Consider the following 57,671-nt stretch of genomic DNA (forward strand, 5'->3'; position numbering starts at 1 on the left):
TCATGCCGCCATCAACGGCGGCCAAGGCCCGAGTGCGAAGATCCATGGAAAGTGGTTTGCCCATCCTGAACCCCAACATCTGCTCCGAGCAGACTGAATCACGCCTCGGCCCCGATGGGAACCCCCTCGCGATTCACGACGCTCGGGAACCGCTCAAGCCGAAGGCCGCGCCGGCCAGCGCGGGCCGCGGGTCGAAATCCGCAGCCTCCAGCCGCATCGGCCGAAAGGCGGGCAAGCGCGGCCGCCAGGCATCGAGCGCGCCGAGGTGGGTCGGTGTCTGCGCCGCGATCAGCCCGCCTTGTCCACCAGCACCTTGCCGATGAGGTCGAGCGCCTGCATGCCGCCGGTGGTCACCAGCACGTTGTCGCGGGTCAGGGTCAGCCCCGGTGCGCTGAACCGTTCGGCGATGGCATCGCGCAAGGCCGGCAGCCCGTCGATGGGGCTGTAGCCAAGGGCCGCCTGCGGCGTTTCGCGCACGGCGCGGGCGGCAAGGTCGGCCAGCGGGTCCACCGGCCAGACCGACGGGTCGGGCAGGCCGCCGGCCATGTTGACGAGATCGGGAATCTGCCCGGCCGCCAGGAACAGCCGGGTCACGTCGTTGGTCTGGCCGCGCCAGCGGGCGAATGGCGGCATCGGGCCCTCCCTTGCGTTGCGCGGCGCAGCGTCGGGGGCGCGGGCGCCGACGTCAAGCCCTGTGGCCGGATCCGCTCTGGCGCGCGAGGGCCAGCGCCTCGGCGATGATGGCCGCATCGCCGACCTGGTTCATCAGGATCAGGATGAGGCGGGCGTTCAGCGCGTGGCTTTCCGCCTCGGTCAACCCTTCGTGCGCGCGGATCAGCGCGGCATAGCTGGCATCGGCATCGCTCAGGTTGTTCGCGGTAATCAGCGCCATGGGCTCAGTCCTTGCACAGGCAGCGGGCGAGTGCTGCCGAAACCGCCGCCGCATCATAGGTCTGCCAGCGCGCGGCCACGTGCTGATCGGGGCGGATCAGGTAAACGGCGCCCGGGGCGGTGCCGAGGTAGCGGGCGCGCAAGGCATCGTTGGCGGCCAGCGCCAGGCGCGGCACGGTCAGCCAATGCGCGGCGTGGCTTTCGGGGGCCGCAGCGTCGATGGTCAGCAGGGTGAAGCCGTCCAGTTGCTGCAGCAGCCAGCCTTGCGGGATGGGGGCGTCGGGGCAGGGGCTGCCGGGGCGGCTGCGCGCCGGCATCGCGGCATCGTCCGGCCCGTTCAGCACCGACCCGTCATAGGTGCAAGGCACCGACAGCCGGCCCGAATTCACCATCGCCCGGGCAAAGGGCAAGGTTTCGGCCAACCCCAGCACCGCATTGCGGAACAGGCGCGATACGGGCGTCCTGGGGGTGATGAAGTCGGTCGCGCGGGTGGAATTGAGGATGTTGTCGTCCGCGCCATGCACGCGCTCGGCCTCGTAGGTATCCAGCAGCCGCTCGGGCGCCAGCCCGGCCATCACCGCGGCCAGCTTCCAGCCGAGGTTGTCGATGTCCTGGATGCCGGAATTGGCCCCGCGCGCGCCGAAGGGCGACACCTGATGCGCGGCATCCCCGGCAAAGATCACCCGGCCGTGGCGGAACTTCTCCATCCGGCGGCACTGGAAGGTGTAGATCGAGGTCCAGACCAGATCGTAGGGCACGTCCGGCCCCAGCATCGCATCCACCCGTGCCCGCACCCGGGCGGGGTCGAGCTCGGCCTTGCGGTCGATGTTCCAGCCCAGCTGGAAGTCGATGCGCCACACGCCATCGGGCTGCTTGTGCAGCAAGGCCGAATCGCCCGACTTGAAATGCGGCTCGAACCAGAACCAGCGTTCGGTCGGGAAATCGGCCTGCATCCTTACATCGGCGATCAGGAAGTTGTCCTCGAACACCCGCCCGTCAAAGCCCAGGCCCAGCATCCCGCGCAAGGGGCTGCGCGCCCCGTCGCAGGCGATCAGCCAGTCGGTGCGCAAGGCATAAGGCCCGTCCGGCGTGTCGATGGTCAGCGTTACCCCATCGCCGTCCGGGTCCACCGCCGTCACGCGGTTGCGGCCGCGAACCTCGATCGGTGCGCCCCGGGCCTGTTCGGCGCGGATGGCATCGAACAGGTATTTCTCGAAATAGGGCTGCTGCAGGTTGATGAAGGCCGGAAAGGCGTGGCCATCCTCGGGCAACAGGTCGAATTCATACAAGAGCCGGTCGTCGTGAAACACCTTGCCCACGTTCCAGACCACGCCTTTGGCCATCATCGGGCCGGCCGCCCCCAGCCGGTCGCAGATTTCCAGCGTGCGTTTGGCGAAACAGATCGCGCGGCTGCCTTCGCCGATGCCCTCGTTGTCGTCCAGCACCAGCACCGGCACGCCGCGCCGCCCCAGATCCAGCGCCATGGCCAGGCCCACCGGCCCCGCCCCCACCACGATCACCGGGTGATGCACGGGCTGCGCGGCATCCTGATCGGCCGACCGCGCGTAGGGATACATCGTGAAGTCGATCTGCAAGGGCTGCGCGGTCATGGTCCCTTACCCCTGCAAGGCCGCCCACATCTCCAGATCGCGCGCCGCGGTCCAGATGCGGGGATGCTCGATGCCGCGCGCTTCGTCATAGGCCCGGGCGACGTTGAACGGCAGGCAATGTTCGTAGATCGCGTAATCCTTGAACTTCGGGTCGCAGGCCGCGCGCACGGCATCCCAGGCTTCCTTCAGGCTGCCGCCGCGCGCGGTGATGCGCTCTACCGGCCGGAAGGTCGATTCGACGAAGTCGCGGGTGTTCTCGATGGCCTTGTCCACCATCGCCCGGCCCACCAGCGCATCGCCGCGCCCGGGGGCAATGGCATCGACCTGAAACGCCTTGATCCGGTCCAGCGTTCCGCCCCAGTCGCGGAAATGCCCGTCGCCGCAATAGCAGGCCGAGTGGTATTCCACGATGTCGCCGGTGAACATCACGTTCTGGTCGGGTACATGGATCACGATGTCGCCCGCGGTATGCGCGCGGCCCAGTTGCATCAGGTCCACCCGCCGCTTGCCCAGCCAGACCGACATGCGCCCGTTGAACACCGTGGTGGGCCAGGTCAGGCCCGGAATGCTCTCGTGCCCCTGGAACAGGCGGGGAAAGCGCTGGAATTCGCTATCCCAATCCTCCTGCCCGCGTTCGGCCACCATGTTGCGCGCGGCCTCCGACATCAGGATCTGCCCCGCGCCAAAGGCGGATGCCCCCAGCACCCGCACCGCGTGGTAATGCGTCAGCACCACATGCGAAATCGGCTTGTCGGTGACGGTGCGGATGCAGTCGATCACCTTTTGCGCCAGCCGCGGCGTGGCCTGCGCCTCCACCACCATCACGCTGTCGTCGCCGATGATGACGCCGCTGTTGGGGTCTCCTTCGGCGGTAAAGGCATAAAGCCCGTCGCCGATTTCGGTAAAGCTCGTCGTCTTTTCGCTCAGGTCGCCTTGCGAGGCGAATGCCTTGGCCATGTCAGTCTCTCCGGTAAGGGTCGGCCAGCGCGGGCAGCACCGTGCCCGTGCAGTCGCCGAAGCCGATGGTGTAGCCGTCGCCCGTGCAGGCGCCGCGCAAGGTCAGCGTGTCGTGGTCGGCGATGAAGCTGCGCGTGCCGCCATCGACCGCGATCGGCTCCTTGCCGCCCCAGGACAATTCCAGCAGGCTGCCGCGGCTGTCCTTCGTCGGGCCCGAAATGGTGCCCGAGCCCAGAAGGTCGCCGGTGTTCATCGGGCAGCCGCAGGTGGTGTGATGCGCCAGCTGCTGGGCCGCGGAATAATACATCTCGCGGTAGTTCGTGCGCGCGATCACCGTTTCGCGCCCGCCTTGCGGGGTCAGCCCCACCTCCAGCGCAATGTCATACAGCATCGGGCCAGGCTCCTGCAGATGCGGCAACAGCGGCACCTCGCGCGGCGGGGTGGGCACGCGGAACGGCTCCAGCGCTGCCTTCGTCACGATCCAGGGGCTGATGGTGGTGGCCGTCGCCTTGGCCTGAAACGGGCCCAGCGGCTGATATTCCCATGCCTGGATATCGCGCGCCGACCAGTCGTTCAGCAGCACATAGCCGAAGATCATCGCATCGGCCTCGGCCACCGTCACCGGGCCGTCCGAGGGCAGCCCCACCACCGCGCCCAGCTCCAGCTCGATATCGAACCGGGCCGATGGCGCAAGGCGCGGCGCCGCCTCGTCCGGCCCCTTCACCTGGCCCCAGGGCCGCCGGACCGGCGTGCCCGACACGATCACCGAAGACGCCCGCCCGTTATATCCGATGGGAATGTGCAACCAGTTCGGCGGAAGCGCATTCTCGGCCCCGCGGAACATCGTGCCCACGTTGGTGGCATGGTGGCGGCCGGCATAGAAATCGGTGTATTCGCTTACCAGGAACGGCAGGTGCAACCGCACTTCCGCCAGCGGGTGCAGGAACGGCGCCACCGCCGCCTGCTCGGGCGCGCCTTCGGCCAGCAAGGCCAGCAGCCGCGCCCGCAGCGCCGCCCAGACCTCGGGCCCCGCCGCCATCACCTCGTTCCAGAACGGCACATCCAGCAAGGGCCCGCCCGGCAGAGCCAGCAGCCCCGCCTCCTCCAGCCCGGCCACATCCAGCACCCGGTCCCCGATCGCCACGCCGCAGCGCGGCTCCTCGCCGGCCACCGAAAACACCCCGCACGGCAGGTTGTTCAGCGGAAACGGACACCCGGGTTCATTGGCCGCCGCGACCCACGCGCGCATCAAGGGCATGACGCCATCCTCATTTTCTGTCTGAAAATATCCCACGGGGGGTGCGGGGGGTGTGAAACCCCCCGCTTGCCTCATTTGACACCGGGTGTGCCGTCGAACTTCTTGTCCAGGCTCGCCCAGCAATCGATGTAATCGTCCTGCATCGGCGCGGCCTTGGCGGCCCATTCCGTCAGATGCTGCGGAAAGCGGGTCTCGAACATGAAGCTCATGGTCTCGTCCAGCTTTTCCGGCTTCAACGCCGCGTTCGAGGCGCCTTCGAAGGCAGTGCGGTCCGGCCCGTGCGGCAACATGCAATTGTGCAAGGACATGCCGCCGGGCACGAACCCCTTGGGCTTGGCATCGTAGATGCCATAGATGTTGCCCATCAGTTCCGACATCACGTTCTTGTGGTACCACGGCGGTCGGAAGGAATGTTCGGCCACCATCCAGCGTTCGCGGAACAGCACGAAGTCGATGTTTGCCGTCCCCTCCAGCCCACTGGGCGCCGTCAGCACCGTAAAGATGCTGGGGTCCGGGTGGTCGAACAGGATGGCCCCCACCGGCGAATAGGTGCGCAGGTCGTATTTGTAGGGCGCATAGTTGCCGTGCCAGGCCACCACATCCAGCGGGCTGTGCCCGATGGCGGTTTCATGGAATTGCCCGCACCATTTCAGGATCACGCGGCTTGGCGCCTCGCGGTCCTCGAAGGCGGCGACGGGGGCCTTGAAATCGCGCGGGTTGGCCAGGCAGTTGGCGCCGATCGGCCCGCGGTGGGGCAGGGTGAAGGGCACGCCGTAATTCTCGCACACGAAGCCGCGGCAGGGGCCTTCCAGCACCTCGACGCGATAGACCAGCCCCCGCGGCAGCACCGCGATTTCCTTGGGCTCGAGGTCGATCACCCCCAGTTCGGTGCAGAATCGCAACCGCCCTTCCTGCGGCACCACCAGCAACTCGCCATCGGCGGAATAGAAATATTCGTCCCGCATCGATTCGGTCACAAGGTAGACATGCGCCGCCATGCCTGTCTGGGTATTCACATCGCCGGCCGTCGTGACCGTGCGCATCCCGGTGATCCAGGTCAGCGGTTCGGCGGCATGGGGCACCGGATCCCAGCGATACTGGCCAAGGCTGATGACATCGGGCAGCACATGCGGCGCCGATTTCCACAACGGCACGTCGATGCGGCGAAAGCGCGTGGTGTGCTTCACGCTGGGCCGGATGCGATAGCACCAGGTGCGTTCGGGGTGCGGCTTTGTAAAGGCCGAGCCCGAAAGCTGTTCGGCATAAAGCCCGTAGTTGCATTTCTGCGGGCTGTTCTGGCCTTGCGGCAAGGCACCGGGCAGGGCCTCGGTCTCGAAGTCGTTGCCGAAGCCGGGCATGTAGCCGTCCGTTGTGCCGGTTTGGGTGGCGGCGCGCACCATGCCGGCGGGAAGCGCGTGGCTGGTCATGGGATCCCTCCTTGTCCTGCCTTCGGAACCTGATGGCGCCGGATAATGGTTGCATTCGCAACAAAGTCAAGCAAAGATGTGGCAGGCCTGCAGGAATGTTCCGGCAGGCCGCGCCAATCCGCTGCCGGCAGGACATCCGCGATGCGCGAAACCGCCTTCGATCTCGAACGCTTTCTGCCCTATCTGCTCAACCAGGCGGCCGAGGCGACCTCGCGCGATTTCCAGGCCACCTATCGCGCCGCCTATGGCCTGACGCGCACCCAGTGGCGGGTGCTTGCCAACCTGGGCAAGTTCGGCGCCATGACGGCGCGTGACATCTGCCGGATTTCTCATATGGAAAAGACCAAGGTCAGCCGCGCGGTGGCGGCGCTGGAGGACGGCGGCCTGCTGGCCCGCGCGCCTGACCCTACCGACCGACGGGCCGAGATCTTGTCGCTGACGGCGCGCGGCGCCGAGGTTTTCGAGGATCTGGGCCGCCAGGCGCTGCGCTACGATGCGGCCTTGCGCGCCGACCTCGGCCCCGAGGCGGTGGCGCATCTGGACGCGCTGATGACCCGGCTGATCGCGCGCGGCGCCGGATTGCCCGCCGACGAGGATTGACCCCGCCCCGGCCTTGTGCCGGGGCCTCTGGCCGGATCGTCCCGCCGCCGAGGGCCGGAGGTCCCGGGTCAAGCCCGGGACGGGCTTTGCGGCCGATGCCTGCCGGGCGCTAATGCGCCGCCCCGCCTTCGTGCTGCACGGTAAAGAAGAACCCGGGCGCCACGGAATCGGCCAGGGCAATCTCGTCGGGCACCACCTGCGGACCGGCGTTGAACACCGCCGAGCCGAAATGCGGCGTCAGGCGCGAGAGGCGGCGCATTCGTGGCCCGGTCAGTTCGGCATGAAAGGCGGCCTGTTCCGGGCGGGCCTGCAACTCGGCGATCTTGGCCTTGTGGGCGGCCACGCAGCGCTGGTGCGCGGCGCGGATGTCGGGGTCGGCCATCAGCCGGTCCCATTCGGCTTGCAGCAACGGGATACGGGCCTGGATGCTGCGATCCTCCACCACATTGTGGTTCATGCGGAACCAGTAGTGCAGGCCCTGGTCGCGGTCCACGTGGTTCACCCGGCCGCGGTCGCGTTTCACCAGAAAGCTTTCGGCCGACCGCACGGCATAGTGGTTCAGCTGCACCCAGTCGTAGCCATAGGTTTCCAGCGTGCTGCGCCAGCCGTTGCGGAACATCTCCTTCGGCATCCGCTTGCCCGACCCGTTGAGCCATTTCACCTGGTCCCACAGGTCGGGCTTCAGCCCCTTGGGCCGGTGGACGCCCAGTTTCTTGTAAAGCTCGATGTTGCGAAACAGCGTCTTGAAGCCCCAGGCCTGATGCGGCTTGCGCACCACCTCGGGGGCGCACAGCACGAACTGGTCCAGCAGGAAACGGTCCTCATACCCGTCCACATCGCTGTTGCCGAACAGCCGCCAGGTAAGCGAGATCATGTTGGCGCCCGGCAGCGCCGCCTCCATCGCGGCAAACAGCGTGGGCAGCCGGCCATCGCCCAGCTTGATGTTGATGAATTCGTCCACATCCATGCAGATCGCCCAGTCGGCGTTCTGGATCACGGGTTCGGATTCGGCGGCCTGAAGCGCGGCGTGCTGGGGCTTCAGCTCGCCCCCCGGTTGCCAGGGGTTGACGCGGTGCTGCACGATGCCCTTGTCCTGCAACAGCATCAGGAAGGTATCGGTGCCGTCGGTGCAATCGTTGGTATAGACCAGAAAATCCTGCACCCCGATGGCGCGGTGCCAGGCGACCCATTCCAGAATGAAGGGGCCCTCGTTCTTCATCGTGGTGACGATGGCGGTGCGGTTGCCGATGGTGCGCTCGGCCCGGATGGCGCTTGCAGGGGCGCGTACCGGCTTCCAGTCCAGCGCCTCGGCCAGGGCGATCAGCGCCGGATCCTCGATCAGCGAGGTCTTGGGCGCCAGTTCGGCCGACGACCGCCCGGGCACCCGAATGGCCATCGCGCGCAGAAAGGGCACCACCACGCCCGGGTCGGGCTTGGCGTAGCTGACGCGCGAGCCGCGCCAGGTGTTGTCCAGCCCGGCCTTGTCGGGGGCGACACCCCAGCGTGCGATGCCGCGACGGGCGTCGAACTGACGGCAGATGTGGTCGCCGAAGCGGGCGGGCTGGCCGGTGCGCACGCGCCAGGGGTAGATGCGGTGGCCGACCAGAAACACCACCCCCTGCCGTGCCGCGCGGCACAGATCGAATGCCGAAGGCGCCCCTGCATCGCGGGGGGGCAGGATGTCGCACGGGTCCAGCAGCAGCACCGCGCGCGCCTCGGCCAGATAGCGCCACTTCAACGCCTCCAGCACCAGCCCTTCGCCCAGGGGGGCGCGCCAGGGGTCGGGGGCGGGCACCGGCATCCGGTCCTTGCCCGGGGCATCGGGGGCCAGAAACGGGTGGCTTTCGGGGCCAAGCCCCGGCTTGCCCAAGGGAACGTCGGGTTCCACCAGCACCACGCGCACCGGCAGGTCGCCAAGCGCATCGGACAACGCCTGCGCAAAGGCGGCGTGCCCGGTTTCCGGCGGCGCGCGGTTCACGATCAGCGCGCCGTCGGCGCCGTGCCGGCGCACATGCCAGGTCAGCCATTCGGCCACGGTCTGCGCCGGTTCGTCGATGCGAAACCCCAGCAGGACGTTGCGACCGGCCAGCAATCCGCGTTCGTGCGAGGTTGCGGCAACCTCGGCGCCGCCCCCTGCGGCCAGCGCCAGCACCCTGGGCCCGCGCGCATCGTAAAGGATGCCGCCCCCCACCTCGCGCAGTTCCAGCGCCTCGGCCCGGGCGGGGCCGGGCAGCGGATCGAGCAGCCCGCGGTCGGTGCCGCTGGCCAGAAACACCCGGAACCGCCCGGGGTCGCCGGGTTCGGCCACCGCATCCAAGGCGGCCAGCCCCTCGGCCAGAAGTTGCGCCTGCATCGGCCGCCGCAGCACGCTTGCCTCTTGCCCCATTCCTGCACCCCTTGACCCACCGCCCGGTCTGCCGCCGAACCTTGTGCCCGCGATAGCACATGCGCGCGGTCGCGCAAAACCTTTGCCCGCGGGGCCGGCGAATTATGCTGGTGTTCTGCCGCAATTCGGCCAGAAACTCGGTTCATTGCTGGCCGCAGGAAACAATGCGGCAAGAGAACGAGGAACGCATGGCCCGGGTGCGCGAAGTCGGAACGCTGTGGATCGGCGGGGCGCTGAGCTGGCTGGAACAGCTGTGCCTGAAATCCTTTGTCGATCAGGGGCAGCGCATCACGCTGTTTTCCTACGAGGATATCCCGAACGTGCCCGCCGGCGTGATCCGCCGCGACGGGCGCGAGATTCTCGATACCGACGACTTCATCAAATACGAGCGGAAAGACAGTTTTGCCCTGTTCGCCGACCTGTTCCGCCTGCACATGGTGCACCGATGCCCCGGCATGATCTGGGTGGATACCGACGTCTATTGCCACCGCCCGATGGACTATGACGACGATGTCGTGCTGGGCTACGAACTGCCCGGCAGCCAGCGCGTCAACAACGCCGTGCTGGGGCTGCCGTCCGACAGCGCGATCTTGGCCGACATGCTGGCCTTCACCGCCGACCGCTTTGCCATTCCGCCGTTCCTGAAGCCCAGGCTGCAGGCCGAATACCGTGCCGCCGCCGCGGCCGGAACCCCGGTGCATGTCAGCCAGCAGCCCTGGGGGGTCTGGGGGCCGATGATGGTCACGCATTTCGTGCAGGCGCATGGGCTTGCGGGGCAGGTGCAGCCGCTGGATGCCTTTTACCCCGTGCCCTTTCCCGAGCGCACGAAGTTCCTGCGCCGCCGCGCCGTGGTTGAGGGGATGCTGACGCCGCACACCACCGCGCTGCACCTTTGGGCCTCGAACAAGCGCGAGCTTGGGCTGCGCTTTGGCGGCCTGCCGCCCGAAGGCAGCTATCTGGCGCATCTGGTGCAGCGGCACGGCATCGTGCCCGAAGCCGCGCCGATCAAGGGGCGGGGCAAGCTGGTGTTCGATGCGGGTCTGCTGGACCGGATCGGGCTGAAGGACGTGGCGACCTTTGCCGACATCGGCGGCACGGCACAAGGGCTGGCGCTGGCCGCCCACGCCCGCTGGGACTGCGACATCGTGTTGGTGGACCTGGACGCGAACGGCAGCTTTCCTGCGCAGGAAAGCCCCTGGGTCGGGCCCTATCGCGCGCAACTGGCCGCGCAAGGGGTGCCCGCTGCCAAGGTGCGCGTGGTGCGCGACACGGGCGGCCTGCGGCCCTGGGATCTGATCGTCACGCTGTCGGGCTTTGGCGATGTGCACAAGATCAAGCACCTTGCGCCGGTGCTGGACCGCTGCCTGCACGCCGACAGCCGCCTGATGCTGGACGTGCGCAAGGGGTCGGGGGCGTTTCCGTTTCTGCGCGGGCGGGGCAGCAACGTGCCCTTGTCCACCCGCAACGAGGGCGAGGTGGAAATCACCCGCATCCTGTTCACCCCGAACCCGCCCGCGGAAACCGCGCCGGCCGACCCGGAATGGGCCGCACTCGCGCGCGGGCTTGCCGGCCCGCAAGGGTTTTTCCGCGAAGGCGGCGCGCATTCGTTTCTGTTCATCCCGCGCGGGACCGAAACGCTGGTGGTGACCTTCGACAACCTCGACATCGCCATGAACAAGCGGGCCGAGCGGCGGCCCTGGGGCTTCGAGTTCATCGAGAAACAGGGCTGGTCCATGCTGGGGGTGATGGCGAACGGCTGGACCTGGTACCGCGACCCGTTCGTCTGGCAACAGTTCGACCGGCTGCGCGACGAAGGGTTCTTTGCCCGCTTCGGTCGGGTGGTGTTCTATGGCGCCTCGATGGGCGGCTATGCGGCGGCGGCGTTTTCGCCGGCCTGCCCGGGGGCGGATGTGGTGGCGATTTCGCCGCAATCGACGCTGGACAAGGCGGTGGTGCCTTGGGAAACCCGCTACAAGGTGGCGTGGGACCGCGATTTTTCCGGCCCCTACGGCGATGCGGCGCAGGTTTCGCACGGTGCGCGCCGGGTTACGCTGCTTTACGACCCTTACGAGCCGCTGGATGCCGCCCATGCCGACCGCTTTGCGGGCGCGAATGTGCTGAAACTGCGCACCCCGCTGATGGGGCACCGGCTGGGGTCCAGCCTGCACCAGATGGGCATCCTGAACCCGATCATCCTGGGCGCGCTCGACGGCACGCTGACGGCGGCGCAGTTCTACACCGCGTTGCGGGCGCGGCGCGATTTCGCCCGCTATCAGCGCGAGTTGTTCCAGCGCGCGGTGGACCGCAAGCACCCCGAGCTTGCGCGCCGGCTGGGGCACTGGGTGTTGCGGCGGGGCGAAAACCGGGCGATCCGGCTGGGGTTGCAGGCGTTGTGATCCGGTGGCGAGCCGGGAAGGGCCGCAACCGCCGGCCCCCGGTTCTCTGTGCCCGGCGCGCTTTGCCCGGGCCGGGCACGGAGGGCGGCACAGGCCGCCCCCTTGACCGGTTCAGTTGCCGGTGCCCGAACCGACCGTGGCCAGCGAATCCGCCGCCGTCGCGGTGCCGGTGATGGCATTGATGGTCTTGGACCACTGCACGAAGGGCGCCTCGGTGACATAGACGGTGTCGCCATCGCGCACGACGAAATCGCGGGCGTGGAACATGCCCATCGGTTGCGTCAGATCCAGCACATAGACCATGCGCTGATCGCCTGTCAGGTCGCTGCGGCCCAGCACCTTGTTGGCGATCACGTCGGGTTCGTTGCGGAACACGAAGACCCCGGTCGGGTCGGCCAGGTTGGTGTTCAGCCCGCCGACCTGGGCGATGGCCTCGATCGCGCTGAGGGTCTGGGTGTCGAAGGGCACGCGGGTCTGGGTGCCGGTGGCCCCCATCGCCACGAAGGCGCGGCGGTCCTGTTCGACGACGATCCGGTCGCCGGGCCGCAGCGCGATGTCGAGCGCCGGGTTTTCGTACAGATCCTGCAACCAGACCTTGCGCGTGGTCTTGCCGCGCGTCACGCGCACCTGCGCCACCGCCGGTTCGATGGCAACCCCGCCTGCGCGTGCCAGCATGCCCGACAGCGTCCGCGTCGGCCGTTCGATCGGATAGACGCCGGGCCCCGCAACCCCGCCCGACACCGACACCGCCGACCCGTCGCCGGCCACGCGGTTGATGAGCACCTGCGGGTCGGGTGTCTGGGTATCCAGTTCCTTGGTGATCGCGGCGCGCAGCTGGTCGGGGGTGCGGCCGGCGGCCTTGATGCGCCCGGCATAGGGCACGAAGATATACCCCTTGTCGTCGACCTGCACGTCGGTCAGCACCGACACCCGCTCGCCCGCGGTGGACAGCAGCGGTTCGTCCTTGACGTTTTCGAAGATCTGCAGGTTCAGCACGTCGCCGGCGCTGATCGTGTCGGCGCCGATCCGGCCCGCCGCGGCAAACGACTGCGGAAAGCTCAGGTCGGGGATCACCGAAGTGGCGCGTGTCACCCGGTCGTTGACCGCGACGACAAAGGCGTCGCCTTGCTGAAGCACGCTGGAGGCAAAGATTTCGCGCTTGTTGGGGCCGGAACGGGGCAGGCCACAGCCTGCAACACTCGCCACAACAGTCGCAAGGACCAGATACCTGGCCCCGCGGGACATCATCATGTTCACTGCTCGGGCTCCTTTTCGGAACTGCCTTTTTGGTGTTTTGCGTCAAACCTACAGCAAAGTTTCCGGTCGATCTACCCTGCAGGTCGCCCGTCAGTTCACCAGCCGCAACTGTTGCCGTGGTGCCGCGCACCCCTGGATCAAGGCGTCGTAGGGGTCTTGCGGCGCCAGCATCATGTCCACCACCTGCCGCAACAGCTCGCGCCGCCCGCGGGCGGAATAGAAACCGCCGACGATCTGGCTGGTTTCCAGCAGGAACCGGCGGTAATCGCGGTAGCCGCGCGCGTCCGGGCGGCGCGGCTGGGCGAAGAATTCGGGCAAGGGCTGGTCCGACACGAACTCGGGCAGGTTGTAGACCGCGCGGCCGAAGGCCTTGAGCGGCAGCCCCCGCCACAGCGCCTGCTGTGCGGCGGTAGAATTCACCGTCACGGCCGTGCGCGCGTGGTTGAGCAGCCCCGCCAGCTTGCCGCCGCGCACGTAATGCACCCGCTGGCTCAGGCCCAGCCGCCGCGCGCTGCGGGCAATGGTCGCCTCGATCGCGGCGCGGCCGTCCTCCAGCGGATGGGCCTTGAACACGATGTGGTGGTGGTCGGGTGCGCCGCGGGCGAAACCTTCCAGCACCAGGTCGATGAATTCCGTCATCGAGCCGAAGCTGGAATGCGACCGGAAGCTTGCATCGTGTTCCAGTTGCAGCAGCACCAGGTGATAGGGAAAGCCGCCATTCCGGATGGCGCGCGTGGCCCACCAGCGTTCGACCCGGTGCAGGGGCATCAGCAGCAGGCGGCGCAGATACAGCCGGAACTCGCGCACCACCGGCACGCTGCGGTGCGGGCGAAAGTTGCGATAGCCGCGGTTCGCCGTCATCACGAAGAAATGGTAAAGCGCACCGTAAAAGACGTGCTGGCGCAAGTCGCCCCAGACCGCCGGCGCATCGGGGATGTCGTCGTCGGCATTGGCCAGGGCCGCACGCATCTGCGCCAGCGTCAGCTGCATCAGCCGCGAATGCCCGTTCGACCCGCCCCGTTCGTAGGTGACCCAGTAGGGGCGCAGGTAGCCTTCCTCGAACACATGCACGGTGATGCCGCGCGCCCTGGCCAGTGCGACCGCCTGGGCATGGATCGGGCGCGTGTCGCCATACAGCACGAGGTCGGTGATGCCGTGGCGTTCCAGGATATCGGCGCAGCCGGCGGGCCAGGCCTCGGGCGTGCCGCGCCAGGCGATGTAGCGGGCGCTGTCGCGCCAGAACACCCGGTCGCCCATGTTGAAGCCGACGCGCCACACCTGCGCCCCGGCCTTGCACAGCATGGCGGCCAGCAGCGCAAAGAACGGCCCGTGCGGCCCCTGCAGCATCAGGAACCGTCGCCCGTTGCCGGGGCTGGTGCCGGAAAGTCTGTTGCCCGTGGTCATTGCTTGCCCTTTCGGCCTTGCTTGCCTTGCCGCCATGCTGACAGGCAAGCGGAAACAATCCGTTTCCGGCGCAATCTGGCAGCACCGCGTGGCAACAGTGCGGCAAAGCCGCGGCGCTCTGGCGGTGCTTCCATCGTGCGGCGGCTTGGGCTAGGGAAGGGGCGCAACGAAGGGACAGGGGGCGGGCATGTTCACCGGCATCATCACCGACATCGGCGAGGTTCTGGCAACCGAGCGGCGCGGCGACATCCGCGCCCGCATCGGCACCGGCTACGATATCGCGGGCATCGACATTGGCGCCTCGATCGCCTGCGACGGCGTCTGCCTGACCGTCATTGCCAAGGGCACCGACCCGCGCGGCTGGTTCGACGTGGAAATCTCGGCCGAAACCGTCAGCAAGACCAATATCGGTGCCGGCGGCTGGCCTGCGGGCAAGCGGCTCAACCTCGAACGCGCGCTGAAGGTGGGCGACGAACTGGGCGGGCACATCGTGTCGGGCCATGTCGATGGCGTGGCCGAGGTGGTGGCCGTGCGCCCGGAAGGCGACAGCCTGCGCGTCACCTTCCGGGCGCCGCGGGCGCTGGCCGGGTTCATCGCGCCCAAGGGCTCGGTCGCGCTGAACGGCACATCGCTGACGGTGAACGAGGTGGAGGGCACCGATTTCGGCGTCAACTTCATCCCGCATACGCAAACCGCCACCACCTGGGGCCGCGTCGCGGTCGGCGACCGCGTGAACCTGGAAATCGACACGCTGGCCCGCTATGTCGCGCGCCTGCGCGACTGGGCGGCCGAGACCGCGTCCGCCTGATGCTGCCCGCCGACAAGCTGGACCAGATCGTGCAGCGCTTCGACTTTGTCGAGGCGCGGCTGGCCGCCGGCGCAGCCCCTGCCGAAATTGCCGCCCTGTCGCGCGAACATTCCGAACTGGCCCCCGTTGTGGCCACCATCGCCGCCTGGAAACAGGCCCGCGCCGACATCGCCGAGGCCGAGGCCATGCTGGCCGACCCAGAGATGCGCGCCCTGGCCGAGGAAGAGCTGCCCGGCCTGCGCGCCCGCCTGCCTGCCATGGAACAGGCGCTGCGCGTGGCCCTGCTGCCCAGGGACGCCGCCGATGCCCGCCCGGCCATCCTGGAAATCCGCCCCGGCACCGGCGGCGAGGAAGCGGCCCTGTTCGCCGGCGACCTCTTGCGCATGTATCAGCGCCATGCCGAGCGCATGGGCTGGCAATTCGAGGTGCTGGACCTGACGCCCACCGACCTTGGCGGCGTGAAGGAAGCGGTGGTGCGCATCGTCGGCCCGGGCGTCTTTGCGCGGCTGAAATACGAATCCGGCGTGCATCGGGTGCAGCGCGTGCCGGAAACCGAATCGGGCGGGCGCATCCATACCTCGGCCGCCACCGTCGCCGTCCTGCCCGAGGCCGAGGAGGTGGACATCGAGATCCCCGCCTCGGACATCCGCATCGACACCATGCGGTCCAGCGGGGCAGGGGGGCAGCACGTCAACACCACCGACTCGGCGGTGCGCATCACCCATATTCCCACTGGTATCGTGGTCACCAGTTCGGAAAAGTCGCAGCACCAGAACCGCGCCAACGCGATGGCCGTGCTGCGTGCCCGGCTCTATGACCTCGACCGCAGTGCCAGGGATGCCGCCCGCGCCGCCGACCGCAAGGCGCAGGTCGGCTCGGGCGACCGCAGCGAACGCATCCGCACCTACAACTTTCCGCAAGGCCGCATGACCGACCACCGCATCAACCTGACGCTTTACGCGCTGGGGCAGATCATGGACGGCGACCTTTCGGCGGTCATCGATGCGCTGGTGGCCGACGATCAGGCGGCAAAGCTGGCCGAACTGGGCGCATGAGCTGGACGCTCGCCTTGCGCGCGGCCAGCGCCCGGCTGACAGCCGCCGGGGTGCCCGATGCGCCGCGCGACGCCCGCCTGCTGCTGGCCCACGCCCGCGGCCTGCCGCCCGACCGGCTGACGCTGCGCATGGCCGATCCCCTGGTGCCCGAGGCGCTGGCCCGGTTCGAGGCGCTGGTGGCCGCCCGTGCACGGCGCGCGCCGGTTTCGCACCTGACCGGGCAGCGGCTGTTCTGGGGCCGCCGCTTTGCCGTGACCCCCGATGTGCTGGACCCCCGCCCCGAAACCGAAGCGCTTGTCGCCCTGGCGCTGGCCGAGCCGTTTTCGCGCGTGCTGGACCTTGGCACCGGGTCGGGGTGCATCCTCCTCAGCCTTCTGGCCGACCGGCCCGGGGCAACCGGGTTGGGGGTGGATGTCTCCCCGGCCGCCTTGCAGGTGGCGCAACGCAATGCCAGGGCGCTGGGGCTTGGCGGGCGCGCCGCCTTTCGCTGTTCGGATTGGTGCGCCGACGTCGCAGGGCAGTTCGACCTGATCGTGTCGAACCCGCCCTATATCGCGCTGGCCGAAATGCCCGGGCTTTCGCCCGAGGTGCGCGACCACGAGCCGCACCTGGCGCTGACCGACGGGGCCGACGGGCTGGCCGCCTATCGGCGCATCGCGGCGCAGGCGCCGGGGCACCTCGCCCCCGGCGGGCGGCTCTTGCTGGAAATCGGGCCAACCCAGGGGGCCGCGGTTGCGGGCCTCATGCGCGACGCCGGGCTTGCCGGGGTTTCGGTCCGCCCCGACCTCGACGGGCGCGACCGGGTGGTGCTGGCCCGCGCCCCCTGATGCCGCGCACGAGGCGGCGGGAAAATGCCGTCTCGGGCGAAAAATCGCCAGAAACCCCTTGCCCCGCCGCGCGCCGCGTGCTTTGACAGCGGTGTTGCAAGGCGGGGCGGTTTCGCCCCCCCGCACGATACACCCGCAAAGCCCACACCCGTACCTGCCTGAAGACCGGGGGCCTAGCCGCCCCGCCGCAGGGGTCGGGTCGGGACAAGACCAAGGCCGGAATCCAGGACACATGAGATCCTCCAAGTCCCGCTCGCGTTCCAAGCAGAACCGCCCGCGCTCCATCGGCAACATCGTCAACCGGGTGTTCGACAGCTCGGGGCCCGAAGGCAAGGTGCGCGGAACGCCGCAGCAGATCATCGAGAAATACCAGACGCTGGCCCGCGATGCCCAGCTGTCGAACGACCGCGTCGCGGCCGAAAACTTCCTCCAGCATGCCGAACACTACACCCGCATGCTGGGCGAGGCGATGCGCGAAATGGCGGCCGAACAGGACCAGCGCCGCCAGGGCCAGGGACCGAACGGCAACGGCCAGCCGAACCAGGGCGGCGACCGCGGCGGCTATGCCCCGCGCCGCGACGAACGCGAGGATGAGCAGCCCGATATCGGCCCGGTTCCGGTGTTCGGCTTTGCCGATGTGACCGACGATGCCGACAGCGGCCTGGTGGAAACGCCCGAGGCCCGCCAGGAACCGCCGCCGCGCCCGGCACCGCATCCGCAGAACCCGCCTCGCGGCGACCGCCGCCCGGACAACCGGCCTGCCGAACGCAACGACAACCGCTCGGACAACCGCGCGTCCGAAGGTCCGCGCCCGCCGCGCCCCGATCAGCCCCGTTCCGACCATCCGCGCCGCGACCGCGACGACCGCCGCCGCGATGATCGCCCGCGCCGCGACGAAGCCCCCCGCCCGGTCGCCGAAGCGGCGCCCTCGGCCGAAGCCGCGCCCCGAACCGCGCCGCGCCCCGAGCCGAAGCCGGTCGTCGCCGAACCCGAATCCACCCCCCTGCCGACCGTGACCGAGGCAAAGCCCGCCCCGGCTGCCGTCGCCCCGGCGCCGGCCGCCCCGCAGCCCGAACCCGCACCGACCCCCGAGGCGCCCGCCGCCCCGGTCGCGGCCGACCCCGCAAGCGACGCGCCAGCCAAGCCGCGCCGCCCGCGCGCGCCGCGCAAACCCAAGGAGCCCGGATCCGAACCCGGCCCCGACAGCGCCGCCGCCGAATAAGCCTGCACGTGATCGGCCCGGGGCAACCCGGGCCGGCCGCTCAGCCGCCTTGCGCCACCACTCGTGCCAGCGCGCAGAACTGCTCCAGCCCGATTTCCTCGGCCCGCTGCGTGGGGGCGATGCCCGCGGCCTGCAACTGCGCCTCGATCCCCGGCCCCAGCGCCTTCAGCGCCGAGCGCAACATCTTGCGCCGCTGGTTGAAGGCCATGCCCACCACCCGTTCCAGCACCCGCGCATCGGCCGGATAGCGCGGCTCGGCCCGCGCCACCAGATGCACCACGGCAGAATGCACCTTGGGGGCGGGGGTAAAGGCTTCGGGCGGCAGCACCATCACGATCTTCGCATCGCAGCGCCACTGCGCCAGCAGCGCCAGCCGGCCATAGGCGTCCGACCCGGGGCGCGCCACGATCCGCTCGGCCACTTCCTTCTGGAACATCAGCGTCAGGCTCTGCCAGAACGGCGGCCAGACCGGCGGCGTCAACCAGCGGATCAGCAACTCGGTCCCGACGTTGTAGGGCAGGTTCGCCACCACCTTGACCGGCGCGGTCAACCGCGCCGCCGCATCGACCTCCAGCGCATCGCCTTGCACCACCTCCAGCCGCCCCGGATAGGCCGCGGCAATCTCGGCCAGCGCCGGCAGGCAGCGCGCATCCTTTTCCACCGCCAGCACGCGCCGCGCGCCTTCGGCCAGCAGCCCGCGCGTCAGCCCGCCCGGACCCGGCCCCACCTCCAGCACATCCGCCCCGGCCAGATCGCCGGCCGCGCGCGCGATCTTGGCGGTCAGGTTCAGGTCCAGCAGAAAGTTCTGCCCCAGCTGCTTCTTCGCCACCAGCCCATGCGCCGCGATCACCTCGCGCAAGGGGGGCAAGCCATCGATCGTCGCCATGCCCTCTTGCTCCTGTCCTTCACCTTGATCCAAATATCCCGGGGGGTGAATTGGCGCGCCTGCGCGCCAAGAGGGGGGCAGCGCCCCCCCGCACCCGGGTCACCGGCCTTGCCGCGCGGCTGCCATGCCTTGCGCCATCCGCAGCGCGGCCACCACCGACTCCGGCCGCGCCACCCCGCGCCCCGCGATGTCGAAGGCCGTGCCATGATCGGGCGAGGTGCGCACGAACGGCAGGCCCAGCGTCACGTTCACCCCTTCGTCGAAGGCCAGCGTCTTGATCGGGATCAGCGCCTGATCGTGATAGGCGCAGACCGCCACATCATAGCCGGCGCGCGCCCGGGCGTGGAACAGCGTGTCGGCCGGCAGCGGCCCGCGCACGTCCAGCCCCTCGGCGGCCAGCCGCCCCACCATCGGGGCCATCCACGCCTGCTCCTCGTGCCCCATGGCACCGCCTTCGCCGGCATGGGGGTTCAGCCCCGCCACGACGATGCGGGGGGCCGCCAGCCCGAAATCGCGCCGCATCCCCTGGTCGGTCAGGCGGATCGTCCGCTCCAGCAGCGCCGGGGTCAAGGCGCGCGGCACTTCGGCCAGCGGAATGTGGATCGTGGCGGGCACCACCTTCAGCGTCTCCGAGGCCAGGCACATCACCACATCCACCCCGCCCGCCAGATGCGCGAGGTATTCGGTATGGCCCGGAAAGGCAAAGCCCGCACCTTGCTGCAAGGCCTGCTTGTGGATCGGCAGCGTGCAGACGGCCGAAGCCGCGCCTGCCTGCACCAGCGCCACGGCGCGGGCAATCACCTCGATCACGCCTTGCGCATGGGCCGGGTCGGGGCGCCCGGGCACGGCCGGGCCGCCGGCAAAACGGTGCACCAGCACGGGCAGGGTTCCGGGCGCTACCGCAAGAGCCTCGGCGGGGGCGGCAACTTCGGCCCATTGCGTGCCGGGCGGCAAGTGCGCCGGGTCGCCGATCCAGACAAAGGGCACATCCGCCCGCAGCACCGCGCGCGCCTTCACGGCCAGTTCCGCGCCGATCCCTGCCGGTTCGCCGCAGGTCAGCGCCACCACGGGCGGGGTCATGCGTGCCTCACCGCCGCTCGATCCGGGCGTTCGATCGCAGTTGCTGCAGGTAAAGCTCGGCCTGACCCACCACCTTGTTTTCCGCCAGCCGGGTGCGCACCGCCTGGCGGTCGGGCTCGCCCGTGCCCAGAACCCGGCGCGAACACAGCATCAGCACCACATGCGCCCCGCCGGCGGTCGACACCGCCAGCTCGTTTTCGTCCAGCGGCGCCAGGGCGGCCGCCAGATCGCGCGGCAAGGCCGATTGCGCCACCGTCTCGCGCGTCAGCTGGCCCGGAAAGGCATTGAGGTCGTTGCAGCTGTCCACACGCGCACGCACCTGCGCCAGCACGGCATCGCCGGCCGGCGTGCCGGCCCCGCCGATCACCAGCCGGGCATGATCCACCGCCGTGGTCTGCGGCGTGACGGTATCGCGCAGTTCCACCTGCCGCAGCAGATACACCGCATAGCGCCCGTCGGGCAGCCGCACCGGGGCGGTGACCTGCCCCGCGGTCAGCCCTTCCAGCGAGGCCGCCACCGGCAAGGGCAAGGACAGGACGTTGCGCCAGTCCACCCGCCCGCCTTCGGCGGCCGAAGGCCCGATCGAATGCGTGCGCGCGGCGGCGGCAAAGGCAGCTTCGCCGCGCAGGGTTTTGGAAAGCTCGTCGGCCAGCACCTTCCTCGATGCCGGCAGCAGGATTTCCGACAACAGAACCCGCGTGGTGGCGCGTTGGGTCAGGATCGACAGCGCGCGGTCGATTTCCGGCTCCATCACCGAATCGAGCGCGGCCGGCCCGAACTTGGCCCGGATCACGTCGCGCCAGACCAGGCCCGCGCGCACGAAATCGCGGAAGGTTTCGGCGGCCACGCCGTTCGCCTCCAGAATCTCGACGAACTCGGGCACCTCCATCTGGAAACGGCCGGCGAACTCGGCCATCCCGGCCTCGATCTGCTGGGGCGTCAGGCGAAGCTTCAGCTTTTCGGCCGCGATCAGGCGCAGCCGGTCCTCGATCAGCGTGCGCTCGGCTTCCTTGACCAGGTCGCCGGGGGCGTTCAGCAGCGTCATGAAGCGCAGGCGCTGGTCGTATTCGTAATTGGTGATCGCCTTGCCATCGACCAGCAGCCTTGGCGCGAAAGGCGAACCCTGGGCTTGCGCTGCAGGCGCAAGCGCCCCTCCGAGCACGAGCGCGAACAGCATGGTGGCGGCAACGAGGGTCTGGCGCATCGGTCGTCTTCCGTTCCGGCTTGTCGGTTCAACACTTGGCGCAAAGCGGCTCAAAATACCAGCCCCGCTGCGCGCCGTCATGGCCGGCAGCTGCGGCCGGCGGAGCCCGCCGGGCGCGCGCCGCCGAAGCCCAGCAGGTCGATGGAAAGGCCGAAGTCCGTGGTGGGCGCCACCGCGGTGCTGGTGGTGAACCGCCGGGCCACGGTCAGGTCCACCCGCAGGCATTCGTTGGTGAATTCCAGCCCCATGGCTGCGGCCGTGGTGCGGCGGGCGTCGAAATCGTAGCGGGCCGACCCGCGCGCGGTCCAGTTGGGGGCCAGCCGCAGCCGGCCGTCCACCACCCATTCGGCGGTGTTGGTCAGGCGGTTTTCCGCCGCATCGGCCTCGGCCCAGAGCCAGCCTGCGGCCATGCCGAAGCGGTCGCGTTCCACCCCCAGCCGCATTTCCCCGCGTGCCAGTTGCAGCCGGTCGTCGAACACGGCGCGCCCCTGGAACAGCGTGCCGTTCGGGGCGGCCATGTGCAGCGCCGCCAGCCAGTCCGACCGGCGCCCGCCCAGGCCCGAGGCGGCGGTGAACTGCCCCGCGCCCGTCAGGCGGAACACGCGGCCCGCGCTGCCGACCACGTGCCAGCCGCTTGCGGTGCTGCGCGTCCATTGCAGCCCGGCATTGATGCGGGTGCCGCCTTCGCGCCGGTCGGCCCCGGCAAAGCGGTTGAAGCCGAACAGGTTGCCTTCGTCGAATTCGATCAGCGTGCTGTCCTCGTTCGGGACATGGCCGGGCGGGGCCAGGCGCGACCACACGAGTTGCACCACGGGTTCGATCACATCGGCGGTGCCGCGCGCATCGACCCGCGCCAGAGGCCAGCGCAATTCCACCAGCGCTGCCGGTGTGGCGGTGGTGACGCGGCGCGGATAGGTCGAATCCTGCGCGATGCGGTGCAGGTCCAGCGTGGCGCCGCCTTCCACCGCCAGCAGAAGGCCCGCGGGGCCCACCCAGTCGCGCCGCCAGAAGGCGGAAAGCGTCGCGCGTGCCATGTCGCGCCCGACGATATCGAGGTTGGAGGCGCGTCGATGCGCCTGCGCATCGAAGGCCAGCGTGGCCGTGCCGCCAAGGCCCGGCACCGCCACTCTGCGCACCCAGGCCAGATCGGACGACAATTGCGGCAGGGTCGCGTTGACCTCGCCGGCGCGAATCGAATGCACATGCACCAGCCGCGCCCCGATGTATTCGCCCGCCCGGGTGCGGCTGATGACCAGCCGGCTGTCCAGCCGGTCCTTGTCCGACAGGCCGTAGTCGCGGAAATAGGCCGGGTCGCTGACCATTTCGGCGGCAAAGCGTGCCTCGAACCCGGCGGGCAGGGCAAAGCGCCCTTCGGCCCCCAGCCAGCCGCGCCGCCCGTTGCCGGTGCGGTCGAAGGACAGCGCCCCCGTCAGGGCAATTTCGCCGGCGCGGAACGCCTGCCGGTACCGCATACCCAGCGACTGCACGTCCTTGCTGGCCAGCAGCGGCGTCAGCGTCAGGTCGCGGCTGGCTCCCAGCGTGATGAAATAGGGGATCTGCACCCCGGTCCCGAGGCGCGAGGTGCTGACCAGCCGCGGCATCAGAAAGCCGGTTGTGCGGTCCAGCGTGGGGTCTGGCATGCGCAGGTGCGGCAGCCACAGCACCGGCACGCCGGCGACCCGAACCTGCGCGTTGTCGAAATGGATCTGGCGTTCCTGCTGGTCGTGCACCACGCGGCGGGCGCGGATTTCCCACAAGGGGGTGGCGCGGGTTTCGCACACCCGGCAGCTTGACGCGACGGCGCGCGACATCACGGTGTGCCGCCCGCCGAGGCGCTGCACCTCGTTGGCGGCGATCTGCAACTGCCGGTCCAGCACCACACGCGCCGAAGTCAGGATGCCCTCGCGCAGGTCGTCCGACAGCGCCGCCGACGATGCCAGCAGCACGGTGCCGGCATCGTCGGTCAGCACCAGCGGCCCTTCGATCTCCAGCGACCCGGCGACGCGGTCATAAGCGATGCGGCTGGCGCGCAGCCGCACGCCCTTGTGCAGCACCTCGACCCCGCCTTGCGCCACCAGCGTGCGGTTGGCCACCACCTGCACCCGGTCGGCGACCAGCGTCGCCGCCTCCTGCGCGCGCGCGGGCCCGGCACCGATGGCCAGCACCGCGGCCAGACAGGCGGCCCGCAAGGCGGCCAGACCGCGCATGTCAACCATCCTCCATGTGCAACAGCAGCCCCATCGCCGCCATCAGCGCGGCGGCCGGCGGGGCCCAGGCGGCCAGGGCCACCGGAATCTGGCCGTTTTCGCCCAGCACCTGCGAAAAGTTGCGCAGAAAGAACATGGCAAACCCCGCCAGAACCGCCAGCAGCACCATCGTGCCGGATCGTCCGAACCGCACATGCCGCATGGTGAAACCTGCCGCAAGCAGCACCATCGCCGCAAGGGTCAATGGCAGTGCCAGTTCGCGTTGCAACCAGACCCGGTGCTTTTGCGCCGAAAAGCCGGCCCGCTCCAGCCCTTCGATGAAGGCCGGCAAATCCCAGATCGCCACCGCATCGGGGGCCGAGAAGCTTTCGCGGATGCGCGTCGCCGTCAGGTCGGTGGGCAGGCGGGCGCTGTCCACCCGGGTTGCGGTCTTTTCCGGGTTGGTGTCGGTCAGGCGCCATTCCTTGACTCGGTCCAGCGTCCAGAAGCCGGGGGCAAGGCGCGCCTCGGCGGCCTCGATCCGGCTGATGGGCTGGCCCTCGGCGTCGAAGTCGATGAAGGTGACCTCGAACAGTTGCGTGCCGTCCTGATTGGCGCGCGCCGCGCGGATCACCGTCTGGCCCGCACGGCTGCCCTGACGCAGCCAAAGCCCTTCGCGGCTGACCGACAGCACGCTTTGCACCCCGTCCGACGACAGCCGCGAGGAGACGTCCTCGGCCACCCGCGCCGTGGCGGCGACCAGCGGGTTCAGCACCGCCACCGCCGCCGCCCCCAGCAGGAAGGCCGTCATCACCGGAGCCACCAGCGCCCGGATGGCCGAGCGCCCCGCCGCGCGGATCACCACCAGTTCCGACGACCGCGCCAGCGACAGGAACATTGCCACCGCCCCCAGCATCACCACCAGCGGCAGAATGCGGTAAAGCCCGCCGGCAAGGTTCAGCGCGGCGATATGGGCGGCCTGTGCCAGCCCGGCTTCGGGGTTGCCGGCGTTGCGGCGGATCTGTTCGACCATGTCGATCAGCATCAGGATGCCGGCGAACACCGCCGCCACGATCCCCACGCTGACCAGAAACCGCCGCGCCAGATAAAGCCCCAGCGTCATGGCGTGGCCCCCCCGCGACGGCGCAGGCCATAGGGGCGCTGCGACCACCAAAGCATCGCCGCCGCCATGCCTGTGCCGGTCAGCGGCGCGGCCCAGACCAGCGGCCAGAGCCGGGCATCGCGCACGCCCAGCGTTTCGGCGCTGTTGGCCACCAGTTGCACCGCCACCAGTGCCAGCGCCCCGCCCAGCAGTTGCCGCCACAGCCCGAAGCGGCTGAACGCCCCGACCAGCAGCGAGGCAAAGCCGATCAACGCCGCGACCGTGGCCAGGAACGGTTGGGCGAAACGGTTGTGCGCCTCGTAAAGCAGCACTGCGCGGCTGCGGCCGGTGGCCGCCTGGGTCGCCTCGTCGGCGCGCAGCAATTCCAGCGTGGACAGCGAAGCCTCGTCGCGCAGGCCCAGACCCGCCGGCGACAGGACCGCGCCCAGATCGTAGGTGAAGTCGGAAAACCGCGTCACCGCCAGCCGCTTGCCCTCCAGCGTCAGCGTCTGCGCCATGCCTTCGAACAGCACGAGCTTGGGCCCGGTGGGCGAGCGCGCCAGCAGCGCGCGGCGGGCGGTATAGCTGGTGCGGCTGGTTTCGGACCGGGCATCCGACAGGAAGATGTCCTGCAGTTCGCCGACCTCGGTGATGTCGCGGATATAGAACGTGACCCCTTCGGCCGGAAACTGGAACACGCCCGCGCGCAGGAAGCGGGCGGTGACGTTTTCCGCGATCTCGGCCTGGCGGTTGATCAGCGCGGTGCGGCTGGCCGGCACCAGCGCGTGCATCAGCACCGCCATCATCGCCGCCACGATCAGCCCGAACACCAGCACCGGCCGCGCCAGCCGCCAGGGCGAAAAGCCGGTCGCCTGCATCACCACCAGCTCGGATTCGGTGCTGAGCCGGTTGGTAACATAGGCGGCGGCGGCAAAGGCCGCCACCGGCAGCACCAGCCGGATCACGTTGGGCAGCGTCAGCAGCGTCAGTTCCAGAAACACCAGCGCCGATTGCCCGTCGCCGATCAGCCGGTCGAACAGCCCGACGGCCCGGTTCACCCAGTAGACCGCAACCAGCACCAGCGCAAAGAACCCGAACAGCATCAGAAGCTGCGACAGCAGGTATCTGTCGAATCGCGCCACGCGCCCCACCCCCCGGATCGGCCCTTGCCCTGATTTCCGGTCCTGTCCTAATCCACCTTGCCGCGCCCGGAAACCCGGATTCCGCCGAGGCGGCAGCCGCCCGCCGCATGGGGCAGGTCTGGTCAACCGGCATGGGCAAGGCTAGGGTCGGCCCGCAGACCCAACCGGAGACCGAGATGACCAGCCCCGTCGCCATCCAGTTCGCCCCCGCCGATGCCGCGGCGCTTGCCACTCATGAAGGGCGCATCGCGCTGCTGACCGGCCCCGAGGTGCGCGGTGCGCTGGCGCGGCGGCTGTCGCGGCTGACGCGCGGCGCGCTGGACCGGGCGCTGGCCTCGCCGGCCTTTGCCAGGCTGAAACCGGGCGAGGCGCTGGAGCTGGCCTTTCCCGCCGGTTTGGCGGCGCAGGCGCTGCAACTGGTGCGGCTGGACGGCAAGCCCGATGTCGCCACCGCCCGCAAGGCCGGCGCCGCGATCGGTGCGAAACTGACCGAGGCGCCGGCGCTGGTGCTGGCCGCGGGCGCCCCGCGCCCGGCCGAGGTCGCCTTCGGCCTGGCCTTGCGCGCCTACAGGTTCGTCGAACGCAAGTCGGACCGCGGCAAGGGCATGGGCGCGGTGACGATGATGGTGACCGACCCCGAGGCGGTGGCGGCCGCAGCGGGCCCGATGGCCGCGGTTGCCGAAGGCGTGTTCTTCACCCGCGACCTGGTGTCGGAGCCGGCCAACATCCTGACCACCACGGATTTCGCGGCCCGCCTTGCGGCGATGCAGGAACTGGGGCTGGAGGTCGAGATCCTGGAGGAGGCCGATCTGGAACGGCTGGGCATGCGCACGCTGCTGGCCGTGGGCATGGGGTCCGAAAGCCCGTCGAAGGTGGTGGTGATGACCTGGAAAGGCGGCGCCGAAGGCCCGCCGCTGGCGCTGGTCGGCAAGGGCGTGTGCTTCGACACCGGCGGCATCTCGATCAAGCCGGCGGCCGGCATGGAAGACATGACGATGGACATGGGCGGTGCCGCCGTGGTGGCCGGGGTCATGCGCACGCTGGCCTTGCGCAAGTCGAAGGCGCATGTCGTGGGGCTGGTTGGCCTGGTGGAAAACATGCCTTCGGGCCGCGCGCAGCGCCCGGGCGACATCGTGATGTCGATGAAGGGCGATACGGTCGAGGTGACCAACACCGATGCCGAAGGCCGGCTCGTGCTGGCGGATGTGCTGTGGTATGCGCAGGAACGCTTCAAGCCTTCGGGCATCATCGACCTGGCCACGCTGACCGGCGCGGTCATCATCGCGCTGGGGCACGAGAATACCGGGGTGTTTTCCAACCACGACGGGTTCTGCGACGAATTCCTGAAGGCCGCCCGGGCCGAAGGCGAAGGCGCCTGGCGGTTGCCGCTGGGCGAAGCCTACAATGCCAAGATGAACTCGGACCTTGCCGACATGCGCAACTCGACCGGCGCGCGCGATGCGGGCGCCATCACCGCCGCCTGTTTCCTGCAACGCTTCGTCAAGCCCGAGGTGCCGTGGATTCACCTCGACATCGCCGGCACCGCGCTGGTCAAGGCGGAAACCGCCTTTGCGCCCAAGGGGGCTACGGGGTGGGGGGTGCGCGCCATCAACCGGCTGATCGCCGACCGCGAAGGCTGAGCGGGGTGGGCCACGCGCTGTTCTATCACCTGACGCGGTCGGGCGCCGAGGATGTGGTGCGCCTGCTGGCCGGTCGGGCACTGGCTATGGGGTGGCGCGTGGTGCTGCGCGGGTCCGATGCGGCCGCGCTGGCGCGGCTGGACGAACGCCTTTGGCTGGAACCTGCCGACGGGTTTCTGCCGCACGGGATGGCCGGGGGGCGGCACGATGCGCGCCAGCCCCTGTTGCTGACCACCGGCACCGTCCTGCCCGAGGGGGCGCGGGCGCTGATGGTGGTGGACGGCGCCGGGGTGACGGCCGACGAGGTGGCGCGGCTGGAGCGGGTGTGGATCGTGTTCGACGGGGCCGACCCGGCTGCGCTGGAAACCGCGCGGGCGCAGTGGCGCGCGCTGACCGCCGCAGGTGCGGAAGCGGAATACTGGTCGGAGGAAAGCGGCCGCTGGCAGATGAAGACCGCCCGCCGCGCCGCCCCTTCGGGCTGACCCGAAGGCGGCGCCTGCGGCGCCACGCCTCTTGAGCGCCGGCCGGGCCGGGCCTGCCCGGCGCGGGGTGCCTCCGGCGGGGATATTTCGGGCAAGGTGAAGGGGCTGCGCGATCAGTCGCCCTGGGGCCGGGCGGGCGGGGCCGGCGCGTTGCTGACGGCCTCGGCCGCGATGATGCGGCCGATCAGGGCGCAATCGTCGAGCGAGAAGGTCAGCGGCAGGCGCATGTCGATGAGCCCGGCGAGGACAGCGTCGGTGGCGGGCAGCGGCTGGTGCGGGGCGTAGTGCCAGTGGTCGTGGCGCGAGGTGAAGCCCGCGGGCGTGTCGCGGCCGAACCATTTGAGCTCGACCCCGCGGGCGGCGCAGCGGGCGAGGAAGGCCTCGATCTGCGCGGGGTTGCGTCCGGGCAAGGCGAACTGGAACGACGAGCCGACGCGGATCGCCTCGGGGTGGCGCCGGATCAGCCGGAGCCCCGGCACCTTTGCAAGCGCGGTTTCCAGCCGGTCGTGGCGGGCCTGCCAGCGGGCGACACGGTCGGGCAGCAGCGGCAACTGGGCGCGCAGCACCGCGGCGCGCAGGTTGTCCATCCGCGAGGAGATGTTCGGCACCGTCCATTTCAGCGCCTCGTAAGCCTCGGGGGGCGGGCCGGCGGGGTGGCGGTCGAACAGCATGTAGCTGCCCGAGGCCAGCACCATGTGCGCCATCAGGCCGGCATCGTCGGTGACGATCAGCCCTCCTTCGCCGGAATTGATATGCTTGTAGGTCTGGGTGGAATAGCAGCCGATCGCGCCGTGCCGCCCCGACGGGGTGCCGCGGAAGCTGGCGCCCATCGTGTGGGCGCAATCCTCGATCACCGTGATGTCGCGTTCGCGGCACAGGGCCATCAGCGCGTCCATGTCGGCGATGTGGCCGCGCATGTGGCTGAGCAGCAGCACCGCCCCCGGCCAGGCCCGTGCGGCAAGGTCTTCGAGGTCGATCACCAGGTCGGGGGTGGTGCCCACGAAGACCGGCTCGGCCCCCAGGGCCGCGATGGCGCCGGGCACGGGTGCCAGAGTGAAGGCGTTGGTCAGCACCCGCATCCCCGGCCCGACGCCCAGCGCGCGCAAGGCCAGCCGCAAGGCGGCGCCGCCCGAAGCGACGGCAAGCGCGTGGCGCGCCCCGGTGAAGGCGGCGAAGTCCTGTTCCAGCAAGGCGGTTTGGGCGATTTCGCCGGGGGCGGTGTTGTAGCGGTGCAGCCGCCCGCCTTGCAGCACGGCCACCGCCGCGGCGATGCCGGCTTCGGGGATCGGTTCCTGCTGGGTAAAGCTGCCGGTGAAGACTTCGGTCATGCCATCCTCCGCAAGGTCCAGAGATACAGCGCCAGCGTGCAACCCAGCAAGGCGGCTGCCAGGAAATAGCCCGCATCGGGGGTCTGCCAGCGCGCGCCTTCGGCCATGAAGGCGGCAAAGACCTGGGCGAAGGTGACGGTGCCGGCCAGCATGGCGATGTTGGTGACCGCCGAGATGCCGCCCTGCAATTCGCCCTGGGCGTCTTCGGGCACCACGCGCGACATCATCGCCATCAGCATCGGTTGCACGAAGCCTTCGGGCCCATGCACGACCATCAGCACCACCACCACGCCCAGGCCGCCCGCCAGCCCGTAACCCGCGGCCGCCACCATCGCCGAGGTCAGCCCCAGCACCGCAACGCGCGCCTCGCCCCAGCGTTTCACCGCCGGGCCCGTCAACCCGCCCTGGAACCCCGCCATCACCAGCCCGAACACCGCCAGCGTGAGCCCCACCATGCTTTCCGACCAGCCGAACTTGGCCATGCCCCAGAACGGCCAGATCGCCGGATAGACCGAACTGGCAAAGAAGAACGCGAACAGCACGCCGCACATCGGCAACACGCCCGGATAGCGGCGAAACACCGCGAAGACCCCGAACGGGTTGGACCGGCGCCACTCGAAGGCGCGCTGCGACGCGGGCGGCAGGGTTTCGGGCAGCACGATCCAGCCGTAGACGAAGTTCAGGAAGGATATCCCCGCAGCGACCCAGAACGGCACCCGCGGGCCCAGTTCGCCCAGCAAGCCGCCGATCGCCGGCCCGATTACGAAGCCCACGCCGAACGCCGCCCCCATCAGGCCAAAGGCCCGGGCGCGGTCCTCGGGCGCCTTGACATCGGCGATGAACGCGTTGGCGATGACCCAGCTCGACCCGCAGACCCCGGCCAGAATCCGCCCGACGAAAAGCCACGGCAACGAAGGCGCCAGCGCCGACAGCACATAGTCGAGCCCGAGCCCGAAGATCGCCAGCAACAAGAGCGGGCGCCGGCCGAAACGGTCCGACAGGTTGCCCACCAGCGGCGCGCACAGGAACTGCGCCATCGAAAAGGCGAAATACATCCAGCCGCCGATCACCGCCGCCTCGGCCAGGCCCACGTGGCCGACATCCTCGATCAGCGCGGGCAGCACCGGGATGATCAGGCCGAAGCCCACCATGTCCAGCAGCACCGTGACCAGCACGAAGGCGAAGGCATGCCTGCCGGGCGCGCGCGGCATGGCTCAGGTCCCCAGCAGGCGGTCCACCACCGCCTCCAGCCCGTCGTAATGGTCGAGCAGCCCTTCGGGCTGCAACTCGGCGATGGCGCGCCCTTGCGGGCCGAAGGTGACCAGCACCACCGGCACCCCCGCCGCCGCCGCCGTGCGCCGGTCGGTGATCGTGTCGCCCACCAGCAGCGCGCGCGCCATGTCGCCCCCCGCGCGTTCGACCGCAAGGCGCAAGGGCGCCGGGTCGGGCTTGGCCACCGGCAGGGTCCGGGCGCCCACCATCGCGGCGAACAGGTCGCGCACCCCCAGCCGCGCCAGCAGCAGTTCGGCCAGGTCGTCGGGCTTGTTGGTGCAGATGCCCACCCGGTCTCCGCGGGCGCGCAACCGCTCGACCGCCGCCACCGCCCCGGGATAAAGCCGGGTATGGGTGTCGATCGCATCGCGGTAGGCGGCCAGCAGGCGCGGGTAGCGGCGCCCCACCTCCTCCTCGCTCCAGCCGAGCCCCAACCGCGCCGCGCCTGCGCGCAACATCGCCCGCCCGCCGTGAAAGGCGGTCAGCGCATCCTGCGGGCCCAGCGGCGGGGCATGCCCCTCGTCGGCAAAGGTGGTGTTGGCCGCGGCCAGAAGGTCGCCCGAGGTATCGGCCAGCGTGCCGTCGAGGTCGAAGATCACCGTGCGCGGAAGGGTCATGCTGCGGGCTCCTGTCACACAAGGAAAGGCTGCGTGAGGCCCCGCCCCCTTGCGGCGCCGCGTCCGACGGGTAGAACGGGGCCGAGCAAAAGAAAAGGCCCCGCAGAATGGCATTGTCGCTGATCGTCCTCGCCGCCGGGCAGGGCACCCGCATGAACTCCGAACGGCCCAAGGTGCTGCACCCGCTGGGCGGCGTGCCGCTGCTGGCGCATGCGCTGGCGGCCGGGCGCGCGCTGGAACCCGACCGGGTGGTGGTGGTGGCCGGCCACGGCGCGCCCGAGGTGACGGCGGCGGCGGCCGAACTCGACCCCGAGGCGCAGGTGGTGATCCAGGCCGAACGCCTCGGCACCGCGCATGCCGTGGCCCAGGCGCGCGACGCCGCGCTGCCCCGGGGCGACGTGGTGGTGCTTTACGGCGATACCCCGTTCCTCACGCCCGAAACGCTGGAACGCCTGCGCGCGGCGCGCAGCCGCTTCGACGTGGTGGTGCTGGGCTTTCGCGCGCTCGACCCGGGCCGCTACGGCCGGCTGGTCACCAGCGGCGACGACCTGCTGGCCATCGTGGAATGGAAGGATGCGTCGGACGAGGAACGCCGGATCGACCTGTGCAACTCCGGCGTGATGGCCGCCGATGCCGCCACGCTGTTCGCGCTGATCGACGCGGTGGATAACGCCAATGCCGCCGGCGAATACTACCTGACCGATGTGGCCGGCATCGCCCGCGCCCGCGGCCTGACCGCCGGCGTGGTTCTGTGCGACGAGGCCGAGACGCTGGGCATCAACACCCGCGCCGAACTGGTCGCCGCCGAGGCCGCCTTCCAGGCCCGCCGCCGCGCCGAAATGATCGACCTCGGCGTCACCCTGACCGCCCCCGATACGGTGATCTTCGCGCTCGATACCGTGGTCGGGCGCGATGCGATCATCGGTCCCAACGTGGTCTTCGGGCCAGGTGTCACCGTGGAATCGGGCGCCGAGATCCGCGCCTTCTGCCACCTCGAAGGCTGCCATGTCAGCCGCGGCGCCACGGTCGGCCCCTTTGCCCGCCTGCGCCCCGGCGCCGAACTTGCCGAGGATGTCCACGTCGGCAACTTCGTCGAACTCAAGAATGCCATCCTCGACGAAGGGGTCAAGGTCGGCCACCTCACCTATCTCGGCGATGCCCATGTCGGCGAGCATACCAACATCGGCGCCGGCACCGTCACCTGCAACTACGACGGCGTGATGAAACACCGCACCACCATCGGCAAGCGCGCCTTCATCGGGTCGGACACCATGCTGGTCGCCCCCGTCACGGTGGGCGACGATGCTCTGACCGCCTCGGGCTCGGTCATCACCGAAGACGTGCCGCCCGAGGCCCTGGCCGTCGCGCGCGGCCGCCAGGTCAACAAGCCCGGGCTTGCCGCGCGGCTGATGGCGCGCCTGCGCGCCTTGAAGGCCGCGAAATGACCGTCTTCATTTTCTGTCCGAAAATATCCCACGGGGGGTGCGGGGGGTGTGAAACCCCCCGCCTCCGCCCGCGGCAACAGCGCAAGGCATCCTGACATGTGCGGTATCGTCGGCATCCTGGGCGATCATGAGGTCGCCCCGCAACTGGTCGAGGCGCTCAAGCGCCTCGAATACCGCGGCTACGACAGCGCGGGTATCGCCACCGTCAACCGCGGCCGGCTCGACCGGCGGCGGGCGGTGGGCAAGCTCGTGAACCTCTCCGACCTTCTCGTGCACGATCCGCTGCCCGGCAAGGCCGGCATCGGGCACACGCGCTGGGCCACGCATGGGGCGGCGACAGTGACCAATGCCCACCCGCACCGCGCCGGGCGCGTCGCGGTGGTGCACAACGGCATCATCGAGAATTTCAAGGACCTGCGCGAGGATCTCGCCGCCACCGGCTATGCCCCCGAAAGCCAGACCGACACCGAAACGGTGGCCCTGCTGGCCGCGCGCTACATCGACCAGGGCTGCGACCCGCGCACCGCCGCCGCCCGCACGCTGGAACGCCTGCATGGCGCCTTCGCGCTGTGCTTCCTGTTCGAAGGCGAGGACGACCTGATGATCGCCGCGCGCAAGGGCAGCCCTCTGGCCATCGGGCATGGCGACGGCGAGATGTATGTGGGCTCCGACGCCATCGCGCTGGCCCCGCTGACCGACCGCATCACCTACCTCGAGGAAGGCGACCGGGCCGAAGTCACCCGCGCAGGTGCGGTGATCTACGATGCCGCCGGGCGGCTGGCCAACCGAGCCGAAACCCGCATCCAGATCGACACCGTCCGGGTGGAAAAGGGCGGCTACCGGCATTTCATGGCCAAGGAAATCGCCGAACAGCCCGTGGTGCTGGCCGATGCGCTGCGCCACTACCTCAGCCCTGACCGCACCGGCCTCAGCCTGCCGGAAAAGCTCGATTTCACGGGCGTTTCCCGGCTGATCCTGGTGGCTTGCGGCACCGCCAACCTGGCCTGCCAGGTGGCGAAATACTGGTTCGAACAGATCGCCGGCCTGCCGTGCGAGGTGGATATCGCCTCGGAATACCGCTACCGCGACCCTGTGGTCGATCCTGGCGCCTGGGCGGTGTTCGTCAGCCAGTCGGGCGAAACCGCCGATACGCTGGCCGCCCTGCGCCACGTGCAGGACAAGGTCGCGCAGATCGTCGCGGTGGTGAACGTGCCCACCTCCTCCATCGCGCGCGAGGCCGGGCTGGTGCTGCCCATCCTGGCCGGCATCGAGGTCGGCGTCGCCTCGACCAAGGCCTTCACCAACCAGCTGCTCGTGCTGGCGCTGATGGCGCTCAAGGCCGGGGCCGACCGTGGCCGGCTGAACCCGGCCGCCGTTGCCGCGCATCTTGCGGCGCTGTCGGCGCTGCCCGGGCTGATGAACCACGCGCTCGGGCTCGACGAGCCAATCCGCGACCTTGCGCACGATCTGGCCAAGGCGCGCGACGTGCTGTTCCTGGGGCGCGGCCCGATGTATCCGCTGGCCCTGGAGGGGGCGCTGAAACTCAAGGAAATCAGCTATATCCATGCCGAAGGTTATGCGTCGGGCGAACTCAAGCACGGCCCCATCGCCTTGATCGACGCGGCCGTTCCCGTGGTAGTCATGGCGCCGCGCGATGCGCTGTTCGACAAGACCGTGTCGAACATGCAAGAGGTCATGGCCCGCCACGGCAAGGTGGTGCTGCTGTCGGATGCGCGCGGCATTGCCGAGGCGGGCGAAGGCACCTGGCGGCGGCTTTGCCTGCCCGAAGTGCCGCCGCTGCTGGCGCCGATCCTTTATGCCTTGCCGGCGCAGTTGCTGGCCTATCACACCGCGGTTGCCAAGGGCACCGATGTGGACCAGCCGCGCAATCTGGCGAAATCCGTGACGGTGGAATAGGATGCCTGCAAAAGCTCAAGCCTTGCGTGAACTTCCGTGACCCCCGAAGCCGCCCTGGCCGCCTTGCAGGCGCTGGCCGATGAGCAGAAGGCGGCCGAGATGGCGGCCTACCACAAGGTGCCGCGCCCCTACCTCGGCATCGCCGTGCCGCAGATCGACGCACTGGCAAGGGAATGGCGCCAGACGCTGCCCTTGCCCGACCGGCTGGCACTGGCCGATGCGCTGTGGCGGATGGGCATTCACGAAAGCATGGTGGCGGCGGCCAAGCTGCTGGAACAGGCGCGCATCCGCCCCGACGATTCCGGCGCATGGGCGCTGATCGCCGGCTGGGCCGAAACCTTCGACGGCTGGGCGGTGGCCGACCACGCCGCGATTGCCGGGCAAAAGCGCCTGGTGGCCGACCCGTCGCGTGTGGAAACGGTCCAGTCCTGGACCAACCACCCCAACATGTGGACCCGGCGCGCTGCGCTGGTGATGACGCTGCCCTGGGCCAAGATGAACTTTCCCAAACCGGCCGACCTTGCCATCCGCGATCGCGTGCTGGGCTGGTGCGCCGGCTATGCCGACGACCGCGACTGGTTCATCCAGAAAGCCGTTGCGTGGTGGCTGCGCGACCTGTCGCGCCACGATCCGGCCCGCGCGCGCGACTTTCTGGCCGCGCATGGCGCCCGGCTGAAGGCCTTTGCCCGCAAGGAAGCCGCCCGCTACCTATGACTGCGGCAGACTTCGTGCGTTCCCGAACAAGCCCTTGGTCCTGCCTTCCACCCGGGCTCAGGGGTGCAAGGCGCGAAAGGCCGCCAGCGCCTCGGGCGGCACGTCGTCCACATGCACCACGGTGGTGTGGATGGAAAACACCACCGCCCCGGTCTGCGGCAGCCGCACCAGGCACTGGCGTTCGCTGCGCAGATAGTTGCGTTCGGCCGGTTTCGGCCGGCGTTCGTTCTCGCGCCGCGGCTGGTGCAGGGCAGGATCCTGATACAGCAACGCATTCGCCCGCCAAAGGGGTTGTTCCGGCCTGATCGCATCGAACAGGCGCTGGACGCGGGCCGCGACCTGTGCATCGTAAACCTGCACCGGCGCATGGATGCCGGTCAGCCGGCGGCCGATCTTTTCGGCCAGGGTCCAGCTGGCCGGAAAGCACAGGATGGCGCCCGTCAGCGCATGTTCCCTGCCCTCTGGCGTATGGATCGCAAAATCCTCCTGCACCAGACGGCCCAGGGTCAGCAGCGGGGCATCACGGTTCAACGCCACCGCAACGCCATCGGGCCGTCTCACCGTGCCTTCGGCCAGTTCGTAACCACCCAGCGTCGGCAGTTCGGTCAGCACCCGGTCCAGCAACTCGCGCGCCGGCGCTTCGGCCTCGGGCAACAGGGCGTGGACCACCTGCGGGCAATCGCGGATCAGCCGGTCGCGTTCGGCCATCTGGCCGGCAAAGGCTTCGTCCAGGCGCAGCCAGTCGCCGGGGGCGACGGGCTGGATGCCGGGCAGGCGCGCGGTCGCCGGCTGCATCCAGGGCATCTGCGGCAGGTGCCGTTGCAGGACCGGCGTCATCGGCGCCGCCCCGGGAACACGGGCTTGTCCTTGGGCCCGGTCAGCTTGCGCCGTTCCACCGGCACGGCGCGCGGTATGGGCTTCACTGGCGGCGGTGGCGGCGGAGCCTTGGGCGGCGGGCCGGTCGGGCGCGGCGGTGCCTTGGGGGCGGCACCGGGTTTGGCACGCTCGGCCAGGTCGCGGGCGATGGCGAAGGCGCCCTTGATCTTGTCGGCTTCCGAGGCCCAGTCGCGCTGGATCACCAGCTTGTTGTCCTTGATCTTGATGTATTTCGGGTCGGATTGCAGGTAATCGACCAGGCCGGCGGGGTTGGCATACCTGTCGCCGTGGAACTGCACGGTGGCGCCTTTGGGCCCGCCATCCAGCCGGGCGATTCCGGCCGCCTTGCACATCGACTTGATGCGCATGACCAGCAGCAGCGTGTTCACCTCGCGCGGGACGGGGCCGAAACGGTCGATCAGCTCGGCGGCGAAGCCTTCGAGCTCGACCTTGCCCGACAGGGTCGAGAGCCGCCGGTAAAGGCCAAGCCGCACGTCCAGATCGGGCACGTAATCCTCGGGGATCATCACCGGAACCCCGAGGTTGATCTGCGGCGACCAGTCGGTGTCCAGCGCCTGCGGCCCCTCGATCTCGCCGGATTTGATCTTGGCGATCGTTTCTTCCAGCATGTGCTGGTAAAGTTCGAACCCGACTTCCTTGATATGGCCCGACTGTTCTTCGCCCAGCAGGTTTCCGGCGCCGCGCTGGTCGAGGTCGTGCGAGGCCAGCGTGAAACCCGCCCCCAGCGAATCGAAGCTGGCCAGCAGCTTCAGCCGCTTTTCCGCCTGCGGGGTCAGCGGCACGCGCGGCTTGGTGGTCAGGTAGCAATAGGCCCGCGTCTTGCTGCGCCCCACCCGGCCGCGGATCTGGTAAAGCTGGCTGAGGCCGAACATGTCGGCGCGATAAACAATCATGGTATTGGCGGTGGGGATGTCGAGGCCCGATTCCACGATGGTGGTGGCCAGCAGCACATCGGCCTTGCCATCGTAGAAATCGTTCATCCGCTGGTCCAGCTCGGCCGCTGCAAGTTGCCCGTTGGCGGTGATGACCGTGACCTCGGGCACGTGGTCGCGCAGGAACTCCTCCATCTCGGGCAGGTCGGAGATGCGGGGCACGACAAAGAACGACTGCCCGCCGCGGTATTTTTCGCGCAAGAGCGCCTCGCGGATGGTCACGGTATCGAACTCGGACACATAGGTTCGGATCGCCAGACGATCGACCGGCGGCGTGGCGATGATCGACAGGTCGCGCACCCCCGACAGCGACAGTTGCAGCGTGCGCGGAATGGGCGTGGCGGTGAGCGTCAGCACATGCACGTCGCTGCGCAATTCCTTCAGCCGTTCCTTGTGGGTCACGCCGAAGTGCTGTTCCTCGTCGATCACCAGGAGGCCGAGGTTGCGGAACCTGACCGCTTGCGCCAGCACCGCATGGGTGCCCACGACGATATCCACCGTGCCGTCGGCCAGCCCGGCGCGGGTTGCCGCCGCCTCCTTGGCGCTGACGAACCGCGACAAGGGCCGCACGTTCAGCGGAAAGCCTCGGAAGCGTTCGGCAAAGCTGCGGTAGTGCTGGCGCGCCAGCAAGGTGGTCGGGGCGATCACCGCCACCTGCAACCCCGCCATCGCGGCCACAAAGGCCGCGCGCATTGCCACTTCGGTCTTGCCGAAGCCGACGTCGCCCACCACCAGCCGGTCCATCGGGTTGCCGTTGGCCAGATCGTCCAGCACGGCGGCAATGGCGGAAAGCTGGTCGTCGGTTTCCACGTAAGGGAACCGGGCACAGAACTGATCCCACAGGCCTTCGGGCGGGGTCAGCACGGGGGCGGCGCGCAGGTGGCGTTCGGCGGCCACGCGCATCAGCCGGTCGGCGATTTCGCGGATGCGTTCCTTCAGCCGTGCCTTGCGCGCCTGCCAAGCCCCGCCGCCCAGCTTGTCGAGCAGGCCTTCCTCGTGGCCGTAACGGCTGAGAAGCTCGATGTTTTCCACCGGCAGATACAGCCGGTCGCCCCCGGCATATTCCAGCGCCACGCAATCGTGCGGGGCACCGAGGGCGGTGATGGTTTCCAACCCCTTGAACCGGCCGATGCCGTGTTCGACGTGCACGACCAGGTCGCCGGGGGTCAGGCCGGTGGCCTCTTGCAGGAAGTTTTCGGCCCGGCGTTTCTTTCGCGGGCGCCCGATCATGCGGTCGCCCAGGATGTCCTGTTCGGAAATCACCGTCAGGCCGGGCGCCTCGAAGCCTTCGTCCAGCGGCCAGACCACCAGATACAGTCGGCCCGGACCCGCGACCGGGGGCAGGGCGCGCAGATCCTCCACCACCTCGGCGCCGGTCAGGCCCTGATCGGCCAGCAGCCCCGCCATCCGGTCGCGCGAGCCGGTCGAATGATGCGTCAGCACCACATGGCCGGCGGCGCGGCGGGCGCGGATGTGGTCGGCCACGGCGGCGAACAGGTTGATGCCTTCGGCCTGCCGCTCGGCGGCAAAGCTGCGCCCGCGCCGGGCGCCGGCGTCGATCACGCCTGGGCCGGGCGGCTGCGGCGCACCGTGAAACTGCACCAGCCGCCGCCCGGCCACGGCATCCGTCCAGGCCGCATCGTCCAGATACAGCAGCCCCGGCGGGCAGGGCTTGTACACCGAATCCAGCCGGCCGCGCGCGGCCATCGCCTCGGTCCGGGCATCGTACTGGTCGGAAATCGCTTCCCACCGCGCGGCGCGCGCGGCCTCGGCCTGGTCGTCCAGCGTCAGCGTGGCATCGGGCAGGTAGTCGAACAGCGTTTCCAGCCGCTCGTGAAAGAACGGCAACCAGTGTTCCATGCCGGCCTGCTTGCGCCCGGCGCTGACCGATTCGTAAAGCGGGTCGTCGGCCCCGCCGGCGCCGAACTCGGCGCGGTAGTGCTGGCGGAACCGGGTGATCGCGGCTTCGTCCAGCACCACCTCGGACACCGGCGCGAGGTCCACGGACCCCAGCCTTTCGCCAGAACGCTGGGTATCGGGATCGAACCGGCGGATCGCATCCAGCTGGTCCCCAAAGAAATCCAGCCGCAGCGGCGCATCCAGCCCCGGCGGCCACACATCGACGATGCCGCCGCGCAGCGCGCAATCGCCCGGTTCGGTGACCGTGGGGGCATGGGTAAACCCGGCCCGCACCAGAAAGGCGCGCAAGGCGCCTTCGTCCACCCGGTCGCCCACGCGGGCGACGAAACTCGCGCCGCGCACCGTGGCGCGCGCGGGCACCCGCTGGGTCGCCGCCGACAGCGTGGTCACCAGGATCGGCGCCACCGGCAACCCATGCACCAGCGCCGCCAGCACCGCCATGCGGGCGGCCGACACCTCGGGGTTGGGCGAAATGCGGTCGTAGGGCAGGCAATCCCAAGCCGGAAAGCTCAGCACCAGCTGCCCGGGCGCCAGCACCGCCAGGGCCGCGCGCATCGCCTCGGCGCGCTTGTCGTCGCGCGCGATGTGAATCACCGGGCCGCGCGCCGCCTCGCGCAGGACCAGCGTTGCATCGAACCCTTCCGGGGCGCCCCCCGCCAGCACGCGCGCCATCGCTATTGCCCCAGCACCGACATGTGCATGTTCTGGAACATGCCCCACATCGCCGTCACGAAGATCGAGATCATGCCGATGGTCTGCACCACCCGGCGGTGCCGGCGCAAGCGGCGGAACAGCGCCTCGCCGGTGTTCTCGCCAGCCTCGATGGCGGTGGCGGCGCGCAGCGACAGCAGGCCCACAAGGCTCATGGGCGCGGCCAGCAGGAACACCGCCTGCGCGAACTGCATGCCATACCAGAACCCCAGCACCCCCAGCGCCGACAGGAACCCCGCCATCAGCACCATCAGCGCCGTCCCCGAAACGCGCCCGATGTAAAGCATGCGGTTGACGTAGATGCGCGCCAGATCCTCGACATCGGTCTGCAGTTGCCCGCCCTTGCGGCGCGCGCGCAGCACCATGTCCCACGGCACGCCCAGCACCCAGTGGCTGGCCGTGGACCACATCACCGCGAGCGCGATCCAGAACCACAGGTTCGAGAACGACCGCATGTCGATGACCGAGAAGATGGTGCCTGTCAGGTTCAACGCGCCGTCCTGTGCCTGTTGCCGCTAGCCTGCAGGGCAAAAGCCCGGGGCCTCGCGGCAGGTTTCGCCCCCGCGCCGGTTCTAGTGGGGCCGGCCGCGGAATCCTACCCTTGAGATGCGGTCGAAAGCATGGCAGGCACGGCCATGGCAAGCCCGTCACAGAAAGCCCGCCATGACCCCCAGCTTTGCGCCGTTCCCCGCCACCCGTTTCCGCCGCATGCGCCGCACCGCCGCCTTGCGCGATCTGATGCAGGAAAACCGCCTGTCGGTCGCCGACCTGATCTGGCCGGTGTTCATCCGCGACGGCAACGGGGTAGAGGAGCCGGTGCCCTCGATGCCCGGGGTGGCGCGGCTGTCGCTGGATGTGCTGCTGCGCAAGGCCGAGGCGGCACACCGCCTTGGCATTCCGGCGATCTGCCTGTTTCCCTATACCGATCAGGCCCTGCGCACCGAAACCTGCGAAGAGGCCTGGAACCCCGACAACCTGACCAACCGCGCCATCCGCCTGCTCAAGGCCGAGTTCCCCGACCTTGCCGTGATGACGGACGTGGCGCTCGACCCCTACAACGCCAACGGGCATGACGGGCTGGTGAAGGACGGGGTGATCCTGAACGACGAATCCGTCGAGGCGCTGGTGCGCATGGCGCTGGCGCAGGCCGCGTCGGGGGCCGACATCCTCGGCCCCTCCGACATGATGGACGGGCGGATCGGCGCGATGCGCACGGCGCTGGAGGCTGCCGGGCACAAGGATGTGACCATCCTGAGCTATGCGGCGAAATATGCCTCGGCCTTCTACGGCCCGTTCCGCGATGCGGTGGGCGCCGGCGCGCGGCTGGTGGGCGACAAGAAGACCTACCAGATGAACCCCGGCAACAGCGACGAGGCGCTGCGCCTTGTGGCGCGCGATCTGGCCGAAGGCGCCGACATGGTGATGGTGAAGCCGGGGATGCCCTACCTCGATATTTGCCGCCGGGTGAAGGATGCCTTCGGCGCGCCGACCTATGCCTATCAGGTTTCGGGCGAATACGCGATGCTCATGGCCGCGGCACGCAACGGCTGGATCGACGAGGGCAAGGCGATGGCCGAAAGCCTCCTGTGCTTCAAGCGGGCCGGCTGCGACGGCATCCTGACCTATTTCGCCCCGGCGATGGCCGAGGCGCTGCGCGCCTGACCCGGCAAGGAAATGCCGAAAACCGAAGGCATCCGGTGACAGGCCGGCCCGGCTCTGCTAGCCTTTGTGCCAAGGGGCGATACGGCCCCGGCCCAGAGGCGGAGCATGCCATGATTTCTTCGACCAGCCTGTCCCGGCGCGGCCTTGTGCTGGGCCTCGGTGCGACCTTCGGCCTTTCGGCCTGCGCCAACGGCGTGGGCTCGCGCGGGGGCGACACGATCGATGCGCGCGTCGATGCCACGCGCGACTTCCTGTTTTCGCGCTATCCCGGAACGCGCGACCTGGCCACCAAGGCGGCGGGCATCCTTTACATCCCGCTGGTGACCGAAGCCGGCTTCGGCATCGGTGGCGGCTACGGCCGCGGCGCGCTGCGCATCAACGACGTGACGGTGGATTATTACGCCGCCGCCCGCGCCACCATCGGGTTCCAGATCGGTGCACAGCAATACGCCCATGCGCTGTTCTTCATGACCGAACAGGCGCTGGGCGAATTCCGCCGCGCCGACGGCTGGGCAGTTGGTGCGGATGCGCGCTATGCCTTGCCCGACAAGGGCGGCAGCATCGGAAAGGAAACCACCGAGAATGCGCCGGTGGTGGCGCTGGTGTTCGGGCAGTCCGGGCTGATCGCCGGCGCCACCCTGGCCGGCATCAAATATACCCGCATCATTCCCTGATCGCCCGCCTCGCCCCGGCGTCGGAGCGGGGGTTTTCCACCCCCGCACCCCCGGAGGATATTTCGGCAAGGTGAAAGCATGCACCTTCGCCTTCGGCTGCATTTCACCTTGATGCAAATATCCTCGGGGGTTTCCAAAGGGGGCAGACAGCCCCCTTTGGCCTGCCTGACCGATCGGCGCGCGGATCAATGCAGGGTGAATTCTCCGGTGACGTTACGCCATTCGCCGGCACCGATCATCTTGCGATGCGTGAAGCGCACCGAATGCAGGGGGCCTTCGATGTTCTTCTGCCAGAACTCGATGAAGCGGAACAGGCGCGGGTGATCGGGGGCGAGGTCGTAATCCTGCCAGATGTAGCTGTTGAGCACATTGCGATAGTCGGGCAGTCGATAGAAGAATTCCGCCGTTGTCAGCCCGTAGCCTTTCAGCATCAGTTCGGTTTCCGGTGTCCGGTCGCGCATGCAAGCCTCCTTTCGCACGAACCCCCCTGATGACCGATGATGCCACACAAAGGTTGTTTTTCAATGAAAACAATCTGTTGGCAATCGGTCCCGCCGGCTGCCAGACCGATGGGGGCGGCTTGCCTTGCACCCTGGCCCGCGCATCGGGTATAGTCCGGCCGACCAGACCACGGGCCGCCGCAGGCCCTGTCAGCCAGAGATCGAGCCAACGTGAGCGACCGCCCGGAAAATACTGAAACCGCACCGGAAAATCCGGCGCGCCCTGGCCATCATGGCCCGCAGGTCGACATTTCGGCCGAAATGCGCACGGCCTATCTCGACTATGCCATGTCGGTCATCGTCAGCCGCGCGATCCCGGACCTGCGCGACGGGTTGAAGCCCGTGCACCGGCGCATCCTTTATGCCATGCACGAGGTCGGCAACACCCACGACAAGCCCTATCGCAAGTCCTCGCGCCCCGTGGCCGATGCGATGGGCAAGTATCACCCGCACGGCGACTCGGCGATCTATGATGCGCTGGTGCGCATGGCGCAGCCGTTTTCCATGAGCCTCGTGCTGCTGGACGGGCAAGGCAACTTCGGCTCGATGGACGGCGACCCGCCGGCCGCCTTCCGCTATACCGAAGTGCGCATGGCAAAACCCGCCGCCTACCTGCTGGCCGATATCGACAAGGACACGGTCGATTTCCAGGACAACTACGACGGCAAGGACCGCGAGCCGGTCGTATTGCCCGCGCGCTTTCCCAACATGCTGGTCAACGGGGCCGAAGGCATCGCCGTGGGCATGGCCACGCGCATTCCGCCGCACAACCTGGGCGAGGTCATCGACGGCACCCTTGCCTTGATCGAGAACCCCGACCTGTCGGTCGAGCGGCTGATGGAGATCATCCCCGGGCCCGATTTTCCGACCGGGGGCCTGATCCTTGGCCGGTCCGGCGCGCGCAAGGCCTATCTCGAAGGGCGCGGCTCGGTGCTGATCCGGGCGCGGACCCATGTCGAGGAGCTGCGCAAGGACCGCTTTGCCATCGTGGTCGACGAGATTCCCTACCAGGTCAACAAGGCCGCGATGATCGAGAAGATCGCCGAACTGGTGCGGGAAAAGAAGCTCGACGGTATTTCGGGCATTGCCGACGAATCCGACCGCGTAGGCGTGCGCGTGGTGATCGAGCTCAAGCGCGATGCCACCCCGGATGTGGTCCTGAACCAGCTTTACCGCTTCACCACGCTGCAGGTCAGTTTCGGCTGCAACATGCTGGCCTTGAACGGCGGGCGCCCCGAGACGCTGGGCCTGCGCGATTTCCTGTCGCATTTCATCGGCTTCCGCGAAGATGTCGTGGTGCGCCGCACCGCCTTCGAACTGGGCAAGGCGCGCGACCGCAGCCATGTGCTGTGCGGTCTGGCGGTGGCCGTTTCGAACGTGGACGAGGTGGTGCGCACCATCCGCGCCAGCGCCGACGCCGCCGAGGCGCGCGACCGGCTGATGACGCGGCGCTGGCCTGCCGCGGAAATTGCCGACTACATCCGCCTGGTCGACGACCCGACCCACAAGCTCAACGACGACGGCACCTACAACCTGTCGGAAATCCAGGCCCGCGCCATCCTCGACCTGCGGCTGCAGCGGCTGACGCAGCTCGGCGTCAAGGAAGTGACCGACGAGCTGGAAGACCTGGCCGCGAAGATCAAGGATTACCTGGCCATCCTCGGGTCGCGCGAACGAATCCTGAGCATCATCTCGGACGAACTGCGCGAGGTGAAGCAGCTGTTCGCCGTGCCGCGCCGCACCGAGATCGTCGAATGGGGCGGCGACCTCGAGGACGAAGACCTGATCGAGCGCGAGGACATGGTGGTCACCATCACCTCGGGCGGCTACATCAAGCGCACGCCTCTGGCCGAGTTCCGCGCCCAACGCCGCGGCGGCAAGGGTCTGGCCTCGATGGCGACCAAGGAAGACGATGTGGTCACCACGCTGTTCGTGGCCAACACCCACACGGCGCTCTTGTTCTTCACCACCGACGGCATGGTCTATCAGCTGAAATGCTGGCGCCTGCCGCTGGCAGGGCGCACCGCCAAGGGCAAGGCCATCGTCAATATCCTGCCGATCTCGCCCGGCGTCTCGATTGCCGCGCTGATGCCGGTGGATGCGCCCGAAGCCGAATGGGACAACCTGCAGATCGTCTTCGCCACCTCGGACGGGGATGTGCGGCGCAATGCCCTGGGCGATTTCACCAACATCATGCGCAACGGCAAGATCGCGATGAAACTGCCCGATGGCGTCTCGCTGGTGAATGCCCGCATCGCCGACGAGAACGACGATGTGATGCTGGTGACCCGCCAGGGCCGCGCCATCCGCTTTCCCACCACCGATGTGCGGGTGTTCAAGGGGCGCGATTCCACCGGGGTGCGCGGCGTGCGCCTGGCCGAGGACGACCGCGTGGTGTCGATGGCGGTCATCCGCCATTTCGATGCCACGCCCGAAGAACGCGCCGCCTACCTGCGCCAGCGCCGCCTTGTGGCCGGCGCGGTGGAGGAATTGCCTGAAACCGACGACGAGGACGATACCGCCGAGGCCGGGCAACTGTCGCCCGAACGCTATGCCGAGATGTCGGCGGCCGAGGATCTGATCCTGACCATCACCGCCGGCGGCCTGGGGAAAATCACCTCCAGCCATGACTACCCGGTCCGGGGGCGCGGTGGCCAGGGCGTGCGCGCCAGCGATTCTGCCATGCGCGGGGGGCCGCTGGTGGCGGCCTTCCCGGTGGAGATGACCGATCAGGTGATGCTCGCCACCAGTTCCGGGCAGTCGATCCGCGTGCCGGTCGAGGGGATCCGCTTCATGTCGCGCTCGGGCGGCGGGGTAAAGGTGCTCGACCTCAACGGTTCCGGCGAGGAGGTGGCCTCCGTCGCCCGCATCGCGGCCGAGGCCGAGGACGGCGCCGAAGAATGATCTCCGCCTCTGGCGGCGGCCCGCCCGCGGCCCCATATCGGGCTCAGGAGGGCGCCGCATGACCGGAGACGACTTCGCCAGACTGGCTTGGCTCATCATTCTCGGTTCGGCCGTGGCCGGCTGGCTCGTGGTCGAAAGCCGCGGGCGCATGGGGCAGATGGCGCGGCAGGCGCTGGCCTGGCTGCTGATCTTTGTCGGGCTCGCCGCTGCCTATGGCCTCTGGCAGGATTTCGCGCCTTCGGGCCAGCGCGCGGCTGTGGCGCAACAAGGCGAAACGCAGATCGTCGCGCGGCGCGCGCCCGACGACCATTTCTATCTGACCCTCGATGTGGCCGGAACGCCGGTGCGCTTCATGGTCGATACCGGCGCCAGCACCATCGTGCTGGGCGACCGCGATGCCGACCGGCTGGGAATCGACCGGCGTTCGCTGGCCTATGTCGGCCAGGCTCGCACCGCCAACGGCACCATCCGCACCGCCCGCGTCACCTTGCGCGGCGTAAGCCTCGAAGGCACGCCGCTGGGCGACCTGCCGGCCTGGGTGGGCGACGGGCCGCTTGACGTCTCCTTGCTGGGGATGGAGTTTCTGAACCGTTTCGCCCGGGTGGAAATGACCCGCGACAGGCTGGTGCTGACCCCCTGATCGCGCAGCAGACACCTGCGAAAGATGCCCCGCCGTCCTGCGGCTTCACCTTGTCCAAATATCCCGGGGGTGCGGGGGCAGCGCCCCCGCTACCGCTTTTCCCGCGTGGGCACAGCCCCCGCTATCGCCTTGTCCGCGGTGGCAGCGCCCCCGCTTGCACCGGCGTCAGGCGCCCAGACGGTTGTGCTTGCGCGCCACGAACTGCTTGGCGGTTTCCACCGCCACGGCGGCATCGCGGCAATAGGCATCGGCCCCGATGGCGCGGCCGAACTCCTCGTTCAGGGGGGCGCCGCCGACCAGCACGATGTAATCGTCGCGCATCCCCTTTTCCTTCAGCGTGTCGATCACGACTTTCATGTAGGGCATGGTCGTGGTCAGCAGCGCCGACATGCCCAGGATGTCGGGCTGTTCGGCGATCAGGGCGTCGACGTATTTTTCCACCGAGTTGTTGATCCCGAGGTCCAGCACCTCGAACCCGGCGCCTTCCATCATCATCGCCACCAGATTCTTGCCGATGTCGTGGATGTCGCCCTTGACGGTGCCGATCACCATCTTGCCCATGCGCGGGGCGCCGGTTTCCACCAGCAGCGGCTTCAGAATCGCCATGCCCGCCTTCATCGCGTTGGCGGCCAGCAGCACCTCGGGCACGAACAGGATCCCGTCGCGGAAGTCGGCGCCGACGATGGTCATGCCGGCGACCAGGGCCTTGGTCAGCACGTCATAGGGCGCCCATCCGCGTTCGATCAGGATGTTGACGCCTTCCTCGATTTCTTCCTTCAACCCGTCGTACAGGTCGTCGTGCATCTGAAGCACAAGCTCGTCGTCCGAGAGTTCCGACAGGATGATTTCGTCGTCGTCAGCCATGATGCGCGCCTTGCAGGTGGAATGCGTCGTTCTGCCCCTGAATGCGACCAAAGGGCAAGGGGGACTTTCCGGTTTACGACATGCCGCGCGCCGTCCCCGACAGGCATGCGTCGCAAACGGACGGGGCTTGCCGGCGTTCCGTTTTCGTTCCATGATCCGCACATGACCCGACACGCGCCACCGCCACATTTGCGCAGACCAGCCCGCGCGGCCGGCTCGAACGCGGCCAGCCGGTTCGAACGCCACGACCGCGAGGCCTTCGACGACGGCTGGGACATCCCCGAGGACAGCCGCCTGCTGCGCACCGAGGTGCGGCTCGAACGCCCGCGTTCGGCGCTGGTCTGGAACCGTTCGCCCGATCTGCCCTTCGACCGTTCGGTCAACCCGTATCGCGGCTGCGAACATGGCTGCATCTATTGCTTCGCCCGGCCGAGCCACGCCTTTCTGGGCCTGTCGCCGGGGCTCGATTTCGAAACCCGGCTGGTGGCCCGGCCCGGCATCGCCGCCGTGCTGGACCGTGAACTGCGCGCGCGGAAGTATCGCCCGGCCCCGATCGCGCTTGGCACCAACACCGATCCCTACCAGCCCTGCGATGCCGAACACCGCCTTGCGCGCGAGGTGGTGCAGGTGCTGCACGATCATCGGCATCCCTTGGCCATCACCACCAAGGGCACGCTGGTGGAACGCGACCTCGACCTGCTGGCACCGATGGCGGCCCAGGGGCTGGTGGCGGTGGGTGTCTCGCTGACCACGCTGGATCCCGCGCTGTCGCGGCGGATGGAGCCGCGCGCCCCCGCCCCCGCCCGCCGGCTGGAAACCATCCGCCGCCTCGCCTCTGCCGGCGTGCCCGTGCGCGCGATGATCGCGCCGGTGGTGCCGGGGCTGACCGATCACGAACTGGAACCCTTGATGCAGGCCGCGCGCGGGGCCGGCGCGGTGGCGGCCCGCTTCATCGCGCTGCGCCTGCCGCTGGAGGTGGCGCCCCTGTTCCGCGACTGGCTGGCCGAACACGAACCCGGCCGCGCCGCCCATGTGATGAACCGCGTGCGCGAGATGCACGGCGGGCGCGACTACGACCCCGAATTCGGCCGGCGCATGACCGGGCAGGGGCTTTGGGCCGACCTCCTGGCGCGACGCTTTGCGCTGGCGGCCCGCCGGTTCGGGCTCGATGCCCCGCAGCCTGCCTTGAGGACCGACCTGTTTCGCCCGCCCGCCCGCCCCGGCGACCAGCTTAACCTGTTCGGCGATGTGCCGCCCGGCTGACCGTCCTGTGATGCAGTCAAGCCCCCAAGGCTTTGACCCTGCGGCCCGACAAAGGTATATGTCGGGATCAGTCAGACGGGGGTTTTGCGCGTGATCCGGTTCATCGGTTCCTTTTTCGGGGCCATCTTCACCTTCATCACGCTGGGGCTGCTGGCCGTGGCGCTGCTGCTGGGCGGCGTGCTGTGGTTTTACGCCCGCGATCTGCCCAGCCACGAATCGCTGGCGCAATACACCCCGCCGACCATCAGCCGCATCTATTCGTCCGAAGGCCGCATCATCGACGAATTCGCCCATGAGCGGCGCCTTTACACCCCGATCGAGGATGTGCCCGCCATCGTCAAGCAGGCCTTCGTCGCGGCCGAAGACCAGAATTTCTACACCCACAAGGGCTATGATGCCAAAGGCATGGCCGCGGCCCTGGTCGAGGCCATTGCCACCCGCGGCCAGCGGGTGCGCGGCGCATCGACCATCACGCAGCAGGTGATGAAGAACTTCCTGCTGGGCGGCGAACGCACGGGCGAGCGCAAGATCAAGGAGATCATCCTTGCCACCCGGATCGAAGGCACCCTGTCCAAGGACAAGATCCTGGAGCTTTACCTCAACGAAATCTTCCTCGGGCAGAACTCCTACGGTGTGGCGGCGGCAGCACAGACCTATTTCAACAAGCCGTTGCATGAGCTGAAGCTCGAAGAAGCGGCCGTGCTGGCCAGCCTGCCGACGCAGCCGTCCAACTTCCACCCGGTGCGCAACCGCGACCGGCTGCTGGAACGGCGCGCCTATGTGCTGCGCCGCATGTTCGAGGATGGCTACATCACCAAGGCGCAGATGGACGAGGCGATTGCCGCCCCCTTGCGCACCGTGCAAGGCGGCGAATACGCCAGCTTCCGTTCGGCCATGCCGCCGCGCGACTATTTCACCGACGAAATCCGCCGCCAGCTTTCCACCACCTTCGGCGAGGCCGAGTTCTTCGGCGGCGGGCTGACCATCCGCGCCACCATCGACCCCGAGATGCAGGAAGTGGCCGCCGCTGCCTTGCGCGACGGTCTGGAAAGCTATGACCGCAACCTCGGCATCTGGCGCGGCACCCGCGCCACGCTGGACGCGGAGTTGCTGACCGACGAACGCAAGTGGCGCGAGGCGCTGGCCAGGCTGGAACTGCCGCGCGATGTGGCGGGCTGGTATCCGGCGGTGGTGCTGGAAACCGGGGGCAACACCGCGCGCATCGGCATCGAAGGCGTCGAAGGCACCGACCACGAAATCCCCGCCGCCGATGTCACCTGGGCGCGCAAGCGGCTGCCCAACGGGCGGCTCGGGAACAAGGCCAAGGTGCCGTCCGACCTGCTGGATGTGGGCGATGTCGTGCTGGTCAAGCAGCTGATGAAGGATGGCCAGTTCCAGCGCTGGTCCTTGCGCCAGGTGCCCGAGATTCAGGGCGCCTTCATGGCGATGGACGTGAACACCGGGCGCGTGATCGCCATGCAGGGCGGCTTCAGCTATCAGGACACGGTGTTCAACCGCGCGACCCAGGCGCAGCGGCAGCCCGGGTCCAGTTTCAAGCCCTTCGTTTATGCCGCAGCACTGGACAACGGTTTCAACCCCGCCACCATCGTGGTGGACGCCCCGATCGAGATCAACACCCCCCAGGGCCTGTGGAAGCCGAAGAACGCCTCGAACAAGTTCTACGGCCCCACGACCTTGCGCACCGGGCTGGAACAGTCGCGCAACCTGATGACCGTGCGGGTGGCCGAGGAGATCGGCATGGAAACGGTGGCCGCCTATGCCGAACGCTTCGGGGTCTACAACCGGATGGGGCCGTTCCTGGCCAACGCGCTGGGGGCCGAGGAAACCACGCTGTTCAGGATGGTCGCGGCCTATGCGATGTTCGCCAACGGCGGGGAACGGGTGGAACCGACGCTGGTGGACCGCGTGCAGGACCGCTGGGGCCGCACCGTCTACCGCCATGACCAGCGCGTGTGCGAGGATTGCCGCACCGCCAGCCTGCCCCCCGGCGCGCCGCCGCGCATCACCGCACAGCGCGAGCGGGTGATGGACCCGATCACCGCCTATCAGGTCACTTCGATGATGGAAGGCGTGATCCAGCGCGGCACCGGGCGCGGCATCAGCGTGGGCGCCCCGGTGGCCGGCAAGACCGGCACCACCAACGACGCCAAGGATGTGTGGTTCGTCGGCTATACCTCGAACATCGTGGCAGGCTGCTATATCGGCTACGACCAGCCGCGCAGCCTTGGCAATGCCTCGGGCGGCGGCATGTGCGGCCCGGTCTTTACCCGGTTCATGCGCGAGGCGGTGAAGAAGTATGGCGGCACCAAGTTCAAGGTGCCCCCGGGCGGCTACTGGGTGAAGGTCGACCGCTTTACCGGCGCGCGCCTGCCCGACAGCGCCACGGGCGAAAACGTGATCGCCGAATATTTCCGCGAAGGCCAGGAAGACACCTATGGCTTCGGCAGCCTCGTGGACGGCGGGTTTGCGATGGGCTCCAACCTGCCGCTGTTCGCCTATGGCGAAACCGACGGGTCCGAGACCAGCACCGTCACCACCGCCAGCGGCCAGACCCGCGTGATCCCGAAGAAGGCCGATTTCGGCACGGTGACTTCGGGCGGGCTCTACTGACCCGCCGGATTGCGCTTTCGGGCGCAGTCCGGCCTTATCCTTGCCACTTTCCTTAACAAACTGCGAAGCGCTGCGGTTTGCGAGGAGCTTTTGCATGGATCTGCTGGGGGCGCTGAGCTTCAAGTCCTGGCTTGGGGATATCGTCGGGTCCGAGCTTTACGGCGCGCGCCGCGTGGCCAGCTTTCGTTCGGGCGACACTGTGTTCGTCTATGTCGCCTCGCCTTTCGATGCCGGGATCCAGGTCGCGCAACTGGCCCCTGACGGCACGCTGACCCGGGTGGCGGCGGTGAACGATACCTTTGCACTCGGGCTCGATTTCGTGGACGGGTTGCAGCTCGTCACCGTGGGCGGCACGTCGTTTCTGGTGGCGGCGGGGGCAGGCGACGATGCGCTGAACGTGTTTCGCATCCTGTCCGACGGCAAGCTGGAACTGAAGACCGTGCAGCGCAACCCGGCCGCCAACCTGCTGGACGGTGCCTGGGCGCTGTCGCAGGCCAGCATCGGCGGCAAAAGCTATGTCATCAGTGCAGCGGTCAATTCCGATGCGCTGGCGGTCTGGCAGGTGGGCGCGGACGGCAGCCTGACGCTGACCGGATCGGTGGCCAAATCCACCCATCCCGGCCAGCCGCTGGACGGCGCCTTCCGCGTGGTCACCGCCAGTGCCGGCAACAAGACCTTCGTGATTGCAGCCACCGATGGCGGCGACAGCGCGATCAGCGTCTATGAGCTGACGTCCAGCGGGGCGCTGGTCTTTGCCTCGGCGACGCCGGTGGCCAACCTGATGGCCCGCGGGCTGCACGCCGCGCGGTTCGACGGCGCATCCTGGCTGTTTGCCGGCTCGGCCTGGGACAACGGCGCGCTCATGGCCTGGCAGGTTCGGTCGGACGGCTCGCTGGTGCTGCGCCAGACCTTCGAGGAGCCCGCCACCTTCGGCCGTTTTACCGCCATCACCACCACGATGGTCGACGGCGTTCCTTTCATCCTGGCTTCGGATTTCAATGCCGGGCGGGTCGGGGTATTCACCTTTTCGGCGGCCAAGGGCTTTACCCTGGTCCGGTCCCTTGCCGACACGTCGATCCTTGCGGGCGCCTCGGGCCTCGAGGTGGTGGATCACGGCGGGCGGCTGTTCGTGGTGCTGGCTGCCCAGTCGGCCAGCACGGTGTCCAGCATCGAGATCGGGGGCGGCGACGATCTGCTGCTCGGCACCGAAGGCGCCGACCGCATCCCGGGCCTCGGCGGCAACGATACGCTGGTGCTCAAGGGGGGCAACGATCTGGGATACGGCGGTATCGGCGACGATTCCCTTGCTGGCGGCGACGGGCGCGATACGCTGTTCGGCGGCGACGGCAACGATACGATGCGCGGCGATGGCGGCAACGACCTGCTGGAAGGCGGCGCCGGGGCCGACCTGCTGGATGGTGGCGCCGGCGTGGATACGGCCGCCTATGCGGCCAGCACCGCCGGGGTGCGGGTGGACCTTGCGGCCGGCACCGCCACCGGCGGCCATGCGGCGGGCGATGTTCTGACCGGCATTGAATACCTGACCGGCTCGGCCTTCGGCGACCTGCTGGGCGGCGATGCCCGGGCCAATCTGTTGCGCGGGCTGGCCGGCAACGACACGCTGAACGGCGGCGGCGGCAACGACACGCTGGACGGCGGCGGCGGCAACGACCGGCTGAACGGCGGCGACGGCACCGACGTGCTGATCGGCGCGGCCGGCAAGGATACGATGACCGGCGGCAAGGGGGCCGATGTCTTTGTGCTGGCCACCGGGTCGGGCGCCGACACCATCACCGACTTCACGCCGGGCCTTGACCGGCTGGACCTTTCCGGCACCGTCTTCACCGGCTTTGCCCAGGTGCAGGCCGCGTTGACCTCCGTCTCGGGCGGCAGCCTGCTGACCATCGGCGCCGACAGCGTGATGCTGCCGGGGCTTCAACCCGGCGCCTTGCAGCCGGGTGACGTGCTGTTCTGACGCGCGGGCCTTGTTATCGGCGCACTTTTGGATAGATAGGGGCCGAAACCCGAACAGGCATTGGAACTCCCCCGTGCGCGCCGAAACGCAGAACCACGTCGAAGCCATCCGCAAGTCGCTCAAGCTGCTGGGGCAGCGGATGGATTGGGAGACCGTTCCGCACCGGCTGGAGGAGTTCGACGCCCTGATCGAGGCGCCCGACCTGTGGAACGACCCCGCCAAGGCGCAAAAGCTGATGCGCGAACGCCAGGCGCTGATCGACGCGGTTGCGGTCTACAAGCGCATCGACAGCGGCCTGCGCGACAATGTCGAGCTGATCGAACTGGGCGAGGCCGAAGGCGATGCCGAGATCGTGGCCGAGGCCGAGGCCGCGCTGAAAGACCTGGTGTCCTATGCTGCCGAAAAGGAGCTGGAGGCGCTGCTCGACGGCGAGGCCGACGGCAACGACACCTTTCTGGAAATCAACGCCGGGGCAGGGGGCACCGAAAGCTGCGACTGGGCGGCGATGCTGGCGCGCATGTATGTGCGTTGGGCCGAACGCAAGGGCTACACGGTGGAACTGCAATCGGAAACGCCCGGCGACGAGGCCGGCATCCGTTCGGTCGCCTACAAGATTTCCGGCAAGAACGCCTATGGCTGGCTGAAATCGGAAAGCGGCGTGCATCGGCTGGTGCGCATTTCGCCTTACGACAGCGCGGCGCGGCGACACACGTCGTTTTCCTCGGTCTGGGTCTATCCGGTGGTCGACGACAACATCGAAATCGTCATCCCCGACAGCGATATCCGCATCGACACCTATCGCAGCTCGGGCGCGGGCGGGCAGCACGTGAACACCACCGACTCGGCGGTGCGCATCACGCACCTGCCTACAAACATCGTCGTGACCTCCAGCATGAAGTCGCAGCACCAGAACCGCGAGGCGGCGATGAACGCGCTGCGTGCGCGGCTGTATCAGCTGGAACTCGACCGTCGCAACGCCGCCGTCAACGCCCAGCACGCCGCCAAGGGCGAAGCCGGCTGGGGCAACCAGATCCGCAGCTACGTGCTGCAACCCTATCAGATGGTCAAGGATCTGCGCACCGGCGTGGAAACCAGCGATACCCAAGGGGTGCTGGACGGCGACCTCGATGCGTTCATGGCCGCCACGCTGGCGATGGATGTGGCCGGCAAGTCGCGCGCCGAAGCGCAAGCCGACTGAGGCGCTTGCGAAAAACAGTGGACGCCCCGCCCCGCCGCGCCTTAGCCTGAGCGCGTCACGAGGGAGGGGAGGACCGCATGACACCCGCCGTTTCCGCACAGCCCGCCGCCGCGGCCCCGGTGATCCGGGCGCTTGCACCGGCCGACCTGTCGGCCGCGCTGGCCGCCGGTTGGCGCGACCTGACGCGTGCCCCGCTGTTCGGTCTGTTCTTTGCCGGGGTCTATGTGCTGGGCGGCTGGATGCTGGTCTGGGCACTGACGGCTTCGGGGCAGGTGTGGTGGACCATCCCGATCACGCTGGGTTTTCCTTTGCTGGGGCCGTTCATCGCCACCGGGTTCTACGAGATTTCGCGCCGTCTGGCCCGCGACGAGCCGCTGGACTGGCCCGGCGTGCTGGGCGTGATCCTGCGGCAGAAGGACCGGCAGGTGCCTTCGATCGCCGCGGTGATCGTGGTGTTCTTCCTGTTCTGGAACTTTCTGGCCCACATGATCTTTGCGCTGTTCATGGGCCTGCAGGTGATGACCAACATTTCCAGCAGCTTCGAGGCATTTCTTACCCCCAACGGTCTGGCCATGATCGTTGTGGGCACGCTGGTGGGGGCGGTGTTCTCGGCGTTGCTGTTTTCGCTGACCGTGGTCGCCTTGCCGATGCTGCTGGACCGCGAGGTCGATTTCGTCACCGCCATGCTGACCTCGCTGGCCGTGGTGCGCCGCAATCCCGGGGTCATGCTGGGCTGGGGGATGCTGATTGCGGTGCTGCTGTTTGCCGGCATGGTGCCGGCTTTTCTGGGCCTTCTGGTGGTGCTGCCGCTGCTGGGCCATTCCAGCTGGCACCTTTACACCCGCGCCCTCGCCTGACACGAAAAAGGCGCCCGTCCGGGCGCCTTTTCGGGGTTCGCCGGGCCTTGGCCGCCCTGCGGTCAGCCCGCCGCCAGCCCCGGCTTGCCGGCAGCCAGCGGGTCATCCTGACGCTGCACCGAGCCTTCGAAATGCGCGCCCGATTCGATGGCGATGGTCTTGTGGATGATGTCGCCTTCGACCCGCGCGGTCGAGGTCAGCCGCACCTTCAGCCCGCGCACGCGCCCGATCACCCGGCCGTTGATGACGATGTCATCGGCCACGATCTCGCCGCGGATGGTGGCGCTTTCGCCCACGGTCAGCAGATGCGCGCGGATATCGCCTTCGACCACGCCTTCGACCTGGATATCGCCGGTGGTCTTGAGGTTGCCCACCACCGTCAGGTCGGACGACAGCACCGATGCCGCCGGCTTGCCGCGCGTCACCGGCGCGGCAAAATCGGACGCCGGCTTGCCGGCCGAGGGGGCCGCAGCCTCGGGCATCTTCTTTTCCGGCTCGCTGGCCTTGGGACCGGGTTCGTTGATCCTGGATTTAGAAAACATTGCTCGCAGCCTTGATGTAGGTCATCGGATTGACGGGTCTGTCGCCCACGCGCACCTCGTAGTGCAGATGGGTGCCGGTGGATCGTCCTGTATTGCCCATATCACCGATCCGGTCCCCGCGCGAGACGGTTTGTCCCTCCCTCACGCGGATTTCGGACATGTGAGCATACAGCGTCTCGATGCCGAAGGCGTGCTGCACGATCACCGTCTTGCCGTAACCGGCATGCCAGCCGGCTTTGGTCACCACCCCGTCGGCGGTGACATGAATGGGCGTGCCACGCGGCCCGGCAAAGTCGGTGCCCGAATGCATCCGCGTGCCGAACCCCTTGGGGTCGCGGCGGTAGCCGAACCCCGAGGTGAACCGGAACCCCCCGCGCACCGGCATGGCAAACGGCAACCGCTGCGCTGCCAGACGATACAGCGCCATGTTGTCCAGCCCGCCAAGGATCGCGTCGGCGCGCAGCTCGTGCTCGTCCATCATGCCCTTGGTGGAAATCCGCATTGCGCCCAGCGGCCCGCCCGAACCCGAATACCCCCGGCGCACCTGGCGCAAGACTTCCTCGGGCTTCAGGCCGGCGGCGCGGAACATCCGGTCCAGCGGTTCCATCGAGACGGCGACGGCCTCTTCCAGCTTGCGGAAGATTTCGTCGTTGCGCCGTTCCAGCTTGCGCTTGGCCTCGGCGATTGCGCGGGCCTCGGCTCGCGCAGCTTCGGCGGTTTGCGCGGCCATGTCGCGCTCGGCCGCCGTGGCGCCCAGCGTCGCGGCCAGCAGATCGAGCGTCGCGGCATCGTCGCGCGCGCGCGCCGCCTCGGGGCTGCCGGCGCCGCCTTGCGCCTGCAACGCGGCCTTCAGTGTCTCGACTTCGGCGCGCGCCTCGTCGCGTTCGCGCAAGGTGCGCCGCAAGGTCAGCTGCACCACGTCCAGCCCGGTTTCCACTTCCTTGCGCCGGTCTTCCGAGGCCAGAAGCAACCCCTGCATCTCCGAAACCTTGGCCAGCGCCTGGTTGAACCGTTCCTGCGCCCGCACGGCCTCTTGCGCGCGCTCGTCGCGCTCGCGCGACAGCGCATCCAGCCGCCGCTCGAACTCTGCCACCGACCGCTGCGCCTGCTCGCGCGCGTTGCCCGCGCTCAGATGGTCGATCATCAGGATCGCAGTCGCAAGGATGGTCCAGGCGATCAGCGCCCCACCCACGGTGGCCGCCACCGCCTGCGTCAGCGGGCGCAACCGGATGAACCGCGTTTCGGCATCGGATTTCAGAAACACCCGCTGTTCGGGAAAACGGCGTTCCAGCGCATGATTGATCCGCTGCACGATTCGTTGCGGCATTGGCATCCTGTCCCACTTGCGGCGGACCGATCCGGTCCCGCACCGCGCTTTGCGGGCCTGCTGGCAGCGCGGCCCGTTCCCCGGCCAAAGCAGTAGCCGGGTCCGGCGCGCCGATGCAACCGCTTTGCGGGCGGGGTGGCAAGCCTCCGCCTAATGCGTGTTCAACCGGCGGGGCTGTCGGCCAGCGGCCAGTAGAAATCGGGCGGCAAACCGGCCTCGGCGCGCTTTTCCTCGTTGAAGGGGGGCTTCAGCGAGCTGTGGAAATGGCGCTGCACCAGGCCGTGAAAGGTGTCCTTCGGGTCCAGCTCGTGCCGCCCGCACAGGAAGTGGAACCACTTCGACCCATAGGCAACATGCCCGACCTCCTCGGCATAGATCGTCTCCAGCGCGGCCACCGCCGCAGCGTCGCCCGCCTTGCGGAACACGTCGATCATCTGCGGCGTCACGTCCAGGCCGCGCGCCTCCAGCACCATCGGCACCACCGCCAGCCGCGCCATCAGGTCGCCCGCGGTATCCTCGGCCGCGCGCCACATGCCGGCATGGGCGGGCAAGGCGCCATAATGGCTGCCCATCGCTTCCAGGCAGTCGCACATCAGGTTGAAGTGCTTGGCCTCCTCGTCTGCGGCCTTCACCCAGTCGTCGCAGAACCCCGGCGGCATCGGCACATGCCCGAACCGCGCGAGGAGATCCCAGTGCAGGTCCACGGCGTTCAGCTCGATATGCGCCACCGCATGCAGCAAGGCGATGCGCCCGGCCTGCGTGCCCGGCCGCCGCCGCGGCACGTCGCGCGGGGCCAGCAATTCGGGCCGGGCCGGACGGGCAGGGCGGTCGGGCGGGTTGGCCTGCCCGCGCGGCAAGGGCGCCTGGGCGGCGCGCGCCGCAAACCACGTCGCGGCATGGGCGCGCGCCAGCGCCGTCTTTGCGCGCCCATCCGCGCAGGTCAGCACCTCGACCGCCATTTCCGCCAGTGTCTGCACCTGTCTTGCCTCCGCCCGTTTCCGCCCGACATCTCTCTGCCGAACCGCCGTCCGGCGCAAGACCGCCCTCCAGCTTTCACCTTG

General features: G+C 68.8%; 46 protein-coding genes. 20 read left to right on the top strand and 26 right to left on the bottom strand.

Features of this window, described 5'->3' with window-relative positions; genetic code table 11:
- Positions 1–288: 288 nt before the first annotated feature.
- From ACK4S2_RS04780 to hmgA, 6 genes are all read right to left on the bottom strand, one after another.
- Complete coding sequence (locus tag ACK4S2_RS04780; RefSeq protein WP_409620863.1) at positions 289–633, bottom strand: aminotransferase class I/II-fold pyridoxal phosphate-dependent enzyme; 345 nt, start codon at positions 631–633, stop codon at positions 289–291.
- Between the two features lie 52 nt (positions 634–685).
- Positions 686–892: a DUF2783 domain-containing protein gene (locus ACK4S2_RS04785; RefSeq protein WP_409620866.1), complete on the bottom strand. Its 207-nt coding sequence runs from the start codon at positions 890–892 to the stop codon at positions 686–688.
- 4 nt (positions 893–896) lie between these two features.
- Complete coding sequence (locus tag ACK4S2_RS04790) at positions 897–2,501, bottom strand: FAD-dependent oxidoreductase (protein WP_409620869.1); 1,605 nt, start codon at positions 2,499–2,501, stop codon at positions 897–899.
- Positions 2,502–2,507: 6 nt separating this feature from the next.
- Positions 2,508–3,458 (bottom strand): MBL fold metallo-hydrolase, encoded by a 951-nt coding sequence (locus ACK4S2_RS04795; protein WP_409620872.1) that lies wholly within the window; start codon positions 3,456–3,458, stop codon positions 2,508–2,510.
- Between the two features lies 1 nt (position 3,459).
- On the bottom strand, positions 3,460–4,716 hold the full coding sequence (gene fahA, locus ACK4S2_RS04800) for a fumarylacetoacetase (RefSeq protein WP_409620875.1): 1,257 nt from the start codon (positions 4,714–4,716) through the stop codon (positions 3,460–3,462).
- A gap of 71 nt (positions 4,717–4,787) precedes the next feature.
- Positions 4,788–6,143 (bottom strand): homogentisate 1,2-dioxygenase, encoded by a 1,356-nt coding sequence (hmgA, locus tag ACK4S2_RS04805; RefSeq protein WP_409620878.1) that lies wholly within the window; start codon positions 6,141–6,143, stop codon positions 4,788–4,790.
- A 141-nt stretch (positions 6,144–6,284) separates the two neighbouring features.
- Here hmgA and ACK4S2_RS04810 point away from each other — a divergent pair, with 141 nt between their 5' ends.
- Entirely contained in the window at positions 6,285–6,743 is a 459-nt protein-coding gene (locus tag ACK4S2_RS04810; protein WP_409620881.1) for a MarR family winged helix-turn-helix transcriptional regulator, read from the top strand.
- A gap of 109 nt (positions 6,744–6,852) precedes the next feature.
- Here ACK4S2_RS04810 and ACK4S2_RS04815 read toward each other — a convergent pair whose 3' ends face one another.
- On the bottom strand, positions 6,853–9,129 hold the full coding sequence (locus ACK4S2_RS04815) for a glycosyltransferase family 2 protein (protein ID WP_409620884.1): 2,277 nt from the start codon (positions 9,127–9,129) through the stop codon (positions 6,853–6,855).
- Between the two features lie 164 nt (positions 9,130–9,293).
- On the opposite strand from ACK4S2_RS04815, the gene ACK4S2_RS04820 reads away from it, so the two are divergent.
- Positions 9,294–11,525 carry a hypothetical protein gene (locus tag ACK4S2_RS04820; RefSeq protein ID WP_409620887.1) on the top strand — a complete coding sequence of 744 codons (2,232 nt, stop codon included), beginning with the start codon at positions 9,294–9,296 and terminating at the stop codon, positions 11,523–11,525.
- Positions 11,526–11,636: 111 nt separating this feature from the next.
- Here the strand turns inward: ACK4S2_RS04820 and ACK4S2_RS04825 are convergent, their stop codons facing one another.
- Together ACK4S2_RS04825 and ACK4S2_RS04830 are read right to left on the bottom strand one after the other, a co-directional pair.
- On the bottom strand, positions 11,637–12,782 hold the full coding sequence (locus ACK4S2_RS04825; RefSeq protein ID WP_409620890.1) for a polysaccharide biosynthesis/export family protein: 1,146 nt from the start codon (positions 12,780–12,782) through the stop codon (positions 11,637–11,639).
- A gap of 90 nt (positions 12,783–12,872) precedes the next feature.
- Positions 12,873–14,186 carry a capsule biosynthesis protein gene (locus tag ACK4S2_RS04830; RefSeq protein ID WP_409620893.1) on the bottom strand — a complete coding sequence of 438 codons (1,314 nt, stop codon included), beginning with the start codon at positions 14,184–14,186 and terminating at the stop codon, positions 12,873–12,875.
- 187 nt (positions 14,187–14,373) lie between these two features.
- On the opposite strand from ACK4S2_RS04830, the gene ACK4S2_RS04835 reads away from it, so the two are divergent.
- From ACK4S2_RS04835 to ACK4S2_RS04850, 4 genes are all read left to right on the top strand, one after another.
- Positions 14,374–14,994 carry a riboflavin synthase gene (locus ACK4S2_RS04835; protein ID WP_409620896.1) on the top strand — a complete coding sequence of 207 codons (621 nt, stop codon included), beginning with the start codon at positions 14,374–14,376 and terminating at the stop codon, positions 14,992–14,994.
- Positions 14,994–16,049: a peptide chain release factor 1 gene (gene prfA, locus ACK4S2_RS04840; RefSeq protein WP_409620899.1), complete on the top strand. Its 1,056-nt coding sequence runs from the start codon at positions 14,994–14,996 to the stop codon at positions 16,047–16,049. The genes ACK4S2_RS04835 and prfA overlap by 1 nt, the downstream gene beginning before the upstream one ends.
- On the top strand, positions 16,046–16,876 hold the full coding sequence (gene prmC / locus ACK4S2_RS04845) for a peptide chain release factor N(5)-glutamine methyltransferase (RefSeq protein WP_409620902.1): 831 nt from the start codon (positions 16,046–16,048) through the stop codon (positions 16,874–16,876). The genes prfA and prmC overlap by 4 nt, the downstream gene beginning before the upstream one ends.
- Positions 16,877–17,108: 232 nt before the next feature.
- Positions 17,109–18,098, top strand: a complete 990-nt coding sequence (locus ACK4S2_RS04850; protein ID WP_409620905.1) for a DUF4167 domain-containing protein — start codon at positions 17,109–17,111, stop codon at positions 18,096–18,098.
- Positions 18,099–18,138: 40 nt separating this feature from the next.
- On the opposite strand, the gene rsmA is transcribed toward ACK4S2_RS04850, so the two are convergent.
- The 6 genes from rsmA to lptF form a co-directional block, all read right to left on the bottom strand.
- Entirely contained in the window at positions 18,139–18,984 is an 846-nt protein-coding gene (gene rsmA / locus ACK4S2_RS04855; RefSeq protein WP_409620908.1) for a 16S rRNA (adenine(1518)-N(6)/adenine(1519)-N(6))-dimethyltransferase RsmA, read from the bottom strand.
- A gap of 99 nt (positions 18,985–19,083) precedes the next feature.
- A complete protein-coding gene (gene pdxA, locus ACK4S2_RS04860) occupies positions 19,084–20,064 on the bottom strand; it encodes a 4-hydroxythreonine-4-phosphate dehydrogenase PdxA (RefSeq protein WP_409620911.1) in 981 nt (326 codons plus the stop codon).
- A gap of 7 nt (positions 20,065–20,071) precedes the next feature.
- Complete coding sequence (locus ACK4S2_RS04865) at positions 20,072–21,268, bottom strand: peptidylprolyl isomerase (protein ID WP_409620913.1); 1,197 nt, start codon at positions 21,266–21,268, stop codon at positions 20,072–20,074.
- 77 nt (positions 21,269–21,345) lie between these two features.
- Positions 21,346–23,475, bottom strand: coding sequence for an LPS-assembly protein LptD (locus tag ACK4S2_RS04870; protein WP_409620915.1), 2,130 nt, complete (start codon positions 23,473–23,475; stop codon positions 21,346–21,348).
- 1 nt (position 23,476) lies between these two features.
- Positions 23,477–24,577, bottom strand: coding sequence for an LPS export ABC transporter permease LptG (gene lptG / locus ACK4S2_RS04875; RefSeq protein ID WP_409620918.1), 1,101 nt, complete (start codon positions 24,575–24,577; stop codon positions 23,477–23,479).
- Entirely contained in the window at positions 24,574–25,698 is a 1,125-nt protein-coding gene (lptF, locus tag ACK4S2_RS04880; RefSeq protein WP_409620921.1) for an LPS export ABC transporter permease LptF, read from the bottom strand. The genes lptG and lptF overlap by 4 nt, the downstream gene beginning before the upstream one ends.
- Positions 25,699–25,874: 176 nt before the next feature.
- Between lptF and ACK4S2_RS04885 the strand changes: the two genes are divergently transcribed.
- Positions 25,875–27,338 (top strand): leucyl aminopeptidase, encoded by a 1,464-nt coding sequence (locus ACK4S2_RS04885; RefSeq protein WP_409620924.1) that lies wholly within the window; start codon positions 25,875–25,877, stop codon positions 27,336–27,338.
- Between the two features lie 5 nt (positions 27,339–27,343).
- Positions 27,344–27,820 (top strand): DNA polymerase III subunit chi, encoded by a 477-nt coding sequence (locus tag ACK4S2_RS04890; RefSeq protein ID WP_409620927.1) that lies wholly within the window; start codon positions 27,344–27,346, stop codon positions 27,818–27,820.
- Between the two features lie 113 nt (positions 27,821–27,933).
- Here ACK4S2_RS04890 and ACK4S2_RS04895 read toward each other — a convergent pair whose 3' ends face one another.
- Genes ACK4S2_RS04895 through ACK4S2_RS04905 form a run of 3 tightly spaced genes read right to left on the bottom strand, consistent with a single transcriptional unit; the run spans position 27,934 to position 31,037 of the window.
- Positions 27,934–29,148 carry a DegT/DnrJ/EryC1/StrS family aminotransferase gene (locus ACK4S2_RS04895; RefSeq protein WP_409620930.1) on the bottom strand — a complete coding sequence of 405 codons (1,215 nt, stop codon included), beginning with the start codon at positions 29,146–29,148 and terminating at the stop codon, positions 27,934–27,936.
- Positions 29,145–30,359, bottom strand: coding sequence for a TCR/Tet family MFS transporter (locus ACK4S2_RS04900; RefSeq protein WP_409620933.1), 1,215 nt, complete (start codon positions 30,357–30,359; stop codon positions 29,145–29,147). Before ACK4S2_RS04900 ends, ACK4S2_RS04895 begins: the two co-directional genes overlap by 4 nt.
- Positions 30,360–30,362: 3 nt before the next feature.
- Complete coding sequence (locus ACK4S2_RS04905) at positions 30,363–31,037, bottom strand: HAD-IA family hydrolase (protein WP_409620936.1); 675 nt, start codon at positions 31,035–31,037, stop codon at positions 30,363–30,365.
- Between the two features lie 107 nt (positions 31,038–31,144).
- On the opposite strand from ACK4S2_RS04905, the gene glmU reads away from it, so the two are divergent.
- From glmU to ACK4S2_RS04920, 3 genes are all read left to right on the top strand, one after another.
- On the top strand, positions 31,145–32,482 hold the full coding sequence (gene glmU, locus ACK4S2_RS04910; protein ID WP_409620939.1) for a bifunctional UDP-N-acetylglucosamine diphosphorylase/glucosamine-1-phosphate N-acetyltransferase GlmU: 1,338 nt from the start codon (positions 31,145–31,147) through the stop codon (positions 32,480–32,482).
- A 96-nt stretch (positions 32,483–32,578) separates the two neighbouring features.
- Entirely contained in the window at positions 32,579–34,399 is a 1,821-nt protein-coding gene (gene glmS, locus ACK4S2_RS04915; protein WP_409620942.1) for a glutamine--fructose-6-phosphate transaminase (isomerizing), read from the top strand.
- A gap of 36 nt (positions 34,400–34,435) precedes the next feature.
- Positions 34,436–35,113, top strand: coding sequence for a DNA alkylation repair protein (locus ACK4S2_RS04920; RefSeq protein ID WP_409620945.1), 678 nt, complete (start codon positions 34,436–34,438; stop codon positions 35,111–35,113).
- A gap of 57 nt (positions 35,114–35,170) precedes the next feature.
- Here ACK4S2_RS04920 and ACK4S2_RS04925 read toward each other — a convergent pair whose 3' ends face one another.
- From ACK4S2_RS04925 to ACK4S2_RS04935, 3 genes are read right to left on the bottom strand one after another with little or no spacing between them, the layout of a single operon-like run.
- The gene (locus ACK4S2_RS04925; RefSeq protein WP_409620948.1) at positions 35,171–35,950 is read right to left on the bottom strand and encodes a heme-dependent oxidative N-demethylase family protein; all 780 of its coding nucleotides are present in this window, start codon (positions 35,948–35,950) and stop codon (positions 35,171–35,173) included.
- On the bottom strand, positions 35,947–39,534 hold the full coding sequence (gene mfd, locus ACK4S2_RS04930; RefSeq protein WP_409620950.1) for a transcription-repair coupling factor: 3,588 nt from the start codon (positions 39,532–39,534) through the stop codon (positions 35,947–35,949). Before mfd ends, ACK4S2_RS04925 begins: the two co-directional genes overlap by 4 nt.
- A gap of 2 nt (positions 39,535–39,536) precedes the next feature.
- Entirely contained in the window at positions 39,537–40,064 is a 528-nt protein-coding gene (locus ACK4S2_RS04935; RefSeq protein ID WP_409620953.1) for a component of SufBCD complex, read from the bottom strand.
- A 172-nt stretch (positions 40,065–40,236) separates the two neighbouring features.
- On the opposite strand from ACK4S2_RS04935, the gene hemB reads away from it, so the two are divergent.
- Together hemB and ACK4S2_RS04945 are read left to right on the top strand one after the other, a co-directional pair.
- Entirely contained in the window at positions 40,237–41,235 is a 999-nt protein-coding gene (gene hemB, locus ACK4S2_RS04940) for a porphobilinogen synthase (RefSeq protein ID WP_409620956.1), read from the top strand.
- Between the two features lie 110 nt (positions 41,236–41,345).
- Entirely contained in the window at positions 41,346–41,909 is a 564-nt protein-coding gene (locus ACK4S2_RS04945) for a YSC84-related protein (RefSeq protein ID WP_409620959.1), read from the top strand.
- A gap of 185 nt (positions 41,910–42,094) precedes the next feature.
- Here ACK4S2_RS04945 and ACK4S2_RS04950 read toward each other — a convergent pair whose 3' ends face one another.
- The gene (locus ACK4S2_RS04950) at positions 42,095–42,370 is read right to left on the bottom strand and encodes an usg protein (protein WP_409620962.1); all 276 of its coding nucleotides are present in this window, start codon (positions 42,368–42,370) and stop codon (positions 42,095–42,097) included.
- A gap of 210 nt (positions 42,371–42,580) precedes the next feature.
- On the opposite strand from ACK4S2_RS04950, the gene gyrA reads away from it, so the two are divergent.
- Complete coding sequence (gene gyrA / locus ACK4S2_RS04955) at positions 42,581–45,313, top strand: DNA gyrase subunit A (RefSeq protein WP_409620965.1); 2,733 nt, start codon at positions 42,581–42,583, stop codon at positions 45,311–45,313.
- A gap of 58 nt (positions 45,314–45,371) precedes the next feature.
- Entirely contained in the window at positions 45,372–45,953 is a 582-nt protein-coding gene (locus ACK4S2_RS04960) for a TIGR02281 family clan AA aspartic protease (protein WP_409620968.1), read from the top strand.
- 165 nt (positions 45,954–46,118) lie between these two features.
- On the opposite strand, the gene ACK4S2_RS04965 is transcribed toward ACK4S2_RS04960, so the two are convergent.
- Positions 46,119–46,817 carry a corrinoid protein gene (locus tag ACK4S2_RS04965; RefSeq protein WP_409620971.1) on the bottom strand — a complete coding sequence of 233 codons (699 nt, stop codon included), beginning with the start codon at positions 46,815–46,817 and terminating at the stop codon, positions 46,119–46,121.
- A 162-nt stretch (positions 46,818–46,979) separates the two neighbouring features.
- Between ACK4S2_RS04965 and ACK4S2_RS04970 the strand changes: the two genes are divergently transcribed.
- From ACK4S2_RS04970 to ACK4S2_RS04990, 5 genes are all read left to right on the top strand, one after another.
- Positions 46,980–48,080, top strand: coding sequence for a PA0069 family radical SAM protein (locus ACK4S2_RS04970; protein ID WP_409620973.1), 1,101 nt, complete (start codon positions 46,980–46,982; stop codon positions 48,078–48,080).
- A 90-nt stretch (positions 48,081–48,170) separates the two neighbouring features.
- Entirely contained in the window at positions 48,171–50,711 is a 2,541-nt protein-coding gene (locus tag ACK4S2_RS04975; RefSeq protein ID WP_409620976.1) for a penicillin-binding protein 1A, read from the top strand.
- Between the two features lie 94 nt (positions 50,712–50,805).
- Entirely contained in the window at positions 50,806–52,686 is a 1,881-nt protein-coding gene (locus tag ACK4S2_RS04980) for a calcium-binding protein (RefSeq protein ID WP_409620979.1), read from the top strand.
- Positions 52,687–52,759: 73 nt separating this feature from the next.
- On the top strand, positions 52,760–53,884 hold the full coding sequence (gene prfB, locus ACK4S2_RS04985) for a peptide chain release factor 2 (RefSeq protein WP_409620982.1): 1,125 nt from the start codon (positions 52,760–52,762) through the stop codon (positions 53,882–53,884).
- A 77-nt stretch (positions 53,885–53,961) separates the two neighbouring features.
- Entirely contained in the window at positions 53,962–54,741 is a 780-nt protein-coding gene (locus ACK4S2_RS04990; RefSeq protein WP_409620985.1) for a DUF2189 domain-containing protein, read from the top strand.
- Positions 54,742–54,803: 62 nt separating this feature from the next.
- On the opposite strand, the gene ACK4S2_RS04995 is transcribed toward ACK4S2_RS04990, so the two are convergent.
- The 3 genes from ACK4S2_RS04995 to ACK4S2_RS05005 all read right to left on the bottom strand — a co-directional run bounded on the left by ACK4S2_RS04995 (position 54,804) and on the right by ACK4S2_RS05005 (position 57,569).
- Positions 54,804–55,283 carry a polymer-forming cytoskeletal protein gene (locus ACK4S2_RS04995; protein ID WP_409620988.1) on the bottom strand — a complete coding sequence of 160 codons (480 nt, stop codon included), beginning with the start codon at positions 55,281–55,283 and terminating at the stop codon, positions 54,804–54,806.
- A complete protein-coding gene (locus ACK4S2_RS05000) occupies positions 55,273–56,610 on the bottom strand; it encodes a DUF5930 domain-containing protein (RefSeq protein WP_409620991.1) in 1,338 nt (445 codons plus the stop codon). The genes ACK4S2_RS04995 and ACK4S2_RS05000 overlap by 11 nt, the downstream gene beginning before the upstream one ends.
- Before the next feature lie 161 nt (positions 56,611–56,771).
- Entirely contained in the window at positions 56,772–57,569 is a 798-nt protein-coding gene (locus ACK4S2_RS05005) for a ferritin-like domain-containing protein (protein WP_409621015.1), read from the bottom strand.
- Between the last annotated feature and the right edge of the window lie 102 nt (positions 57,570–57,671).

This window comes from Gemmobacter sp. (assembly GCF_046292685.1).
Taxonomy (GTDB): Bacteria; Pseudomonadota; Alphaproteobacteria; order Rhodobacterales; family Rhodobacteraceae; genus Wagnerdoeblera.

Bases quoted from the DNA above. Each gene is read 5' to 3' on its own strand.
- ACK4S2_RS04780 (WP_409620863.1), bottom strand. From the start codon at position 633: ATGCCGCCATTCGCCCGCTGGCGCGGCCAGACCAACGACGTGACCCGG.
- ACK4S2_RS04785 (WP_409620866.1), bottom strand. From the start codon at position 892: ATGGCGCTGATTACCGCGAACAACCTGAGCGATGCCGATGCCAGCTAT.
- ACK4S2_RS04790 (WP_409620869.1), bottom strand. From the start codon at position 2,501: ATGACCGCGCAGCCCTTGCAGATCGACTTCACGATGTATCCCTACGCG.
- ACK4S2_RS04795 (WP_409620872.1), bottom strand. From the start codon at position 3,458: ATGGCCAAGGCATTCGCCTCGCAAGGCGACCTGAGCGAAAAGACGACG.
- fahA (WP_409620875.1), bottom strand. From the start codon at position 4,716: ATGCCCTTGATGCGCGCGTGGGTCGCGGCGGCCAATGAACCCGGGTGT.
- hmgA (WP_409620878.1), bottom strand. From the start codon at position 6,143: ATGACCAGCCACGCGCTTCCCGCCGGCATGGTGCGCGCCGCCACCCAA.
- ACK4S2_RS04810 (WP_409620881.1), top strand. From the start codon at position 6,285: ATGCGCGAAACCGCCTTCGATCTCGAACGCTTTCTGCCCTATCTGCTC.
- ACK4S2_RS04815 (WP_409620884.1), bottom strand. From the start codon at position 9,129: ATGGGGCAAGAGGCAAGCGTGCTGCGGCGGCCGATGCAGGCGCAACTT.
- ACK4S2_RS04820 (WP_409620887.1), top strand. From the start codon at position 9,294: ATGCGGCAAGAGAACGAGGAACGCATGGCCCGGGTGCGCGAAGTCGGA.
- ACK4S2_RS04830 (WP_409620893.1), bottom strand. From the start codon at position 14,186: ATGACCACGGGCAACAGACTTTCCGGCACCAGCCCCGGCAACGGGCGA.
- ACK4S2_RS04835 (WP_409620896.1), top strand. From the start codon at position 14,374: ATGTTCACCGGCATCATCACCGACATCGGCGAGGTTCTGGCAACCGAG.
- prfA (WP_409620899.1), top strand. From the start codon at position 14,994: ATGCTGCCCGCCGACAAGCTGGACCAGATCGTGCAGCGCTTCGACTTT.
- prmC (WP_409620902.1), top strand. From the start codon at position 16,046: ATGAGCTGGACGCTCGCCTTGCGCGCGGCCAGCGCCCGGCTGACAGCC.
- ACK4S2_RS04850 (WP_409620905.1), top strand. From the start codon at position 17,109: ATGAGATCCTCCAAGTCCCGCTCGCGTTCCAAGCAGAACCGCCCGCGC.
- rsmA (WP_409620908.1), bottom strand. From the start codon at position 18,984: ATGGCGACGATCGATGGCTTGCCCCCCTTGCGCGAGGTGATCGCGGCG.
- pdxA (WP_409620911.1), bottom strand. From the start codon at position 20,064: ATGACCCCGCCCGTGGTGGCGCTGACCTGCGGCGAACCGGCAGGGATC.
- ACK4S2_RS04865 (WP_409620913.1), bottom strand. From the start codon at position 21,268: ATGCGCCAGACCCTCGTTGCCGCCACCATGCTGTTCGCGCTCGTGCTC.
- ACK4S2_RS04870 (WP_409620915.1), bottom strand. From the start codon at position 23,475: ATGCGCGGTCTGGCCGCCTTGCGGGCCGCCTGTCTGGCCGCGGTGCTG.
- lptG (WP_409620918.1), bottom strand. From the start codon at position 24,577: ATGACGCTGGGGCTTTATCTGGCGCGGCGGTTTCTGGTCAGCGTGGGG.
- ACK4S2_RS04885 (WP_409620924.1), top strand. From the start codon at position 25,875: ATGACCAGCCCCGTCGCCATCCAGTTCGCCCCCGCCGATGCCGCGGCG.
- ACK4S2_RS04895 (WP_409620930.1), bottom strand. From the start codon at position 29,148: ATGACCGAAGTCTTCACCGGCAGCTTTACCCAGCAGGAACCGATCCCC.
- ACK4S2_RS04900 (WP_409620933.1), bottom strand. From the start codon at position 30,359: ATGCCGCGCGCGCCCGGCAGGCATGCCTTCGCCTTCGTGCTGGTCACG.
- ACK4S2_RS04905 (WP_409620936.1), bottom strand. From the start codon at position 31,037: ATGACCCTTCCGCGCACGGTGATCTTCGACCTCGACGGCACGCTGGCC.
- glmU (WP_409620939.1), top strand. From the start codon at position 31,145: ATGGCATTGTCGCTGATCGTCCTCGCCGCCGGGCAGGGCACCCGCATG.
- glmS (WP_409620942.1), top strand. From the start codon at position 32,579: ATGTGCGGTATCGTCGGCATCCTGGGCGATCATGAGGTCGCCCCGCAA.
- ACK4S2_RS04925 (WP_409620948.1), bottom strand. From the start codon at position 35,950: ATGACGCCGGTCCTGCAACGGCACCTGCCGCAGATGCCCTGGATGCAG.
- mfd (WP_409620950.1), bottom strand. From the start codon at position 39,534: ATGGCGCGCGTGCTGGCGGGGGGCGCCCCGGAAGGGTTCGATGCAACG.
- hemB (WP_409620956.1), top strand. From the start codon at position 40,237: ATGACCCCCAGCTTTGCGCCGTTCCCCGCCACCCGTTTCCGCCGCATG.
- ACK4S2_RS04945 (WP_409620959.1), top strand. From the start codon at position 41,346: ATGATTTCTTCGACCAGCCTGTCCCGGCGCGGCCTTGTGCTGGGCCTC.
- ACK4S2_RS04950 (WP_409620962.1), bottom strand. From the start codon at position 42,370: ATGCGCGACCGGACACCGGAAACCGAACTGATGCTGAAAGGCTACGGG.
- ACK4S2_RS04960 (WP_409620968.1), top strand. From the start codon at position 45,372: ATGACCGGAGACGACTTCGCCAGACTGGCTTGGCTCATCATTCTCGGT.
- ACK4S2_RS04965 (WP_409620971.1), bottom strand. From the start codon at position 46,817: ATGGCTGACGACGACGAAATCATCCTGTCGGAACTCTCGGACGACGAG.
- ACK4S2_RS04970 (WP_409620973.1), top strand. From the start codon at position 46,980: ATGACCCGACACGCGCCACCGCCACATTTGCGCAGACCAGCCCGCGCG.
- ACK4S2_RS04980 (WP_409620979.1), top strand. From the start codon at position 50,806: ATGGATCTGCTGGGGGCGCTGAGCTTCAAGTCCTGGCTTGGGGATATC.
- ACK4S2_RS04990 (WP_409620985.1), top strand. From the start codon at position 53,962: ATGACACCCGCCGTTTCCGCACAGCCCGCCGCCGCGGCCCCGGTGATC.
- ACK4S2_RS04995 (WP_409620988.1), bottom strand. From the start codon at position 55,283: ATGTTTTCTAAATCCAGGATCAACGAACCCGGTCCCAAGGCCAGCGAG.
- ACK4S2_RS05000 (WP_409620991.1), bottom strand. From the start codon at position 56,610: ATGCCGCAACGAATCGTGCAGCGGATCAATCATGCGCTGGAACGCCGT.
- ACK4S2_RS05005 (WP_409621015.1), bottom strand. From the start codon at position 57,569: ATGGCGGTCGAGGTGCTGACCTGCGCGGATGGGCGCGCAAAGACGGCG.